Source organism: Helicobacter didelphidarum (genome assembly GCF_003364195.1).
GTDB classification, from domain to species: Bacteria; Campylobacterota; Campylobacteria; order Campylobacterales; family Helicobacteraceae; genus Helicobacter_A; species Helicobacter_A didelphidarum.
The window spans coordinates 1-57,671 of sequence record NZ_NXLQ01000010.1; the positions used below are offsets into that span (position 1 = coordinate 1).

Annotated in this window: 49 protein-coding genes, 1 tRNA gene, 1 other RNA gene and 2 pseudogenes; 23 read left to right on the top strand and 30 right to left on the bottom strand. The window is 30.0% G+C overall.

The features are described from left to right. Positions 1 to 416 precede the first annotated feature (416 nt). Positions 417 to 806: a hypothetical protein gene (locus CQA53_RS05575; protein ID WP_115543040.1), complete on the top strand. Its 390-nt coding sequence runs from the start codon at positions 417 to 419 to the stop codon at positions 804 to 806. A 26-nt stretch (positions 807 to 832) separates the two neighbouring features. On the opposite strand, the gene CQA53_RS05580 is transcribed toward CQA53_RS05575, so the two are convergent. The 18 genes from CQA53_RS05580 to CQA53_RS05660 all read right to left on the bottom strand — a co-directional run bounded on the left by CQA53_RS05580 (position 833) and on the right by CQA53_RS05660 (position 21,949). Next, on the bottom strand, positions 833 to 1,981 hold the full coding sequence (locus CQA53_RS05580) for a type IV secretion system protein (RefSeq protein ID WP_115543041.1): 1,149 nt from the start codon (positions 1,979 to 1,981) through the stop codon (positions 833 to 835). A 196-nt stretch (positions 1,982 to 2,177) separates the two neighbouring features. Next, on the bottom strand, positions 2,178 to 3,167 hold the full coding sequence (locus CQA53_RS05585) for a hypothetical protein (RefSeq protein WP_115543042.1): 990 nt from the start codon (positions 3,165 to 3,167) through the stop codon (positions 2,178 to 2,180). Between the two features lie 10 nt (positions 3,168 to 3,177). Next, entirely contained in the window at positions 3,178 to 4,359 is a 1,182-nt protein-coding gene (locus tag CQA53_RS05590) for an ATPase, T2SS/T4P/T4SS family (protein ID WP_115543043.1), read from the bottom strand. A gap of 132 nt (positions 4,360 to 4,491) precedes the next feature. Beyond that, complete coding sequence (locus CQA53_RS05595; RefSeq protein ID WP_115543044.1) at positions 4,492 to 6,570, bottom strand: type IV secretory system conjugative DNA transfer family protein; 2,079 nt, start codon at positions 6,568 to 6,570, stop codon at positions 4,492 to 4,494. A 182-nt stretch (positions 6,571 to 6,752) separates the two neighbouring features. Then, complete coding sequence (locus tag CQA53_RS05600) at positions 6,753 to 7,130, bottom strand: plasmid mobilization relaxosome protein MobC (protein ID WP_115543045.1); 378 nt, start codon at positions 7,128 to 7,130, stop codon at positions 6,753 to 6,755. Positions 7,131 to 7,215: 85 nt separating this feature from the next. Beyond that, positions 7,216 to 8,934 carry a DNA type IV secretion system protein ComB10 gene (locus tag CQA53_RS05605; protein ID WP_245945713.1) on the bottom strand — a complete coding sequence of 573 codons (1,719 nt, stop codon included), beginning with the start codon at positions 8,932 to 8,934 and terminating at the stop codon, positions 7,216 to 7,218. A 98-nt stretch (positions 8,935 to 9,032) separates the two neighbouring features. Next, on the bottom strand, positions 9,033 to 10,328 hold the full coding sequence (locus tag CQA53_RS05610) for a TrbG/VirB9 family P-type conjugative transfer protein (RefSeq protein WP_115543046.1): 1,296 nt from the start codon (positions 10,326 to 10,328) through the stop codon (positions 9,033 to 9,035). Positions 10,329 to 10,348: 20 nt separating this feature from the next. Then, the gene (locus CQA53_RS05615; RefSeq protein ID WP_115543047.1) at positions 10,349 to 12,286 is read right to left on the bottom strand and encodes a type IA DNA topoisomerase; all 1,938 of its coding nucleotides are present in this window, start codon (positions 12,284 to 12,286) and stop codon (positions 10,349 to 10,351) included. 26 nt (positions 12,287 to 12,312) lie between these two features. Further along, on the bottom strand, positions 12,313 to 13,806 hold the full coding sequence (locus CQA53_RS05620; protein WP_115543048.1) for a coiled-coil domain-containing protein: 1,494 nt from the start codon (positions 13,804 to 13,806) through the stop codon (positions 12,313 to 12,315). A gap of 218 nt (positions 13,807 to 14,024) precedes the next feature. Continuing rightward, positions 14,025 to 14,864: an ArdC-like ssDNA-binding domain-containing protein gene (locus CQA53_RS05625; RefSeq protein WP_115543049.1), complete on the bottom strand. Its 840-nt coding sequence runs from the start codon at positions 14,862 to 14,864 to the stop codon at positions 14,025 to 14,027. A gap of 10 nt (positions 14,865 to 14,874) precedes the next feature. After that, on the bottom strand, positions 14,875 to 15,066 hold the full coding sequence (locus tag CQA53_RS05630; protein WP_115543050.1) for a hypothetical protein: 192 nt from the start codon (positions 15,064 to 15,066) through the stop codon (positions 14,875 to 14,877). Between the two features lie 85 nt (positions 15,067 to 15,151). Beyond that, on the bottom strand, positions 15,152 to 15,652 hold the full coding sequence (locus CQA53_RS05635) for a hypothetical protein (protein WP_115543051.1): 501 nt from the start codon (positions 15,650 to 15,652) through the stop codon (positions 15,152 to 15,154). Positions 15,653 to 15,667: 15 nt separating this feature from the next. Continuing rightward, a complete protein-coding gene (locus tag CQA53_RS05640) occupies positions 15,668 to 16,312 on the bottom strand; it encodes a VirB8/TrbF family protein (protein ID WP_115543052.1) in 645 nt (214 codons plus the stop codon). Beyond that, complete coding sequence (locus CQA53_RS05645; protein ID WP_115543095.1) at positions 16,305 to 16,490, bottom strand: hypothetical protein; 186 nt, start codon at positions 16,488 to 16,490, stop codon at positions 16,305 to 16,307. Before CQA53_RS05645 ends, CQA53_RS05640 begins: the two co-directional genes overlap by 8 nt. Positions 16,491 to 16,515: 25 nt before the next feature. Then, entirely contained in the window at positions 16,516 to 21,174 is a 4,659-nt protein-coding gene (locus CQA53_RS05650; RefSeq protein WP_115543053.1) for a VirB4 family type IV secretion/conjugal transfer ATPase, read from the bottom strand. Between the two features lie 24 nt (positions 21,175 to 21,198). Further along, entirely contained in the window at positions 21,199 to 21,444 is a 246-nt protein-coding gene (locus CQA53_RS05655; protein WP_115543054.1) for a hypothetical protein, read from the bottom strand. Beyond that, complete coding sequence (locus CQA53_RS13515; protein WP_281271168.1) at positions 21,441 to 21,569, bottom strand: hypothetical protein; 129 nt, start codon at positions 21,567 to 21,569, stop codon at positions 21,441 to 21,443. The genes CQA53_RS05655 and CQA53_RS13515 overlap by 4 nt, the downstream gene beginning before the upstream one ends. A gap of 59 nt (positions 21,570 to 21,628) precedes the next feature. Beyond that, entirely contained in the window at positions 21,629 to 21,949 is a 321-nt protein-coding gene (locus tag CQA53_RS05660; RefSeq protein WP_220272076.1) for a TrbC/VirB2 family protein, read from the bottom strand. 1,086 nt (positions 21,950 to 23,035) lie between these two features. On the opposite strand from CQA53_RS05660, the gene CQA53_RS12300 reads away from it, so the two are divergent. The 7 genes from CQA53_RS12300 to CQA53_RS05685 all read left to right on the top strand — a co-directional run bounded on the left by CQA53_RS12300 (position 23,036) and on the right by CQA53_RS05685 (position 27,317). Further along, positions 23,036 to 23,185 carry a hypothetical protein gene (locus CQA53_RS12300; RefSeq protein ID WP_181882370.1) on the top strand — a complete coding sequence of 50 codons (150 nt, stop codon included), beginning with the start codon at positions 23,036 to 23,038 and terminating at the stop codon, positions 23,183 to 23,185. A 279-nt stretch (positions 23,186 to 23,464) separates the two neighbouring features. After that, on the top strand, positions 23,465 to 23,620 hold the full coding sequence (locus CQA53_RS12305; protein ID WP_181882371.1) for a hypothetical protein: 156 nt from the start codon (positions 23,465 to 23,467) through the stop codon (positions 23,618 to 23,620). Beyond that, entirely contained in the window at positions 23,607 to 24,092 is a 486-nt protein-coding gene (locus CQA53_RS05665) for a Panacea domain-containing protein (protein WP_181882372.1), read from the top strand. Before CQA53_RS12305 ends, CQA53_RS05665 begins: the two co-directional genes overlap by 14 nt. Continuing rightward, entirely contained in the window at positions 24,079 to 24,318 is a 240-nt protein-coding gene (locus CQA53_RS05670; RefSeq protein ID WP_115543057.1) for a hypothetical protein, read from the top strand. Before CQA53_RS05665 ends, CQA53_RS05670 begins: the two co-directional genes overlap by 14 nt. A 109-nt stretch (positions 24,319 to 24,427) precedes the next feature. After that, positions 24,428 to 26,773, top strand: a complete 2,346-nt coding sequence (locus CQA53_RS05675; RefSeq protein ID WP_115543058.1) for a relaxase/mobilization nuclease domain-containing protein — start codon at positions 24,428 to 24,430, stop codon at positions 26,771 to 26,773. A gap of 25 nt (positions 26,774 to 26,798) precedes the next feature. After that, the gene (locus CQA53_RS05680) at positions 26,799 to 27,047 is read left to right on the top strand and encodes a hypothetical protein (RefSeq protein ID WP_115543059.1); all 249 of its coding nucleotides are present in this window, start codon (positions 26,799 to 26,801) and stop codon (positions 27,045 to 27,047) included. Beyond that, positions 27,048 to 27,317: a type II toxin-antitoxin system RelE/ParE family toxin gene (locus CQA53_RS05685; RefSeq protein WP_115543060.1), complete on the top strand. Its 270-nt coding sequence runs from the start codon at positions 27,048 to 27,050 to the stop codon at positions 27,315 to 27,317. A 362-nt stretch (positions 27,318 to 27,679) separates the two neighbouring features. On the opposite strand, the gene CQA53_RS05690 is transcribed toward CQA53_RS05685, so the two are convergent. The 5 genes from CQA53_RS05690 to rnpB form a co-directional block, all read right to left on the bottom strand. Next, positions 27,680 to 28,531, bottom strand: a complete 852-nt coding sequence (locus CQA53_RS05690) for a hypothetical protein (RefSeq protein ID WP_115543061.1) — start codon at positions 28,529 to 28,531, stop codon at positions 27,680 to 27,682. A gap of 264 nt (positions 28,532 to 28,795) precedes the next feature. Next, positions 28,796 to 29,047: a hypothetical protein gene (locus tag CQA53_RS05695; protein ID WP_115543062.1), complete on the bottom strand. Its 252-nt coding sequence runs from the start codon at positions 29,045 to 29,047 to the stop codon at positions 28,796 to 28,798. 191 nt (positions 29,048 to 29,238) lie between these two features. Continuing rightward, positions 29,239 to 29,529 (bottom strand): hypothetical protein, encoded by a 291-nt coding sequence (locus tag CQA53_RS05700; RefSeq protein ID WP_147290002.1) that lies wholly within the window; start codon positions 29,527 to 29,529, stop codon positions 29,239 to 29,241. A gap of 115 nt (positions 29,530 to 29,644) precedes the next feature. Then, on the bottom strand, positions 29,645 to 30,442 hold the full coding sequence (panB, locus tag CQA53_RS05705; protein WP_115543064.1) for a 3-methyl-2-oxobutanoate hydroxymethyltransferase: 798 nt from the start codon (positions 30,440 to 30,442) through the stop codon (positions 29,645 to 29,647). Positions 30,443 to 30,614: 172 nt separating this feature from the next. Further along, positions 30,615 to 30,972: RNase P RNA component class A (rnpB, locus tag CQA53_RS05710), an RNA gene on the bottom strand. A gap of 77 nt (positions 30,973 to 31,049) precedes the next feature. On the opposite strand from rnpB, the gene CQA53_RS05715 reads away from it, so the two are divergent. Continuing rightward, positions 31,050 to 31,538, top strand: a complete 489-nt coding sequence (locus CQA53_RS05715) for a MarR family winged helix-turn-helix transcriptional regulator (RefSeq protein ID WP_115543065.1) — start codon at positions 31,050 to 31,052, stop codon at positions 31,536 to 31,538. A gap of 64 nt (positions 31,539 to 31,602) precedes the next feature. Here CQA53_RS05715 and CQA53_RS05720 read toward each other — a convergent pair whose 3' ends face one another. The 4 genes from CQA53_RS05720 to CQA53_RS05735 form a co-directional block, all read right to left on the bottom strand. Next, the gene (locus CQA53_RS05720) at positions 31,603 to 33,150 is read right to left on the bottom strand and encodes a PhoH family protein (protein WP_115543066.1); all 1,548 of its coding nucleotides are present in this window, start codon (positions 33,148 to 33,150) and stop codon (positions 31,603 to 31,605) included. 282 nt (positions 33,151 to 33,432) lie between these two features. Continuing rightward, on the bottom strand, positions 33,433 to 34,833 hold the full coding sequence (locus tag CQA53_RS05725) for a methyl-accepting chemotaxis protein (protein ID WP_115543067.1): 1,401 nt from the start codon (positions 34,831 to 34,833) through the stop codon (positions 33,433 to 33,435). Continuing rightward, positions 34,823 to 35,326: a PAS domain-containing protein gene (locus CQA53_RS05730; RefSeq protein WP_115543068.1), complete on the bottom strand. Its 504-nt coding sequence runs from the start codon at positions 35,324 to 35,326 to the stop codon at positions 34,823 to 34,825. The genes CQA53_RS05725 and CQA53_RS05730 overlap by 11 nt, the downstream gene beginning before the upstream one ends. Positions 35,327 to 35,672: 346 nt before the next feature. Then, entirely contained in the window at positions 35,673 to 38,117 is a 2,445-nt protein-coding gene (locus CQA53_RS05735; protein WP_115543069.1) for a metallophosphoesterase, read from the bottom strand. A 376-nt stretch (positions 38,118 to 38,493) separates the two neighbouring features. On the opposite strand from CQA53_RS05735, the gene CQA53_RS05740 reads away from it, so the two are divergent. The 14 genes and pseudogenes from CQA53_RS05740 (at position 38,494) to CQA53_RS05805 (ending at position 53,877) form a co-directional block, all read left to right on the top strand. Beyond that, positions 38,494 to 39,873 (top strand): potassium transporter TrkG, encoded by a 1,380-nt coding sequence (locus CQA53_RS05740; protein ID WP_115543070.1) that lies wholly within the window; start codon positions 38,494 to 38,496, stop codon positions 39,871 to 39,873. A gap of 15 nt (positions 39,874 to 39,888) precedes the next feature. Next, entirely contained in the window at positions 39,889 to 40,539 is a 651-nt protein-coding gene (locus CQA53_RS05745) for a potassium channel family protein (RefSeq protein ID WP_115543071.1), read from the top strand. A 160-nt stretch (positions 40,540 to 40,699) separates the two neighbouring features. Then, positions 40,700 to 42,679 carry a lytic transglycosylase domain-containing protein gene (locus tag CQA53_RS05750; RefSeq protein ID WP_115543072.1) on the top strand — a complete coding sequence of 660 codons (1,980 nt, stop codon included), beginning with the start codon at positions 40,700 to 40,702 and terminating at the stop codon, positions 42,677 to 42,679. Positions 42,680 to 42,794: 115 nt separating this feature from the next. Further along, a complete protein-coding gene (gene ribA, locus CQA53_RS05755) occupies positions 42,795 to 43,376 on the top strand; it encodes a GTP cyclohydrolase II (protein WP_115543073.1) in 582 nt (193 codons plus the stop codon). A 119-nt stretch (positions 43,377 to 43,495) separates the two neighbouring features. Further along, a complete protein-coding gene (locus CQA53_RS05760; protein ID WP_115543074.1) occupies positions 43,496 to 44,059 on the top strand; it encodes a DUF7149 domain-containing protein in 564 nt (187 codons plus the stop codon). 184 nt (positions 44,060 to 44,243) lie between these two features. Further along, positions 44,244 to 47,669: pseudogene (locus tag CQA53_RS05765) on the top strand (type IIG restriction enzyme/methyltransferase); the annotation flags it as partial. 2 nt (positions 47,670 to 47,671) lie between these two features. Then, complete coding sequence (locus CQA53_RS13520; RefSeq protein WP_115543076.1) at positions 47,672 to 48,571, top strand: AAA family ATPase; 900 nt, start codon at positions 47,672 to 47,674, stop codon at positions 48,569 to 48,571. An 11-nt stretch (positions 48,572 to 48,582) separates the two neighbouring features. Continuing rightward, positions 48,583 to 49,839, top strand: coding sequence for an AAA family ATPase (locus CQA53_RS13525; protein ID WP_281271169.1), 1,257 nt, complete (start codon positions 48,583 to 48,585; stop codon positions 49,837 to 49,839). A 185-nt stretch (positions 49,840 to 50,024) separates the two neighbouring features. Then, positions 50,025 to 50,195: a type II restriction endonuclease gene (locus CQA53_RS05780; protein ID WP_115543078.1), complete on the top strand. Its 171-nt coding sequence runs from the start codon at positions 50,025 to 50,027 to the stop codon at positions 50,193 to 50,195. After that, positions 50,188 to 51,270 carry a nucleotidyltransferase family protein gene (locus tag CQA53_RS05785; RefSeq protein WP_115543079.1) on the top strand — a complete coding sequence of 361 codons (1,083 nt, stop codon included), beginning with the start codon at positions 50,188 to 50,190 and terminating at the stop codon, positions 51,268 to 51,270. The genes CQA53_RS05780 and CQA53_RS05785 overlap by 8 nt, the downstream gene beginning before the upstream one ends. A gap of 451 nt (positions 51,271 to 51,721) precedes the next feature. Next, positions 51,722 to 52,057, top strand: a complete 336-nt coding sequence (locus tag CQA53_RS05790) for a hypothetical protein (RefSeq protein WP_115543080.1) — start codon at positions 51,722 to 51,724, stop codon at positions 52,055 to 52,057. Beyond that, positions 52,029 to 52,166: pseudogene (locus CQA53_RS05795) on the top strand (type II restriction endonuclease); the annotation flags it as partial. The gene CQA53_RS05790 and the pseudogene CQA53_RS05795, both read left to right, overlap by 29 nt. 58 nt (positions 52,167 to 52,224) lie before the next feature. Then, a complete protein-coding gene (locus CQA53_RS05800) occupies positions 52,225 to 53,352 on the top strand; it encodes an ImmA/IrrE family metallo-endopeptidase (protein ID WP_115543082.1) in 1,128 nt (375 codons plus the stop codon). A 9-nt stretch (positions 53,353 to 53,361) separates the two neighbouring features. Then, complete coding sequence (locus CQA53_RS05805; protein WP_281271170.1) at positions 53,362 to 53,877, top strand: DUF4411 family protein; 516 nt, start codon at positions 53,362 to 53,364, stop codon at positions 53,875 to 53,877. A gap of 573 nt (positions 53,878 to 54,450) precedes the next feature. Here CQA53_RS05805 and lspA read toward each other — a convergent pair. From lspA to CQA53_RS05825, 3 genes are all read right to left on the bottom strand, one after another. Further along, entirely contained in the window at positions 54,451 to 54,933 is a 483-nt protein-coding gene (gene lspA / locus CQA53_RS05810) for a signal peptidase II (RefSeq protein ID WP_115543084.1), read from the bottom strand. A 518-nt stretch (positions 54,934 to 55,451) separates the two neighbouring features. Next, the gene (gene aspA, locus CQA53_RS05815) at positions 55,452 to 56,891 is read right to left on the bottom strand and encodes an aspartate ammonia-lyase (protein WP_115543085.1); all 1,440 of its coding nucleotides are present in this window, start codon (positions 56,889 to 56,891) and stop codon (positions 55,452 to 55,454) included. Positions 56,892 to 57,378: 487 nt separating this feature from the next. Then, positions 57,379 to 57,454: transfer RNA gene (locus CQA53_RS05825), tRNA-Phe, on the bottom strand. Positions 57,455 to 57,671: the final 217 nt, after the last annotated feature.

Sequence of the window (57,671 nt, forward strand, 5' to 3'; positions counted from 1 at the left end):
ATTGTGAGCTAATAGAGTCGGTATGGCAATCCATTTAATTACACTTAAAAACAAAGAGAATCTTGGCTTGATTATAAGATTCTTGAATATATTGAAGATTCCATATTCTATAAACTCTAAGGTGTAAGGGAGTTTTGAAGTATTCTGTGGCATTTTTTAAACTTTCTTTAAGCTTCAGTATTATAACACAAAAAAATATAAATATAGAAAAAATACGCAAAAATTATATAAATATAGAAAAAATAGAGAAAAAGTATGTATATATACATAAAATTCTTTTTTTATTTACCAAAACCCAAAAAGTCTTTTTATACTTACACTTCATACAATAACTCTCTTTCTAAATATTCAATCTCTTAACATAAGAATCTTGAATATTATAGAATAAGAGTATTAAATTATCTAAAAGGTGTAATATGATAAAAATTAAAAATATAGCTCTCGTATGTGGTATAAGCTTTAGCTCTCTTTTCTTTATTGCTTGTGGGAGTGATGAAGATACTATAAAGGCTTTAGCTTTGGAGGATTGTAAAAAATATGCTGATGAGTATGTTCTTAGTAAGAAAACGATGCTTACCAATGAGAATCTATATGAAAAAGTAGCAAATACCGAAATTATATCTATTCAAAAAAATGGACTTAAAGATGAAAAAGATAAATATGGTGCTGAATGCCAAATAACTTATATCGCAAATATAGATACTGATTATCAGAAAAAAGGCGAAGAGGTAAAATTAAGCAATAAATTCTCTTATAAAAAAGAGAATGGAGAATGGAAATCTTACAATTCTCTTTTTGGTCTATAAACATTAACTTCACATAATAATATCTCTTATTTATTCTTCCCACTATTATCTATATGCGGTGTAGGTGTAGCTATCATTCTGCCATCTGCACTTTGCACACTTTGCATTTGATTTTGTTTATATGCTTCCTTTGCATATCCTGTCTGTCCTGCTATCCTTTGTGATAATCCTGCTCCACCTGGAATAGCTCCTGCTAAACCTGCTCCCATACTTCTTAGCATACTATTTTTCCCTCCTGTATTATAGTTCATACCATTCCTTGCTTGTTGATAACTACTAAATCCTTGTGTTGTCATACTACTTACACTTGATATTGCTCCTACAATACCTGTCTTATGTTCTCCATCCCCACTTCCTACTATTGCTTGTGCCCATGCTGGAATCTTAGAAAGTAGTGCTATGCCTAAAATTGTTATAATGATAGGTGTCAGACAAATTACGGTTATTTCACTCATTGTTGTAGATTTATCGCCAATATCTACATTTACAGAAGCCTTTAACCCTAACATAATAGCCCCTCCTATAAGTCCTGCCATTGGTGCTTGCATAGCTGTTGAAACATAGAGCTTAAACCAGCTCCAGAAATACCCCCTTAGAGGTTGTATCACTAAACAAGGTAACATAATAGGACAAAATGATAATATCAATAATGCTGCAAACTTGATGATGATTGTAAAGAGAATTAAAAATATTACAAATAAGAGTAAAACAAGCCATAGTAATAATCCCATTAAAGCATAAAAGTAGGTGCTTGCTTGATTGTATTCAAATTTACCTAACATTGATTCTAACAAGAGATTTGTTTTATCTAATACAAAACTTGTTCCACTTGCTATATTCATACTTGCTCCACTACTACCAATCACACCATATACCCATTCTAATGGGGTTACTAACATATTTAAAGCATCTGTATAAGCACTATAACTTGAGAAAATAGCATAAATAATACTATAAGTTGTAAGCCATACACCCATTTTATAGAAATCTTCTCTATTCCATTCTTTGCCTATCTTTGTATAGATAAAGATACAAAGTGTAATCGTTAAGATAGACATACCTAACCAACTTGTAAAGAATCCACTTGCTATATCATATAAGCCTTTTTGCATAGTTCCTGCTACATCACCTATTTTTGCACTCACTTGTTGATATAATCCTATTTCTTGTGCCATACTTTCTCCTTTAAAACATCTTTAAAATTAATTTAATAAGTCTCCATATAAAACCACACTTGGCTATAAATACTATAAAAACTATTAACACAAGCACCATGCGTATTTCTTCTCCTGCGACTATATCTACTACTAGCTCTATCATACTTCACTTCCAACATAACTTATTTGATTTATCCATTCTTTCTTATTTATCCTATTCACAATACTTCCCTCCACTTTTATAGTTAGGAAATCCAAAACTATCTTTTTGCACTTCTTGGCACTTCTTTAAGCTTTCATTAAACTCACTCTCAAGCTTATAATCCTCTTCTTTTTTCTCTATCTTTGTATCATAGATTTGCTTTGATTGTTGTATCATAGTTGCTAACATATTACTTGTATTTTGCATTAAGTCATATTGATTCATTAAGATTTCTAATATCATTTGTTGCACTTTGAGTACTATCTCTCTTTGTGTTTTCTCATCTTTACCATAGATTTGTTTCATTTCATCTTCAAGTTTCTTTTTATCTTCTTCTAGCTTTTTTCTCTCACCACTCTTAGAATTATCATACGCACTATAATTACTTGTTATCTTTGTAATTGTTGCATATTGTTTTTTCATAGTGCTATCTTTTATTTTCTCTCTATTCTCATAGACTTTTTTCATTGTCTTTTCATAGCAGTCTCTATCATTATCTATTAAGCATTGTTGTGCTTTTGTGAGATTCTTTGCTTCTAATTGTTCTTGAACTTTCTTATCACCTAATAATTCAGCACAAGCTTGAGTTTCTGCAAACTGACTTTCTACATATCCTTTGATGGCATTTGCCTTTTGTTGTATCATCTCTGCAAATTGTGGATTCTTTTTTAATTCATTGCAATCATTTTTAAGGGCATTCCATACATTATCAAGATTTGTTGTATGTTCTAATTTATCTTTCATGTCTTGTAATTGTTCCCAACCATCTTGCATTTGATGAATAAAACTATTTATTTTAGAGAAATCAATACCCATTGCAGCAAGTTCTTTTTCATACATCATAATGTCTTGTATTTGTTGATAATATGACATAACACTTTGAGAAAGATTAGAGAAATCAAATACAGGCATATTTGCTTGTGTTGTATTCATACATATACTTGTGCTTAATGTGAGTGAGAGAATCATATTCTTATATCTTTTTATATGCTTTGTTTTCATAATTGCTCCTTTAATGACTGAAAACCCAATGATCTATTCTAGCTTCTGTAATAGATTCTTTTGTGCTAGATTGTAGCGTGTGAGAGTCTGTGTTATTTGATTGTGTAAGAGAATCTTGAGAATCTCTTCTTGTAGAATCTTGTTGAGATTCTCTCCTGCACTCTTTATATGGTGCTATTGGTTCATGCGAACCCTCTATTTGTTTCTTTGTAGAATCTAAAGTTTCATGTCTATCATTCTGAAAGCTCTTCACTCTTTTATAGTGATTACTAGGTCGTATATATTCTTTTACATTGAGTATTTCTACTATTTTTCTTTGCTTTCCTATTCTTTCTATTTGCACGATATAATCAATTGCACTTCGTATATAATCTTTGAGGGCTTCTCTATCATTCATGCCTCCAAACATTGAATTTGTAATAATTGCATTGATAGCATCTTCACTATTATTTGCATGCAGTGTAGAGAGATTACCACTATGTCCTGTGTTATTTACTCGTAAAAATGTTAAAGTATTTCTAATATCTATCTCACCTAAGAATAATCTATCTGGTCTTAGTCTCATAGCATTATTAATAGCTGTTGTGTAGGTATAGATACTCTTTTCATCTTTAGGCACTGCTAATTGTGTTTTATTGGGATTTGCTACAAAGAGTTCTTGGCTATCTTCTATTGTAACAACTCTATCATTGATTGGTATTTCTTGCATTAAAGAATTTAAAAAGCTTGTCTTGCCACTGCCTGTGCCTCCACTCACTAAGACATTCTTTTTATCATGAATAAAATCTTTTATTCTTTTATGTGTCCAACCCTCTTGTAAAAGAGTATCACTCAACATAAAAGATTCTAAATCAAATCTTGTTTTACTAGGAATCCTTATACAAATACACACATCACTTCCAAATAATACAGATTCATGTTGTGCTTGCACTCTATATCGTAAATAAGGTTCTGGTAATTCACAAGAAAGACTGGGATAGCTTTCATTAAATCTTTGATTTCTCCTTGTTGCTAATTGCACTAAAAAATCATTTAAAAACTCATAATCTAATTGCTTATCTTCTATAAGCTCAAATCTATCTCCATAATCTACATAAAATTCACCCGACTTTGTAAATATGAGTTCATTTGCTTCTAGTGTAAGATATTTCTCTAGGATTTCTAATTTATGTTGCAATACCATGCTTACCATGCTTTCTCCTTTTGTGATTGATGTTTTATTCTTTAGAAATACTTTTAACCATTTATAACTCTTTTAACAATGAACTTACTCATCTGTGTTCTTTGATTGTGTAAGAGAATCTTTAGAATTATTTGAGATTGTCTATGTAGAATCTCTATATTTGAATGGATTATATGTTTGAGATTGACTATTGTCTTTACAATCTGCATTACTTTTCGTATCGTTATGAGATTGACTAGATTGTGTATCACTGCTTAATTCTGCAAGAGTGTTTGTATCATCTTGTTGAGAGTTTGTGCTAGATTCTGTATTCTCATTACAATGAGATTCTCTTTCTTTGGTATTTGTATTATATTCTCTCTTATGTGTAGGTTTCAAATGTGTATTCTCTTTATCATAGGGAATCTTATCTGCTCCATTGAGTGCTTTATTCTTAAACCAAAGATTTGCTTGTGTTTGAATAGGTCTATTTAGGAATCCTCCTACAAGAACAAATACTTGTCCATCGGGGCTAGAGAGAATGTCTTGAGGTGTAATAAGCTTATAGCCTTCTTCACTGATAGAGTTGTTTTTCTTAAGGACTGCTAGAGAATCTTTAGAAATTGAGAGTTTCTTTCTTGTATAATCTCCTACCATATCACTAAGTGTTTTTGCATCATCAAAGCTATTCATTCTAAAGACGACTTGGAATGCAGCATTTGCCCTTAATATCTTTAAATCATCATCACCATAATATTTTTTGATTTGCTCATAGCTTTGTGTAATATAGATTGGAATTAATCCATAGCTTCTACATAAAGCTGGTGCTTCAAGTAAAAAGCTCATTTTTCCAAATCGAATAAACTCATCTAAGATAAAATAGATAAATTTATTAGGATTAGAATTTTCATTGAGCATAAGCTTTTTAAACATGCTTTCTACTAAGATTCTTACAAGTGGAGCTAATATATCCATATCTTGTGTTTGCACGACTACATAGAGTGTGATTTTAGATTCTCGTAAATCTTCATAATCAAAGCTCATTGTAGAAGTAGCTTGTGCGACTCTAGGATTTGCAAAGACTTTCATATAAGTATCATAGGTTGATTTGATACTTGCAAATTCTGTTTCTGCTGCAACTTTATAAGCCCTTGCTTGATTTCTAATAAAATCATCAAGTGTTTTATCTTCACTTACTTGTGTAAGCCATTCTTTCCAAACATCAGAATCTGGGTCTTTTTCTTTGATTGTCTTTTTCTCTATATCCTCTTGAAATTCACTATGAGTATATTCCTCCTCACTTATCTCTCTTTCTTGATTATTGCCTTGTTTTTGAATATAAATTTCTCTTTCTCTACTACATTTTTCTTTAAATTCTCCTATTAACTCATCATAATAATCTTTTTTAGGAGCTTGTGAGAGTTCTCCTAATGTTGCATTCCCAAACTTTTGCATATTATAGAGTGCAAAGAATGTAAAGAGTGTTTTTGCAGATACAACCCAATGGTCATTTTCTTTTCCTTTTTCACCTACAAATATTGTTCCTGCTACTTGGTCTGCTAATTGCATCATTTCTACAAAGTCAAAGTCTTTGATAATGCTTCTATCAAATGGATTAAAATACATTGTATTTAAATCTTTACTTAAAGGTGAGAATACAAGGATTTCATTGTTAAAATGCTTTTGTCTATATCCCGCACTTTTTTCTAAAAGCTCTCCTTTAATATCTAATACAAAGCATGAATTCGGTAATGCAAAAAGATTAGGCAGGGCAACACTTGCAGTTTTTCCTGTTCCTGCTGGTGCTACTATTAATATTGCGAGGGGCTTTTGTGTTGCAATAGGGATTCTTTTCTTTCCTTTTAGAATACATGCAAGTTGCACTCCTTTGGATTCTAAATTTAATCCCATCTCTTGAAAGTCTTTTTCCTTTGCAAATCTTGCATTTCCATAGTTATTTTTTAGATTCTCATGAGAGAGAAGCCAATAGATAATACAACAAATAAAAGGTGTGAGGGCATATGCAATAGGGTAATATGCTTTTAATTTTAAATAAGGTGCTCCTATGTTTGTAAAAACTAAGGAAGCATGATTGAGTAAAGCATACATATCAAATATATTTATTTCAAATATCCATGCAGATGTCCCAAAGTATATAAGAATACTTGCAAAACATGAGACTATAAGAATTATTGTGCCTCTTAAGAGTTGTTGGAGCGGTGTTCTTTTCGTATTTTGCATTGAGTGATTCCTTTGGGTTTTTCTTGTTGTGTTGTTAGGATATTAAAATTTATTGAAACATTTTTAATAATTATAAATGTTTTAAAGTATTTCTAAACTCTTTTTTATACTTTCTTATACTTAAAAACATTGTTACATTCTTTTTTCTTAATATTCTTTGCTTTCCTTTGCTTAAAAACCTTCTATAAATAAAGCCTTTCAAATTTCTTATTATTCTTTTTAAAATACTCACCAAGACTATCAAATATCTTTCTTGTGGAATCCGCTTCTTTTTTAAAAGAAAGCAAAGATTCACTACTACTCGCCTCATTTGCATTGAGCTTATAAGCTATTTGATTGATATTTCCTGCAATACGAGATATTTGTAAAAGCATTGCATTATTAAATTCTATATTCTTACTCAATAAGGCAAGTGTATTTGATAATTCTTTATTGCGAATATATAAACGCAATAATTGACTTTTTGTAAGATTGAGACTTTTAGAATCTTTCTCAAGTCTGTCTAAATCTTGTGAGTTTATTCTAAAGATGAAAGTATCTGTTTTTCTTTTTTGTTTCATTTTTGTATCCTTTTGACTCTATGTAAAATTCTTTTGAGCATTTTTACTTTCCTTACAAGCTTTCTTACTTGTTGTATATTCTTTTTCATTCTTCCTCCTCATAATATTTTGCCATTGTTTCATTATTCTTAGGAATAGGAAACCATATATGTGCTGTTGGTGTAATATAGATTCTACTTCCTGCCTTGATTGTTATTACAGGTTTTATTTGAGATTGTTTTGCTATGATTTGCTTGAGAACAGAATTTATATCATTTTGGCTTTGTGAAAGGATTTGTCCTGCATAATATTGAGAAGTTATGCCTGCATTTGGTTGTTGTGTAAGATTAGATATAGAGAAAGTAAGTGCATTTGCTAGCGTTTGCAGAGTAATTCCCATGCCATATTTTTCCCAATACTTATTATTTAAATGTCCTTTTGCTCCTGCATATCCTTCAGAATCATTTGCTACTGCATTTGTTAAAAGAATATTTACTCCTTGTGGAGTAATAATCTCTCTCCAAGTGATTTGTAATCTACTTTGTCCTACATCATTGTCGTTTTTATAGAATCCTAAGACTTTACTTCCACGAGGGATTAGCACTGCTCTCCCCATATTCGCATAAATATCTTGTTCTATTTGTGCTTGAACTAATCCCTCTATTTCACTACTTATAGGTGTAAGTAATATAGCTGGAATAAGTTTGCCTGCAAGTATTGTCCTATAGAGTTTATGTTCATTTGTAGCTTCATCGATATTTTCTTGATTAGAAAAGTGAGAATCTCCAAACTTTGTATCATCTGCATCTTTTGTTTGTATTGTGCTTCTTTGTCCTAAAATACTATCTCGAAAGAAATTTGCGGAGTGCTTCTTAGTATTTGAATTATAGGAATCTTGTCCTGTTTCATTCATAAGGTAGTAATATTCATCTTCGTTGATATTGTAGTAGAGATGAAACTCTTCTTCACTTATGCCATATTCATCAAGTAAGGGATTTCTTTTTCTTTGGCTTGTTTGAAAGAGTGCTTCTCTTTCTTCTGGGCTTAATTCTCTTTGTGTTCCATTTTTATTTCCTTGAGAAAAAGAATTTGCTTTTGTATTTGTATTCTTTTTGGGAGTGCCTTTGGATTGAGCATTTTTACTTGATTGTGTAGAAATTACTTTATTTGCATTTGCTTTTTCTTGTTGTTCTTTTTGTAATCTTTCCTTTCTTAATCTTTCTTGCTCTTGTTTTTTTCTTTCATGTTCTAGTTTTAGTCTTTCTTTCTGCAATCTTTCTTTTTCTTCTTGCATGAATTGCTTGAGTGTTTTATTGATTTTAGAACCTTTAGAATCATAGAGATTCCCATATGAATCTTGGTAGATTGGATTTCCATAGGAATCATATCCTACAATTTTCATTGTGCTTGTATCAGGCTTATTATGCTTGGTGCTATTAAAATAATTCTTGACATCTTGTTTTGGTCTTTCTTTCTGCCATATATAATCACTCACAGGATATTTTGTAGTAGAATCTTCTAAGAGATAATCAAGGTTTTCTTTATTAGCATGAGAGTTTTGCTTTGTGTTGGTGTTGGTTGGAGGAGTATTTTCTTTAGGTGCTTCTATGGTTTGTATAAAATCATTAGGAAAAGTATTTTCTAGCTTTTGAGAAGACTGATTTGATATATAAACATTTTTTATATTCTTATTTGATTGTAAATCTCTGTGCTTCTGTGCTTCATTATTTGTTTGCTCTTGCAAAGGAGATTCTCCAAAAGATGTATGTAATAATAAGAGAGAGAATATACATGAAATACAAAGTATTTTCTTATATCTTTTCATATTTTTCCTTCTTTGTTGTATTGGTTGATAAGATTATTTTCTTAAAGACTTCAAGCACATAGCAATCATATTTCTTTGATATTCTCAACGGAGTTACTTTATTTCTTTCTGCTAATACACACATATGAATCTCCAATTCGTATGCTAAATTTATCTGCCGTTGTTTCAGCTACCAAATAATTCTCTATAATTCTTGAAGTAATTGGGCTATCTTTTTTATCTACTACTACCCATACTGCTGGCATTTCTGGCATTTTTTCTTTGTCATATTTAAAGTAGGTAAATTGTTTATCACTAAAGACTTCTTCTGCCATTAAAAATTTATTCTTTTTCTTAGCCTTTTGGATATATCTTGTATCTATATCATCTCTTTTAATCTTAATTTTATTGATACCACTTCCAAGAGTTAAGTAGGTCTCTCTATCTAGTTTGTCAGCTATTGCTCTTTCTTCTGCCATTTTCTGTATTTCTTCTTTTGTATATGGAATCTTTACATTGACTACTAATTGAGGAGCTTTTTTGGATTTATAATCTGTTGAGAAAATATAAAAACTATAAAGTCTTTTATCTCTTGTAAAGATTGTAAGATTTGTATCAATTCCCACAAGATTAGGTCTTATAGTGAGTGCCATAGGATTATTTGGTAGTTCTGTTACTTCAAATCCTACACTATCACCTAGAACATAATATTCAATAGGAGATTCCATAAGAATAGTTGTAGTCATTGCATATCTTGTGCGAATGCGTATTGTGCTATCTTTTTTCTCTAATACATTCATAGTATTTTGGGTGGGTTCATAATCATACTCAAAGAAATTTTGTTGAATTGATTTAAGATTTTGAGTTTTATATGCATTCATGAGTAATTGTATTTCATCAGGTGTTAAATTCTCTCCTTTCTCATTTTTCAAAGTATAGCTTGGCATAACTTGTGTATTTGTAGTTCTTTTGATAGTTGCATTTCCTTTTCCTTTGTTTGTGCTACCTGCATGAGGCTTTTTAGAAACAACAAGACTTGAAGTAAAATCTTTTTGCGTAGAGTTCATCAGTGGAGATTCTGCCTCTCTTTTAATTTTTGCTTTTGCTTTTTCTAATTCTAATTGTGCTTCATTTTGAGCTTTTGTGAGTTCTTTTGTAAGTTCTAACATTTGTCCTTGATTTGCTTGCACTCTTTTTTCGAGTTCTATTTGGTCATCTTTTGTCCATACTGCCCCTTGCATAGATTGAAATTGCAAGAAATACAAGAATACTATGAAACCTATAAGGAAGAGGAATTGAGTAATTTTTTTTGACATTTTTAACTCCTTAGAAGAAGATTGTGAAAGAATTGCAACGGGAGATTCTACAAGAGAAGATGTTTGAGAATTGTGTAAGATTTGCATTGTATTGTTCATATTTGCTCCTTTTAGGTTGTTTATTTCTTTGGTCTTTTTGTAAAATATTTGTCTTTATGTGTCGCTATAAATTCCATACAAATCTTGTTATTTGTTGCTATGTCTTTTGGAAGATTGATATTGAGGGTATCAGCAATATTTTTTGCAAAATTGATTTGCTTTTCGCTTGGTTTATTGTATTTTTCTATAAAGTTGCAACATTCTTTCATAGATTCTTTGATATTTTGTGGTAACTCAATATGATTTGCCTTTGCAAGATTTTGTGCAAATGCGATTTGTGCTTGTGTTGGTGGCTTTTTCTCTAGTTTTTGTGGGACACTATTATTCATTTTTGCATGGAGTGGCTTTATGAAATCTAAATAAGTTGCCTTACATTCTGTGATTTTATCAAGCACTTGCTCCATACATTTTGTAAATTCACTTGTTGTAATCCATGTATCATTGTCTTTTTGTAAAAAATCAATGACTTGCAAACCCTTTTGTGTAGCTTTGAGGTATTCATTTTTATTCTCTTGCATAATTTCTATATATTTTCTTTTTAAGAGAGTAGAAACAAATGTAGCATAAGTGCTAGGTCTGCCTATACCTTCTTTTTGTAAGAGTGGAATAAAATCAGATTCTTTATATCGCTTTGGTTTTGCTTTTTGTACTTCTTTTATCTCATAGCCTTTAATAATGACTTTACTCTCTTTGGTAAGATTTGGAATCTTCTCTATTTCAAGCCCTGCATTCTCATTCTCCTCGTTTTCTGCACTCTTAGTAGTTTCAAAGATGCTTTTATATTGTGGGATACTCACAGAAAGACTAAAAATCCTCCCTAAGATATTATATTGATAGGTATTCTGTAAATACACAGAATCTTTGCTTTGTGAATAGATTGTATTTTCATAGATAAGATTGAGCAATTTGACTTCATCATCTTCAAGATTATTTGTATCTTTTGTGAGATGTGTGATTCTGATTGCTTCATGTGCTTCTGCTTGAGAGTGTTTTCCTGCGGTATAAATTCTTTTTTGATACCAAGATTCTTGTGCATAGGCTTTTTGTATTTCATCTAAAAAACTTGTAGCAAGAGACTCACTATCTGTTCTATGATAGGTAATTAAACCTTTTTCAAAAAGCTTTTGTGCGAGTTGCATTGTTGTGTTTGAATGAAATTTGTATCGTTTATTTGCTTCTTTGATGAGTGTTGTTGCTTGAAATGGTTTTGGGGGTGCTTTTTTCACTTCCTTTGATTGAATATGTTGCACAAATGCTTCTTTTATATTCACAAGAGAATCTAAAAAACTCTGTGCTTCTTGCCTTGTTTGGAAGATATTCTCATTATGCAATGTGTATTCTTTAGAATCTAACTCTATTTTTGCTATCACTTTATAGCTTAATCGTTCCTCTTTTAGTTGTTTTTCATACGCAAGAATTTCAAGCTCTCTTTTTACAATCAATGCAAGGGCTGGAGTTTGCACTCTGCCTACACTATTATTTTTAAATGTCCCAAACTTCGCACCTATTTTTGGACTCATTAAAAAGCCTACAAGCTTATCTCCCACAATTCTGGCTTTGGCTGCTTCATAGAGATTTGTATTTGTAGTAGCAAAGTCTTTGCTTGATTGTAAGCCTTTTTGTATGCCTTCTTTTGTAATTTCATGAAATTCTACTCTTTTAATACTTTTTGCAATGTTCTTAATAATCTCATAGAACATATAGCCTATTGCATATCCTTCTCTATCTGGGTCTGTTGCAATATATACATCTCTGTTTTTGCATTGAGAAAGTAAAAAATCTATATGTTTCTTTGATTCTTTTTTATATACAAATTTAGGGTTATAAGTTTCCCAATGAATAAAATCAGTATCTAATTCTTTAAAATGTCCTTTTGTGGCATATACTTTTGCTCCTGTATAACTTGCAATCTTTTCACATTTATTTGGTGATTCTATAATAATGATTGAATCTTGCATGATTTCTCCTTTTTTCTTATTGGTCTTTATCTACTTCTAGCTTTGCGGGATTCTTTTGCAAACTCTTTTTGGTGAGTTTGCAAAAGCTCCTTGCTTTCATTTACGAGTTTAGGATAACGCACTTCAAATGTGTCATAATTTAGACTTACATTAAAATTCTTTTGGATATTGTGATGTAATTGCTTTTTTGTAGAGTTATTCTGTGTCATTGTGTATTTTGTAATATCACTCTTAAGGGATTTTGCAATTTCTTTTTCTTGTTGTCTTCTTTTGAGATAATTCTCTATTTTATTCTTAGATGCACTTATAGCCTTTAATGCTTTCAGGGCAGATTCCTTTGTCATAGGTTCACCTTTTTTCATTTTTTCACTCATTTCTTTAATAAGAGGATTTTCTTGTGGGAGCTTAGAGGCTTGTTTCATTTCAAATAATGCTGCATCAAGTATATATAATGCCCGAATAAAATCAGCAAAACTCCTTATCTTTGTGAGATTATCTAGTGCCTTCTCTAATTCTTCACTTGCATCATCAATTGCTTTTTCTCTTCTTTTATAACTATCTTCATCAAAGTTCTTTGCATCTTCTTGCTCTTTTGCTTTTTGTAACTCTTCTTGCATACAATCAAGTTGATTGGATGTATTGATAAAGTCATTCATCAATGGGTAATTATGTTCTAAAAACTCTTTACTATCTAATGCTTTATCATCTTGCTCTTCTAAATATTCTTTTTGTGTTGGTGTGTTTGCTAACATTTCTTGCACTTGTTGTATCTTTTCTTGTTCTTGATTTACTTCTTTATTGCATTGAAATGCAATCTCTTTGTGAGATTCTTTCTTTTGCAAAGATTCATTGTTGCTTTCTTTGAGAAATTCTTGAGGAGTTTCTTTATAATTTTCTTGTGAAACTTCTTTACTTCCCTCTTTTGCTTCTTGTTGTAAAGAAAGAGTAGAACCTAATTCTTGAGTATTGATATTTTGCATTGTCTCTTTTGTTGCTTGTATTGTTTTTTGCTCTGTATATTCTTTGGATTGTGCATTGATTTGCTCCATTACTTCTTTTGCTCGTTGCTCCATTTTTTCTTTTTCAAGTTCTTGCATTTTTAATGATTGTGTATGTTGTTGCTCTAATTCTGCTAACTCATTTGAATCTAATACGAAAGAATCTCGCTCTTTTGCTTCTTGTGTGATAATTTGAGATTCTAAAGATTGACGAGGTTTTACATTGTCTTTGTCTAACTCTTCAATGACTGCATTTGTAATATCATTTTCATGCACTATGGCATTCTCAATAATTTCTCTATCTTCCCCATATTCTCTTTCATTTAAAATACTATATGTATCAGAAGCTTCTTTAGTTCTTTGTAATTCTTTTTGTGTTTCTGCTTGGTGCAATATTGCTTGTGTATTGTGTATATTTTCATCTTCAAGAGGTTCATTGAATGTATTATATTCATGATAGGAATCATCATCAATCATATCAAACACATCTTCTAATGTAATATCTAATGCTTGGTTATCCATGTTTTCTCCTTTGTAATATTTTCATAGACATTATAGTTTTAGAATATTTTAAACATTTTTAAAGAATGAAAAAATATTTATAATACTTTAAAATATTTCTAAAATCCACAAGATAGATTTAAAAAATATTTTAGTATAAAGCATAATCCCTCTTTTTTTGAAGAGTTTAGAGTCTTTCAACCCTTCAGAGAGATTACATTTATAGAATCTTTATGCTCCTACATGACTCTTGAGACTTCTTTTTGTTTTGGTTGCTTTACTTTTGTTTGCTCTTTTGTATTCTCTTGTGAGACTTCTTGTGATGTATTTTTGTTATAATCAATGACAGGTGCAAAATCTCTTCCTTTGCTTTGTGCCATGAGATACGCTTTCATTTCTCTTTGGGTATTTGGATTTAATCCTAAAGATTCAATATATTGTGTGGAAGGTTCTTTAAAGGAATTTCTAAAAAATTCTCTCTCTTGCTCTAAGCTACTTAAGTCCTTACCTCTCAACATATTCATATCCAAATTCTCAAATTGACTTGCATGATAGAGAGTGATTGTTTCAAGCATTTTTGGTCTTGTTAAATCCTCAATCATTATTGGCTTTTGTGTATGAGGATTTGTAATAATTTCACCTTTATCATTTTTCTTTGGAATTTTTGGATGTGCCATATAACTTACTTTGATACCTCGCACTCTCTGTTCTTTATTGCTTAATTCACTTATAATGGGCTTTCCATTTCTATCTACCGCTTTTTTAACTTCCGCATTTGGACTCACTGCCATTGCCTGATTGAGTGTTAAATACACAGGATTTTTCTCAAATCCATTATTAATTGCATGACATTGAATAACTAAAGATACTCCCTTTGTATAAGGCTTCCCTGTTACTCCATTATAAGGAATTGCTTTATCAATTTCTGCCTTACTTCTCTTTTGTTGCCAAAACTGCTTTTTTTGTTTGCAAGTGATTGCAACCTCATATTTATGATTACTATGAATATTTTGCAGTCGTTCTTTATTGTTGCTATTCTCCCATTTTTTTATTTCACCTGTGGTTTTATCTATTGGCATACTTTCTCCTTTATATTGCTGCTTGTTCAAATTCATCTTCTAACTCAAGTGCTTCTATGATTGCTCTATGTTCTGGATTATTCATATCAACATTTTCTAGTATTACAGAGCCATCTGGTAATTCTTGCATTTCCTTATATGCTTCATAGCACTCTCTTTCACTCGGACTCATTTTACTGAGTTCTTCATTACTTACTAGCATTTGTATTCCTTTAAAAAATATTTAGGCAGAAAGCCTAGTAGAAAGATTATTGTAAAAAATCCTTTTACTAGGCTTTGTAAGCCTCTTAATCTTTTAATAATCCTATTTCTGCACATTTATCTTGTATATCACGATATTGCATATAAAGAATATTCAACTTATTATCATATTGTTTCATTTTATTTTCTTTCTCTTTTTCTAGTATCTCTATTTTTTTTCCTATGTTTTCTGCATCTTGTATGAGTGTCGTAGGTTTTATTTTCATACCTCTTTCTTTTATTCTTTGTCTTTCTTCTTTGCTTATAGCCTCTGGAGGATTTTTAGATTTATTTTTAGAATCCTCCTTCATCTCGCTCTTTCTTGCCATATCCTTCTCTACACTCTTTTCATTGGTAGTATTGTTGGTAACATTGCTGTCATTTGCGTTATGAGGCTTGAGAGTCATAGTATTGCTCTTTGCATGAATCATGTTTGCATGTGTCTTCATAGTATTTGTATGTGCATTTTGAGTATATTGTGTTGCACTATTTGTGTGAGTGTTCTCATCTGCACTCTTTATTGCGAATGAAAAATTATTATCTGCCATAGTTTCTCCTTGTATTTATTTCTCTTCAAAAATCTCTGTTAAGGCATAGCCTTTCACAAGAAATCCACTTGGATTTTCAGGCACAGATTCAAAGCTTAGTTCTTGATTGACAAAGTCATATCCTATCGTTGCCCTATATCGTTTCATAAGGGATTTATTGGAAATTCCAGCTCTTGTAGTTGATACAAAGTCAATATTTGCAACATTATTTGATAAAATAGAAAGATTAATGATTTTTATATTTCTATACACATCTTTAGAGCTATATATAGAACCATCTTGTTTGACTATTTTTTCAAATATTCCCCATACTTCTTTTGAGCTTTGCTGACGCACTTTCTCATATCTTTCTATATCATCTATGCGATTGATTGTTTCTCTATTGAGAAGATAGGTAGCAATAATACTTTTGAGTAATGCCTCATCTGCCCTTATATTATAATTTGCTTGTTCTACACGAACAAAGTTTGTATCTGCATTTGAGAAAAACACTAAATAAGGCTCTTTTTGTTTGAGTGGAAGTAAGATAAAATATCCTATTACCAAGAACACTATGATGAGACTGAGTGTGAGAATCCATAAAAACATATAGGATTTTATATTTCTCTCTATCCTAAAGATATAATTAGGATCTGTTTTTAATTCTTTATCTTCAAACATTGTATTGCTCCATATCCATAAGAATGTCATAACATGCACAAGGACTTTTCTTGGGTGGTTTCATTTTTGCATTTGTGCAACCTATAAACAATGCTAAAGATAAACTTATACAGACAAAACATATCAAAAGATAGCCTACTTGTTTTATGAATACTTTTTTGAGAGATATTCTTTGCATAATTGCTCCTTTATCAATAGATTTTTTATTCATATCTTTTTTCTCCTACTCGATGAGATTGTGTGTCTATGTTTTCTAGTGTTTCTTGTGTGTTATCTCTTTGTGTTTCTCCTAGATTTGTATCTAAAGTATTTGCCTCATAGTGAGAATCTTGCGGGGTAGATTCTGTGATTTCCCTATTGTCTATTACTTTATTATTTGAATCTTGTATATTGTCTTGATTTATTTCATGAGATTGTTCTTTTTGTGTGTCCTCGCACTCTTGATTGTTCAAAGTTGCATTTGAAGTATCAAAATCGCCAGAAGAATCTCCACTCCCTTGCATATCTTCTTGAAATTCTCTATCACTCTCTTCCCATACATCAGCATTACTGCTTTCCTCATTGTGTGTAAAAGTATCTTGTGCTTGCATATCTGTTTCATCATTGAATGTATCAAGATTCCATACAGATTCATTTCTTAGTTCAGAATCTTTTATATCTATATTATCTATGCTTGATTCTATTCTGCCATCTGCATTATAGTTTTGAATGCTTATTTCACTTGATTGTATTTCTTGTGCTTTTTGCAAAGATTCTATATCTATATGTTCACAATCTATTGCTCTTGTATCATGGAGTTGTTGTGCAATTTGTATTTCATTGTGAGTGAGGAAATCTTTTTCTCTCACTTCAGAGTTTTGAATATGTAAGTTTTTTAAATCCAATTCAGATTCCATATCTTTTTCTCTGGCTTCATGAAAAAAGATAGTGCTACTTGATTGTATATACTCGCTTTCTTTGGAATCTACATTTTCAAGATCAAGAGTTGCTTGTGTTTCGTTCTCTACTTGTTGTATTTGCGAATCTTGAAGATGAGATTGCATTGCATAAGATGTGCTAGAGTGCATTGTGGCTTGTGTGCTTTGCACATGTTGTAATTGGCTTATTTGTGCTTTGAGATTATGAATTTCTTGCAATAAGACATCATTACTTGCATGTGTGTTGTATGGTATTTCTTGTGCTTCTCCTTCTTGTCTAAAAATATCTCCTAAAGTACTTGTTTCAATTGCATCATGAGCTAATACTTCAGGTAATGTTTCTGTTTCCATATTCTCATAGATACTTTCTTGCAACATTACTCTCTTTTTGTGATTCTTTTCTCTTTCTTCTCCTTCTTGCTTTCTTTGTTCTTGTAATTCTTTTTCTACTCTTTCTAATCGTTCTTTTTGTATCCTTTCTTGTTTTAATTCTGTTTTGATTGCTTCTTGCTCTTGAAAACATTGAATGGGTGTATTTTCTTTTGGTTTTCTATCTTGTAGATACATCTCCCTCCATTCTTTTGGATACTGCATTTTTAAATCATTAAGTTGTTTGACATCACTTGCACTTGAGCTAAAGATACGCAAATAATTCCCTAGTTTTCTTAGATTTATATCTAAAATAGAGCTTCCTACTTCCTTTTGTTTAAAAAGTATTTGTCTTGCACTCTTTTTAGTCGTCTTTAAGAAATTGATTTCAGATTCACTTAGTCCTATTCTCTCTCTGAGTTTTTCAAGTGTCGTTTCATCATTTGTTGATAATATGACAAAATTTGACATATTATCAATGAAAGTATTAGCGTTTGCCACATTCTCTAAAAAGTCAAGGTTTTGGATACCCATAGCAATCACACCATTTATTTTTCGAATCTCTACGATTGCTTCTATAATCTTTGTTCGCATAGATTCTACGCCTAGATAATCTCTTAGCTCATCTATCCATATAAAAAAGCCTTTATCTGCATTCTTAGAGATGTTTTTAATCTTATGGAATAAATACATTGCAGATAAACCTGCTAAGTTCTGATTATTGAGTATAGAATCCATATTGAGAATGGATAACTGTTTGTTAAAGTTTAATGCATCCTCACTATTATCAAATAAGCTTTTCAAATAAGGTTCAATTCTACCTTTGAGATTGATTTTTTCATTTGCTAGAGGAATAGATTGATAAAAATCTGTTAAGGTGATTTGTTTGTCTAAATCTTTATATGAAGCTCTTAGAGATTGGATAGTAGATTGTATCATCTTGCTTCCTTCTATTTCTGCTTCACTTGCTTCTTTTCCTTGTGTGATATTCATGACATCTTCTAACCATTGTTTGAGAAATTCATTATTTTCACTTGTATCTTCTAAGCTAAAAGGATTTAATTTGAATTTCTCATATCCTAAATCATGATATTCACCACCTATATATTCTGTAAAATTGTGCATACCACGCAATTTATCCATTGCAAAGATATTAATGTCATACTTTAATAAGTTCAGCATTAAAAATTGCATAAGAGTAGTCTTTCCAAATCCTGTGCCTCCTATGACAAGTGTATGTCCTACTGCTGAACTTGTATCATTATCATGAAAATTAAAGAGAAAGGGAGAACCACTCAAATGTTGAAATGTAGTAATTGGTCTTTTTCCCCATCTATTTGCGTTATTTCCTAAAATATCATTCTCAAATATACATAAAGTTGATAATGCTGCACCACTTTGGTATCGCATTCTTGCATTTAAATTGCCTCTACTTGGAAAGAATGAAAAGAATAAAGGCTTTTGATTGAGTGTTTCTTTGACTATGGAGAGATTTTGTTTCTCAAGTAAGGATTTCATGGAATCTGTTTTTTCATTTAAGTCTTGTATATTTTTATATGAAACAATCAATACAGAGAAAGAGATTTTCAGAATATTCTCTCTTTCACTCTGTAAAAGCTGTGTAAGCTCTTCTAACTGATTTTTTATTAAATCTACTGCAAATGTCTTTACTCTTTTTACTTTCTTTATTGCTTGTTCCCTGTTTATAGCCTCACAATGAATCATGCAATAATAATCACTTGATTCTCTTAAGATACTTGTAGGGATTATTGTAGAAAGAGATTCTCCCTCATATGCTTTAATACTGATAAATCTTGCATAGACTTTTTTTCTATAATCATCTTTTGAAATATCTTTTCTATTTTCTCTTTGCATTTCTTCATTTATATTCTTTTGAACATGCTTTTCACTCAAATTTGTATAAAAAATCATATAATCTTTTTTAAATTCTATATCACTTGTGATATAAGAATCTGTAAGTAAATTATTGCTATAACTTAGATTTGTGTTTTGCATATTGCAATAAGTTGCATAGAAATTGAGAATCTCATCACTTTTGAATATATGAGGAGTAAAATCACTGAAATCTTGCATGGCAAGTTGTAAAATCTCTTTAAGTTTGGCTTCTTTATGCTCAAAGGAAAGATTCTCTTTGTTTTCTTCTTGCTCTTGTGTCATCTTTCTCTTTTTAGATTCAAAATAGCCAGTTATTCTTTTCTTTTTTGTGGAAAATATAAGAGTATAAGTAATCTTATAAGCCTTTGTGCCACTCTCCCATTTTTTTATTATTCTTTCTGCATAAAGATTCTTGACTTTTTCATCTAAGAGATTTAAATCCATTAATTCTTTTTTACAAAAAATATTGAGTTCTATATCATCTGTCAGTCTATTCCAAAATTGATTTCTGCTCTTTGCAAGTTCTATTTCTTTATTCATAGTAGCACCAGCATAACTTACACCCTCTATCTTTATCCCACAACAGAGATTCCCATCTTTTAGCACAAGCATTGTTTCATTGAGCTTACAAGCAATATTGTTTTCATAAGCAAGTGAATAGACTAATGGTTCTTTCACAAAGAGAGATTCTAAAAATTCTGTTGTGAGATTAAGTTTTTGTAAAAAGAATTTCTTCGTTTGAGAGAATGATTTGGCTATTTTGCTAGGCTTTTTAGATTGATGAGAATGCAGGGAATCTGTATGCGATTTTGCATTCTTATGTTGCAAGGAAACATAATCTTGTTTGTAGGCAGAATTACTTGTTTCATTACTTAAAGTTGCTTGTGTGTTCTCTGTATCACTTGTAAGAGAATCTATTTCGCTTGTATGAGTGAGAGATTGATTGTAAGTAGAATGTATTACTTGTATGTGAAAGTCTTGTTCTGGTAAATGAGATTCTAACTCTTGTAAGCTCTTAGAATTACTCAGTAGAGTATCATTTACTATATTCTCATTTTCTTGCAAATGAGTTTGATTTTCTTGTAAATTATTGTCATTTTGCAAGGAAGCAGAATCTGTTTCTTGTAAGTGCGATTCTACATTGTTTAATTCTTTTGTTTCATTGATAGAATCTATGGTATAAGAATCTATAAAGTTCGTTATAGATTCTGTATTACTCGCATATTCATTTGTTTCTTTTTGAATAGCATATGATTGATTTTCTTGTGTATAAGAATCTTGTTTGTAATCATCTTGTAATTCTTGAGATTCTAAGCATATTTCTTGTGATATTTCATGCTCTTTTACATTCTCATTTTGCAAAGAAAGAAAATCTTGTTTGTATGCAGAATCCTTCCTTGTTTCATTATTGAAAATTACTTGTAGAGAATCTGTATTTTCTTGTAACAAATTCTCTTGCAAGGAAATAGAATGTATGCTAGTTTCTTGTGTAGATTCTGTAATTCCTTCTGCACTCTCTTCTAAGGAATAAAGTCTCTCATTTTGAGTATTCATAGTATTGCTTGTAGAATGTGGATTTTCTATAATATTTTTTGTAATATTTGCAATAGTTTTTTCATAAGTTTTTCCTTTGGTATGAAGTTTATTTTTTGAAAAAAGATTCTTAAAAAGAGTACTCATGTATTATTTCCTTTTTACTTATTCTTAGGCATAATAATTTTGTCTAAAAGAATATTGCAAATTGATAGAAACAATATCATATATATCATCATCAAAATACTCTAGGATTGCTAAGAGAATCATGAGTGCTAATGTCATCAAGATTCCATAGAGAAAAAAGAATATAAATGTAGTTACTCCAAATAAGAGTAAAAGCATCCAAGCATTTCTGCTTAAACCTCTTACTTTATCTTTCTTTGTAATCTCTTTTCTATTTTCTACGCTTATCATATTTTTCCTTTTTCTTTTGAGAATCTTTTGTATTCTTTGAACTCTTTTTCATTCTCCTTTACTTTTGATTCTAAAAATACAATTGCATTTGTAATTTCTAGAATTTCTTTTGTATCATTGATCATTTTACTTTGCTTTTTTCTGCATTATTTTCATTCTTTACATGTCTTCTTTTAAGAATCTTTTATAAAAATGCACTCATGCCCATATGTGTGATTCCATATAATGCTCCTAGTGCTACTAAAGCTCCTATTAATACTTTCGCATTTTCTTTAAAAGTATCTGGCTTAAAAATAAAGATAAAACCTACGATAATGACATAAATAATCCCCACACTTGCAATCACAGTATTTAAGACACTCATCACAGTTGCAGCTGTGCTTTTTAATTCTCTTTGCACTTGATTACCTAGATTACTAAAATCAGCAAATGCAAAGCATTGCAATGCTAAAAAACATACAAACATTATTTGTAATACAGAAAGCTTTTTAAATCTCTTTGTCATTGTATTCCTTTGGGATTGAATTGTTGTTGTATTTTTTAGAATCTTTATGAGAATTTGAAAAAGAAAACTATTGTCTCATCAAGAAGTATTTCTCTTGAAAAAAGAAATATCTTTTTACTCAATATTTCATTATATTGCTTTCTTTTTTATTCTTTTACTTTCTTTGCATTCTCTTGAGAAAACAGAATCTAAAAAATTTCATGAATAGTAAATATTTTTCATCAAAAAAGCAATACCGATTTTTTACACTCTATACCGATTTTTATATTATGAATTTACAGGAAAGTTCGCTAGTGAAGGAATATTATTTTTAGAAGGAATTGTAGTCATTCTAACAATTCTCTTTGAAATGCTTTTTTCATTTACTTTTGAGGTTCTATAAGCACGACTGCAATGGGGTTAGAAAAAAATGAGTATGTAGTATAAAAATCGGTATAAAAAATTCCACTTTTTTAGAGATTTTTTTATTATTTTTGAGAAATTTCTTCTGCTTCTTTTTCAATTTCTTAGTAATTTTATTCAAAAGAATATATTTTTTATTTATAGAAATAGAAAAGATAATGACGAAACATATATATTCATTAAGAAAAACGAGAAAAAAGAGAGTAAAACTTTTAATTTCTTGTGAGAAATTTATGTTACTTGTGAATGCAGAAAAGATTATTTGTCATGTTTTCCTTTTTCTTGTTTGCATGATGAGATTTTCAGAGTTTCTCAAAAGAAAATTTTACAAGTAAAATACAAAATAAATGAGTAGGTATTCAATGAATAATATTTACTTGAAATGATATGGAAAAAGTAGGAGAGGATTTACTCATTTAAAGAAGAAAAACTCTTTATCAACGAGAAGAAAGAAATACTCATAAAAAATAAAAAATATCTTTGTAAAATATCGATGTATTTTCTCAAAAAGATACAAATTTTTTCTTATAAAAAGAGTTGCTAAAAACTTAGAAAGAAAATACAAAAATATTTTTATAAAAAATACAAATATTTCTTGGAAATTTATTGAAAATTTCTAGCAAAAAATGAAAGAAAATATTTCTAAAAAGTAATATCTTATAGAATTGATTTTAGGAGTAATTTATGAGTGAAATTTATCCATACAATCTCATTATTTTTTCTCTCATTTCTAATGTAAATAAGAGCGTATTGTATTTACAGCTTTATTTTTATAAAAAATGCAGTCATTTTACTCTTAAATTAAACAAAAATAGTGTGAAAAAAGAGCAATAAAAGAATGCTTTATTTCTTATAGAAAAATGATACATATATTCCTTTAGAATTTCATCAGCATTTTACTGAATTTTTATAGATATTTCTCACTTTCTTTTTTACTTCTGTAAAAAACAGCTAAAATCTCGTGTAGAACGATATTTTGCTTTGATTTTGTATATACAAAAGGGTTATCCTGCTAAAAAACTAGCTTTGAAAAATATATATCTTATTTACTAAATATTTTTATAATGCGAAGTAAAGAGTTTTTTATAGGTTTTTTATCAAGTGAGGTGGAGTATGATATATGTAAAAATAGAGAATGAATCAAAAGATTTTATCAATGCCCTAAAAGCTTTAGCAAAAGTTGCTGATATTAAGCTGACTTTTGAGAAAGAAAATGTTAAAAAAAGTAGAAAAGATTCTAAAGGAAAGAAAAACAATGAGAGCATATGAAGTAGCTAGGTATTTTTTATTTCTAGCAGAGGAAAATGATGAACTCATAACAAAGTTAAAAATGCAAAAGCTTTTATACTACGCACAAGCTTACTCTATGTATTATCTCAAAACACCTTTATTTGATGATAAAATACATGCATGGAAACTTGGTCCTGTTGTAACGAATGTCTATCATACTTTAGAACATGATAGCAACAATATTTTATTGTATTCAGTGCTGAAAGATTTTGATACTGATATGTTTTCAGAAGAACAAAAAGCAATTATAAGAATGTGTTGGAAAGATTATGGAAAATATACTTCTAGTTACCTTGTGAGTTTAACACATAATGAGGAATCTTATAAAAAACATTACAAAGAGAATTGCAATAATGTGATACCTCTTCATGATATTACGAAATCTTTAGAAAAAAGAGATGTAAAATACATCGAAAATGTTGAAAGGCAATTAAACTATGCCAACAATTGATTTAGTGATAAGAATATTGCGATTATTAGAGATAAAATATGGTAATTTTTATGACAAAAGAAAATATCTTGATAAAAGTTTTAGCAATTTACATAGTTTATCTCTTGATGATGAAATAAGAAAGGCAATAGAAAGTATTGATAAAGATTTTTTTGTTGGTTATGATAGCACAAAAATGAAAGATTTCATTTTCATTCTTGTAAGAGATGAATTAAGAAAAAAATAATTCATTCTCATTTCTTAAGGACATAGAAGATTCTTTGAATGTATGCTAGAATGTAAGCTTCAATAAAATTAATAGAAATACAATAAAAATTTCATAAAAAAGGATTCTCATGAGTAGTGTTTTTAAAGCTCCAAATGTAAAAAAATTAGAATCTTTTTTATTCGATTTTGAGAAGATAAAACATACTTTCTACAAAGAAATAAAAGAGTATAAAAATCCCCCTGCAAATCTCTCTTTATTACAAAAGCATAGAAGCTATCCTTTTATTGCAAAACAAGCTATTGTAAAACTACTCTCTAATCTCTCTGTGAATGGATTTAAAAATGCCTTGCGTTATATCATACAAAATGCAGAGGAACATGCTGCAATCAATCACTATGGAGAGCAACAAAAAGCAAGTGAAATATTCAAAGATTGGAATGATGATTTTACAGGAAAAAAGAATGCAAAAGAAGTATGGCATGTATGCTTTTCAATCAAAGAGATTCCATCTACAAAAAATCTCTTAGCATTAGAAAAATCTGTCAAGAATCTTTTACAAAAAAATTTCTATGCGTATAAATATTGCTATGTCCTCCATACCCATCAAAATAATCCTCATATCCATGTCTTAATCAATAAAAACAATATGTTCTCACACAAGAAACTTCATTTCAAAGAAAAGAATGAAATAAAAGATTTTTTTACTACTTTACGAAATGATTTTACGCAAGGATTAAATTATTATGGACTACATTACTATAATGCCTCTACATATGAAAAAAGAAATCTTTTAGAAGAGAATTTACATTCATTTCAATACAAAGATTCCAATCAACTCAATCTTGTTACAAAGTTAGAAAAAAGTATTGCAAGAATCTCTAAAAAGATTGAGAATTTTTCAAAGAAATTAGAGCAAAGAAATACTGCATTAGATACCCTTTTTATGCAAAGGAAAGAAGTCTTAGAAAAATACTTTAGTTTTGCTCCACAAAGAACAAAGAATGAAGCACTCCCTGAATTTCAAACCTTACAAGAACGCAAGAGATTTTATGCAAAAAGAAATAAAGAAAGACAACAAAGAAATCTTGCAAGAATTTCTGCCTATAAAGAATTTCAAGAAATAAATAAAGAAATAAGAAAAACCAAAAAACAAAACTACTTCTATAACAATGAAATCAAGAAGCTTCACAATGTAGCAAAAAGTCTAGAATCTCAAATGAATTTCATGCGTGAGCAATATATAAAAAATCAACAAGAATGCTATGCAGATGTAAGAGAAAAGCAAAGCTATCTTGATTTTATGCAACACTCTAAAAAATCGCTTTCAACAGATGATATAATGACACTTAATGCAATCCAAAGAGAATTAAGAAAGAAGAGTAAGCATATACTAGAGAATATCAAAGATTTTATTCAACTTGATAAGAAGATACTTGATTCTATAATCTCATCTCAAAATACACATAATACACATGAAGATTCTCTTTATTCACCTCACAATACAAACAAAGATTCTCTTCTTTCATCTCAGAATATAAAAAGAGATTCTCTTTCATCATTTCATGATACAAATAAAGAACATGTTAATCCTCACTTTGCACTACAAAAACTCTTAGGAACAAAGCTCTCTGCAAACTCTCTTATTCATGCAAAGAAAAATATAGATTATCTCTACAATATCTTAAAAAATGCAGATAGATATACAATGATAAAAAATAAGGAAATGACACAAGAATCTTATGAGTTTTATGACAAGCTTTTAAAAGAAAATTCTTTTACAATCTCTCAAATTCTCAATGAAAAAATAAAGAGCTTAAAGAGTATCTTACAAGATACATACAAACATGAAAAAGAGAAGAAAGAGATACATAAGCAAAATACATATACACAACAAAGACATGAACAAAATAGATATGATAATACACAACAACAAGATATATCTCAAATAGCAAAATATGATACAAAAACATTGCGATATTTCCAAAAAGAATTTCAAGCATTACTTACATATACACAATCAAAAGAGAATATGCAATATGATATGGAATATTTGAATGATTTTGAAAATAGAATAAAGAAAGCAAACCTACAAAACTTACTTACTCTTGTTTCACAAGCTTTGCAAGAAAAATATGTAAAACTTCAAGAAAAAAGTAAAGCAATCAAAGAGAAAGAAAAATTAGAAAGAAAGAAAATGAGGCAATTAGAGAAAAATAAATTACAAGAAGCAAGAATTCAAAGAGATAGAATGAATAAAGGAAAAATAATATCAGAACAACAAAGAGATAGAGATAGAAAAGAAAGAATCAATCAAGTAGAAATGAATAAAGAGGGATTAGAATCTAAGCAAAGAGATTCTTATTTGCAATCTGATAGATTACAACAAAATACAGATAATACCATAGAATACAATAACGCACAACAATCAAGTAAAAAGAGAGAAACTCATAACAATCAAGGATTGAGTAGATAAGCTAACAAGAACAAAAGGAGACAACATGCAAGTAACATTAAAGATTTCAAATGCAGATGAGAAGTTAATAAAGGCTTTAAAAGGTGTAATTAATCTTTATCCTCAAGCAAAGTTAAAAGTAGAGAAAGAAGAACTTACAGAAAATGGCTATACCCCTGAATTTGAAGCAGAAGTGTTAGAAGGTATAAAAGAGGTTGAAGAACAAAGAAAAAATGGCACTCTTAAGACTTATAAAAGTGTTGAGGAAGCTTTTAGGGCAGAGGGAATTATCTAAATGTATGAACTTCATTTAAGTAAAAGATTCACTAAAGATGCTAAAAAGCTGAATCCTCAAGATTTAAAGCATACTATGGAAGTTTTACAAAGATTATGCAATAACGAAACACTAGAGCCAAAATACCAAGACCATACATTAAGTGGAAATTTAAAAGGTGCTAGAGATTGCCACATTAAACCTGATTTGGTGCTAATTTATCAAAAAGATAATGAAATTTTAGAAATAGTTGCTTTGAAAATAGGAAAACATAGCAAGATATTCAAATAAATAAATGCATTTTGAGTAATCTCATATAAAAATATTTCTTGATTACTTTTTAATATGCGTTTATTACTATCTAAAACGCTCTACAATCGATGAAAATATGTTTAGTAATTTTTTATTACTAATGTTATTTTCGTGTCTTATTTTATGTTTAAATGAGTTTTTTAAGAATACGGAAGTCTTTTTTAATTTGAGAAACATTGTGTTTTGCAGTATGAGAGAAAAGGAAGTATAATATTTTGATTCATTTCTTTAACATTATTTGAATCTTTTTTAGCATTCGTTACACTTACTATCATTCGTGCTTAGCACTGAAAAGAAAAATGGGAAAAATTTTTACTTAATGAATTGGAAGTTCTCTTTCTTTACCTCTCTCTACTTCTTTGCATTCCTAATTTCTTAGCCATAGTTTGTAGGGTTTCTACTTGTTTGATTATTTCTTTGTCTTGTTTCAGATATTCTGTAAGGTTTGGATTATTACAAATATCATGGTATTTTTGTAAGGCATTGTTTATTTCTTTTATTTGAGCATCTTTGAGGAGAGATTTTGTTGTGAGTCTTGTGTAGGATTTATAAAAGAGTTCTTTTTCTTGGTTATAGAGATGTTGGTTAGAATCTGTTTGTGGGGATTGTTCTTGTTTGGATTGTGTAGATTCTGCAATGGGATTTATAAATGAAGTGATTTCTTTTTGATTGAGGATTGCTCCTTGTTGCAAGGTGTTATTTTGAAAATTCTGTGTATATTCGTTGATATAAGCCTTAATGGCTTTCTCTCTTGCTAGATTAAGTTTTAACTCTGCATATTCTTTTTCTGTGAGTTGAGACGATTCATGACTGAGTCGTGCAATGTTTGTACATCCTGCTCCCACTCTTTGACTTCCTTCAGCCACTGCTGTGCGTTCCTCGCTCTCTGCTGTGCGTTCCTCGCTCTCTGCTGTGCTTCTAGATTCATTTTTATTTCTGTTCGTATTATTTGTAGCAAATCCTCTCTCCGCATTTCTAATGCTACCGATTCCATTTCTTCTAAGAGCCATAAGGGTATCTGTGCTAATTCCTCGTCTTTTGCTATCGGTAATGCTTCCACTAGCTTCCTTGTTGATTCCCTGCTTGTCTCTTGTGTTGTTTGTATCTTGTTCATTTGTAATGTCATTATTCTTTTCCTTCCCTTGTTCCTCTAATATCCTTGCTTGTAGCTGTTCTAAAAACGATTTTTCCATTCTCATTCCTCAAATAAATATGATTATTATAAATTTCTCTATGAGATTCTATAAGACTACATTTAATCTTTGGAAAGTCATTCTAAGAATAGAGAATTACATTTACTTATTTTTTAGAATGTAGAACTTGTATTGTAATATTCTAGCATAAAGATTTCTATGTATATACAAAAGGAGAGAAAAAGTATGTATATATTGCATAAATTATTAGAATTATTGATGAGATGCTAAATTTACCACAACCCTATTTACCTTTGGTAAATTCTACATTGGTATTACCTGCATTCTATAAAAGAATTCCTCAAATGAAGTGAGAGTATAGCTTAATTCATTATTTGTAGAATAGAGAACTAAACCTTGTATCATATCTACATATGCTCTTGCATGTATCGTATAGTTATTATTAGAATCCTTTAGTAAGAAGTCTTTGCTTGGTCGTCTTCGCATAGAATCTCTAATACTTGATAATTTTGTATTCTCTATTGCTACATTTTGTAAGGTTACTTTCTTATTCATTGTGTTTTCCTTTATGGTAATGGTATATGATATATACTTTTAGTTCTTGCTTCTTGTATATTCTAGTCTCTGATTGCTTACTATGCTCTATTTTGCACTCATGAAATAATATCTCTATATTATATGCGATATTACAACAAATGTTATAGATATATTAGTTTTTTCATTTTTACTCCATATATTCTTATTTCTCATATAGGTGCTTGTGGGGCATTTTGTTCTTGTTGATTGTGTTCTTGCATTTCTTGCAGTATATTCTGTCTCATGTTTTGCATGAGATATTGCATTTCTTGTTGAAATTCTATCTTTTGTTGTGTTAATAATTGTTGGACTTGTGGATTATTTTGCAAATCTATTGCATTTCCATTGTTTTGAGTATTGGGGTAGTTTTGATGAGCGTTTTGCATCGTAGAATCAGCATTCATAGTATTACCTTGTGTGTTAGATTTCTTATTATCCAATAATTCTATTGATTCAACCAATATTGAATGCTTTGTTCTTGTATTATTCTTGTTATCTCTCCTAGGATTCTATATTGGCATTTTGTTGTATAAAACATAGAATCTTATTGATAATTTCATCTCAAAGTAGATTATTTTATTTATAGCTTTCTTGCTCACTCGGGAAATTCTTTGTCTTAACATCTTGTGCGTATTTTGCAATAGCTTCTTTTAACAGAATCTTACCATTGCAGTAATGACGCACAAATTTTGGTTGAAACTCATCAAAAAAACCAAAAACATCGCTCCATACAAGAATCTGTCCATCGCATTCCACACCTGCACCAATTCCAATAGTTGGAATCCTTAAGGCTTGTGTAATCTTTTGTGCAACACTTGAAGAAATCCCTTCACATAAGATTCCAAATGCACCAGCATCTTGCATCGCAATAGCAGTTTCTATTAATTCATTTGCTTCATGTTCTTCTTTTCCTTTTATTTTAAATCCTCCATCAAAACGCATAAATTGTGGCTTTAGCCCAATATGTGCCATAATGGCAATCCCCTCATCACACAAGGATCTCACAATCTCTTCTTTCTCTAATCCCACCTCAAGCTTCAATGCATCAATATTGCATTCTTTATAAAATCTCAGTGCATTTTGCAATGCCATATCCTTTGTTGCATAACTACCAAAGGGCATATCAGCAAGTAAAAAAGACTTATTCACTCCCCTACTCACAGCCTTTGAATGATAAATCATTTCCTCCATGCTTGCCCCTAATGTGCTATCTTCTCCTCCAAAACTCATTTTCAAGCTATCACCAACCAAAATTACATCGACCTCACCATCAAAAATTTTTGCCATAAGTGCGTCATAAGCCGTAATTGCAACAATTTTTTCTTTACTTTTTTTTGCCTTCAAGTCATTTAATGTCATTTTTTTATCTAGCATTGTGCCCCTTTCGCGATTAATCTATGCTACATTGTAACACAAAATTTATACAAAATGATAGATTTATAACCTTTTTATCATTTCATGGAATTTTTATGAGTTCTTTACAAAATACACTATAATTATCTGAAAACTTTATAGAGAAAGAAAATATGAGGTAAATATCTAAAGCAAATCCGGTGTAGCTATAAGCCGAGTTCTGTTATAAGGTAATTATTTATCTTGATGATATTTCACAACATCATTCTAGCGAATAGCTAAATGAGACGATAACCTGCTATTCTTGCTACAAATTGGGTTTACAGAGCATTTTTTGTTGCCAAAAAACCGGTAGGCTCTTACCCTGCCTTTTCACCCTTACCTTAACATCGCAAGATTCTCTAAAAATCTAATAATTTCTAAAAAATTGCTTAAAGGCGGTATATTTCTGTTGCACTTTCCCTTAGGTCTCCCTAGCCATTTGTTAAATGGAATCTTGTCTCTGTAGCTCGGACTTTCCTCTTTAAAAAAGCAATTACCTGCTACACCGAAATAAAATGATAGCAAAAAAATAAAAATTTTGATATTATTTTATAAAATTATGAAGAAGGAATAAAAAATAATTCACATGAAAACACATCAAAATGATGAAATACCAAATGAAATTTTAAGATTTTTAGAAAACCAATCAAAGGAACATATCGGTCCTCATCTATTTCTTGCAACACGAAAAATGAAGAAATTTATCATTAATCACTTGCGAAAATTTGATATTGGCTTTGAACAAGTAGGGGTTATGCACACACTTCATGTGGCACATCTTAATATCAATCAACTTGCAAAAGTTATGTATAAAGACAGAGGCACAATTAGCCGTTGCGTAGAATCTCTTTGTGCAAAAGGTTATGTTGTAAAAATAAAATCAACGAAGGACCAACGCATACATACAGCAAAACTTACCCCAGCAGGAGAACAATTTTTAGAGAGTTTAGAGCATCTTTTTACCAACACTATTGGTTGTATAGAAAATCTTTTTACACCAGAAGAAAATACACAATTCCATCATCTTCTTGATAAGTTAGTAGATTCTATCAGTAAAAACGAAACAATGAAATAAATTACAAAAACAAGTTATTGATTAAAAAAGAGATTTGGTATATTTTCACTCTCTAACTCAAAATCTAAAAACTTTCATCAAACCATCTTGCAATCTGACTACGAATTGTATGTTTGAATTGCAGGCCAAATACAAAATCATCATTCTTTGCTTTATTGAGTAAGCTCAATGCTCCATTCCGAGATTTACTCAAATATGGGTGGTCAATTTGATTATAATCTCCCAAAAAAACAATACGACTTTTTTCACCCATTCTCGTGCCAATAAGTTTTATTGTCGCATCAGAGGCGTTTTGCACCTCATCAAAAATCACAAACTTATTATGCAAGCTAATTCCTCTTGCATGTGCAATGTCTAACATTTGAATATTATGCTTTTGTAAGAAATAATGCGTTGCATCTTCTTTATCAAACCCCTTGCTTTCGCCTTTGTATTCAATACGTTTTGCCAAAGAATGTTCTTTCAAACTCTCAATAATAAAATTAATACTACTAAAAAGTGGATACATAAAATAATGTAATTTCTGTATTTCATCACCTTTACGAAAACCTAATTCTGCTTCTTTATCATTCGCAGTGATGGTGTTACGCATATACACAATTCCATCTACAACTCCCATTTTCTGCAATGTAATACCGGCTTGTAGTGCCATAAGTGTTTTTCCACTTCCTGTGCTACCTGTAATAATACTAAGATAATTTGCAGTATGTGTAAGGATTATATAAGCAAGTTTTTGTTCAATATTTAATGGCAAGACATAAGGCTTATATTCCTTAATAAGAGAATCTAAACTCAAGATTTCAAGTTTTTTTTGAATCTTTATCCCAAAATATTTTTTTCCTGTAAGATAACGCACACTATCAGTATAATCGCACTCTTCAATTTCAAAAATATGCCAGTCCGTAATCGCTTGAAATTCTTTGCTCTCTTCATAACTTGTTTTATCACTTAAATCTCGACGGAGAGAAATCTTATGAATAAAATTGATTTCTTTTGGATTGCTAATTTGTGTACGTTTAAGGGAATAAGATTCTATATTATCAGCAATTGAACGCACTCGTAAAGCAATATCATTAGTAAGCAATACAAGATTATAGTCTTTGGCAATTTCACGAATGCGTGCATCATTGAAACCATAATCAATAAATTGAGTTTTATAACAAGAGCGAGTAATAACGGAAATTGGCACATGCACATTTTGTGTATGAAATTCAAGCGTAACAATTAAATCATTTAGTAATGGTTCTAAAACCGAAGTTTTGAAAGATTGTGTTATACAAGAATTTGTATAAGATTCTTCTTGCAATGGTAATGCTTCTAATTTCTCTTTATGTGAATCTCTAAAATAAGATTCTGTGTTTGCACATGAAGGGTGAAAATCTTTTGTTCCATAAGGTAATGTGTTGTCACAAGAATCTAGTTTTATAACATTTGCAATACAACGAAAAAATTCTCTTGCAAAATATCCACTCTCACTTTGCTGATCTTTCTTTTTATCAAGTTCTTCCAATATAATGTCTGTAATATACAATTCATTTCCCATATTATGAAGATAAAGTAAATTGTTTGTATCATCAAGTATGATTGAAGTATCTAACAGAATCTTTAGCAAAAATTTCCTTTCAGTTTTGATATATAATATTATAGCTAAAATATAACTCAAGAAAATATAAAATCCAATGATGTAGAAACATTGTAGTATTATTAGAGTATTATATTAGGTGAAATTACAAACGAAAAAACTTTATAATATAGAACACAATCAAAGCAATGTATAGTAAAAATATCCAAATCTTCTCAGAGTTATTTGCCAAATTATCGTTTCATCATCAAATGCAAACTAGAAATTCAATTCTGCATTCTATTGAATCTGATATTGATTTTTGTGGAATTATCAATTTTTACTTTTTTGCACAGACAAATCAAGATCGTTTATGATTTTTCTACTTTCAGTTTCCATTTCATTAAGATTCTTTACAATATAATCCACATCTTGTATGTTAAGCTCTTTTATTTCTAATTTTTGTAATGCGTTTATCACACATTTTGTGATTACTTTTCTACTTTGTTCAATATTATCTTTGTCAATAAGTGTAAAAAGTAATTCTTTTGAAATTTCATCTTCAAATAAATGTGAAATAGCATGTTGCGTAAAATCTTGTGCTGGTTTCATTATTTTAAAGCTTAAATATGTATTAGACTTGTATACAATATGTTCAATTTTGACTGTATTTATCACAAGGCTTTTATGAATATCGGCAAAAATTTTATTAAGCGTTGTGCTACTTTCACCAAGATTCTCAAAAACTTGACTAAAAGAAGTAATTTTATCTTGAGTATCCTGAACAATCCGATAAATTTCTTGGCTACTAACTTGAATGGAGTTGATTTCTTGTTGCATTGTTTGGATAACAAGAGAAATTTTATCCGTCGCTTGACGAGTATTTTCTGCAAGTTTTCTCACTTCATCAGCAACAACAGCAAAGCCTCTTCCATGTTCTCCTGCTCTTGCTGCTTCAATACTCGCATTAAGTGCTAAAAGATTTGTTTGCGATGCAATACCGATAATTAATTGAATAACATTACCAATATCATTAGATCGTTGCGAAAAGCCAGTAATAGAATCATTATTTTGCGAAATAAGTCCTAAGAGTGTCTCAACACTATGGGATACTTCTTGCATGTTTTCCTGATTGTCGCGTGAAATTTGCACCAATGAATGGATATTGGTATTCACATCTTCAAGATCTGACATATTTTGTGATAAATCATTACTAATATTCTTTAAATCATGATTTTGATTATCTAAACTCATGTTCATCAGTGATCGTGCAAGTGAATTTTGTATGCTTTCCTTTGCGTTTGCCTCAATGCTTGCGAGGCAAAAATTAATATTATCAATATTTTTTACAAATGTTCCTTTTAATCCTTCACCCAAAGCTCTACGATAAAACTCATTTTGTTGCGAAGCACTAATCGAAGTATTTACTTCGCGTAAAAAAGCCTCTAAATTGTCAAGCAAAATATTAATATTATCACTCAAAAGGACAAGCTTTGCATCGCCCTTTAAATGAATTACCCTATTCTCAAAATCACCTTCTTTTGCATTATTCGTAACTGCAATGATTTTTTGTAAAAAAATATCTTTTTTATTCTCAAGAATCCAAAAACCAATAAGTAAAATGAGTACAATAAATGCAATAATACCCACAAATATATTGCCCTGTATAAAAGCTATAATAGGAAGAACTACCAATAAACAAGTTGCACTAGCAAGTAATATTTTATTTAACATCACCATCCTTTTGAAGTTTTAACATAAACTCATTAAATTCAAATCCTCTGTCTGCGACTTTTGCCAGAAGCACTTCCTTTGCCTTTGCAACACCTTGCTGTTGCTCTATCATCAGAATCTCATTATAAAGATTTGAAATCATATGGATAGCTTTTGGATTTGGTTTTCTACGAACAGAATAATAACCAATAATATTATTGTTTCTATCATAATTTGATGTAAAGTTGGCAAAAACCCAATAAAAATTTCCTTTTTTTGTGAGATTTTTTACAAAAGCAAATACCTCTTTACCATGTGCGATATGCCCCCATAATAATTTAAATACGCTTCTTGGCATATCTTTATGACGAATAATATTGTGCGGTTTAAATAACACATGATTCTCATCATATTCTGCATACTGTAAAAATGCTTGATTGCAATAGAGTATATTTCCTTTCAAATCCGTTTTTGAAGTAATCAATATATCGTTGCTTAAAATAAGCTCGTGCATTTACTCTCCTTGTAATTCAAATGATTCTGTCAAGAAAATTCATCTAACTAAACCATAGAATCAAAGTTTAACAAATAAATTCTTCCTTGCTGTGAATATTTCATATCATTTTATATTTTATTTTAAAAACAATATTGATATAGAAAATAATAGCAATATTATACTAAGAGTATGTAGTATGTTAAGTATATAACATCAAAAGAATTTGCACAAAAAATCTTAAATATTACACTATGAAACAATTTTGATATTGTAATTCAAAATCAATATTTTGCTTACAAAATTCTTAATAATATTTTAAGTTTATTGTATCAAAAAAAAAACTTAAATTTACAATTTAATCTTTCTATGACATAACAAGAGCCTTTAAAAAAACATTTTGTATCCATTCTATTGGAATATTTTGTATAGTATGCAAGAAAGATTGTTGTTCGCATAACTGTGTTATTGGCTTATCTTGCAATATTGTTTTAATGTCACTCTTTATGCAAGAATGGTTTAAATTTTTGATTTCCTGTGCTTGTGTATGTGATAAATTATTATGACCTTTAGAATCTCTTTTAAATTCCAAAATATACTCTTGAAACCACACATAAAATCTTTCTCGAAGAGGATTATTAATCCATTGCAATTTGGTAATACTTCCCTGCACACTCCATATTTTAATGAGTTGTTTTATTACCCGTAATTCATTGTCATAAAATAGGGGCAATTCAGTAAAATTCCCAATAGAATCAAAAAGAACAAATGGATTAAAAAGCTCCATTTTCTCTTCAAAAGAGTAATTACCATCACATGATTGTGCGGTTATTGTATTACAATGTAGCATTTGCTGCGATTTGGCTTCTATTATATTGTTACACACTTCATGCACATTTACTTGAGAAATATCAGAATCTATCCGCTTTGAATCATAATAAAACTTTTTTAATACCATTTTTTGTGCCTCAAATTCTTTAGCAAGAAAATGATTATATTGTCTTAAACACATTAAAAACTTTAAAAATTCTTCATAAGATTCTATCATATAATGAGTTTTTTGTATTTTAAGCTGCAATACTTTTGCAACCTCTTCTAAAAGTGTCGCATATATTTCATTATCCAGAGGGGAATTTGGCAATATCTCTTGCAAAATAAAAGTTTTTTTGTCTTGTAATGTTAAGAGAATAGAAAATGATTGACTTTTGAATATCGAAATAAGTTGTTTTCGCAATTCTTTTGGACAGATAAAATACGGTAAATGATTTTGCACTACACAATCTAATACATAGAAAAAATTACCATTATAATACGATAAAATTGCTTCTACTCCCCTAATTTTTCTTTTTACTCGTAGTGGAAAAATAAAACTTTTGAGACATTCATGATTTTCAATAAATTCTTCTGTTCTATTTGTATTTACATTATAACCTCTTCCAGCAATTTGCCACGATTTTGTATCGATAATACATGGAATAAAACAGCATGGGGATCGCTGAATATCTTGATTGATTCTACTCATAAAGCGGATTGAGAGAAGATTCTTATGAGACTCAAGTGTGATTTTCTTATTTCCTTTTGCAGAATCAATGTATTTTTGTATTGCATGTTTTGCGTCTTTTTCCTCTTTAGAAATAAAAATTGTGTTGCGAATACTCGTATCTTTAAATTCATTTTGAGTTAATTGTATTGTGCGTAAAAAACCACCAAATTCAACTTGTGATTCCATAATGAAATTTTTTTCATAAATTCTAATTGGTAATGCAGTTTTGTTTCTATGTCCAAAAAATTGGTAGTAATTTTCTGGTGCATTCTTACTAAATGTTTGGGCTATGGCACTTGTATTAAGATAACCACCAACACCATGTATACTTTGCGATGCACTAAGTAATAGGGGGTATTTGGGTACATTTGAAAGACCACCATGTGTACAAATCACGCGTTTGTCATGAAATCTATAAAAAAAGTATGGTATAAGTTTCTGATATAATTGTTTTGCCTCATTTTTACTAAAACCTTTTTGCTCAAGTTCTAGTTGGGTATTAAGACGAAACTCACGTGATTCCACCTCTTTATTATTTGCCCAATGCCATAACCATTTTTCATGATTACCTTCAATCAAACACACATTCTTCTTATCCACAATAGTAAGCAAAAACTTTAATACTTCATAATTTTGGAATCCTCTATCAATATAATCCCCTAAAAAAATATAAAATTCATCATCTTTCATTGTGCCTAAATATTTTTTAAGCACAGAAAATGATCCCTGAATGTCTCCAATATGATGAATTACCTTATAGCCATTCAGATTTTTTGGCTCAACATGAAGAAATTTTTTGATTTCACTGGGTTCAATAATATCGCATTTAATTGGGATTTCTGATAATTGCAAATCTTTATAAAGAGATTCTAATTCAGATTCCATATAAATATATTCCTGTGCATTTTGATTGCGTTTTTTGATTTCATCAAATGGGATACTGCTAAAATCTACAATAAAAATTTTATAAGCGTAATTTTTTGCCATCTCTTTGTAATTACTGAAGTAAGATTTTGCAATATGGTTATCTTCGACAATGATAAAATCACCTTTTGCCATACGAGATTCTAAAGCAACAAAAAGCATTTGAAAGGCGATTTTATCATTATTATTTGCACGAATAGTCTTTCCATTTTCATCAAGCATTGGACTTTGAGTTAGATCTTTAAAAGTCTGCGAAGAAAGTGTATAATCTTGCAAATTATATTGTTGTATCCATGTTGTTTTCCCACAAAATGGCATACCTCTTGTTAATAACAAATACCTCATGTATTGTCCTCACATTAAAATCTACATATAGAATTATAGCTAAAATTTTGAATTTAGATTCTGTAATATTTGATATATTGTGTCTGAAGAAATAGTAAAATGCTATGCAAAAATAACTGCTCTTAAGAGATAATCTCTATAATCTCATTTTTCTATTTTACTGCTTGATTCACTATTTTTAATAAATTTTATACAAATATGAGAACTTTTCTTTAGTTTATGATATTCTTTAAGAATCGCTAGGACATTTAAACTGAGAAATGTATGAAAATTATATAACTCTATTAAAAATCTAAGCTATAATGCACGCTTCAAGTTTATAGCATATTTTTAAAAATAAACAATTTTTTGTTTCAAGGAATTTTAGGAAAAGATAATGCAATTTCAAAGTATCAAGGTTCTATTAGCTGGTTATTTAGGAGTGATTCTTATAGGAACACTCTTGCTTGCAATGCCCCCAATGTATAATACGAATATAAGTTTTCTTGAAGCTTTCTTTACAAGTGCTTCTGCTATGACTTGCACAGGTCTTGTGATTAAAAACACAGGATTAGACTTTACAATTTATGGACAAATCGTTATTGTAATATTAATACAACTTGGTGGCTTTGGGCATATGAGTATGGCTGGCATTATTTATCTTATGGTTGGCAATAGATTAAGTGCATCAGAAAAAGATCTTATCAATGTTGTAGATAGTTTGAATAATAATTCGCTAAATGGCATTGGTCGAGCCATCATCAATGCTCTATTTTTTGTGTTAATTACAGAATGTATTGGTGCAATGCTTTTATGTCCTTATTTTATATGGCAAATAGGAGATGTTAAAGAAGGATTGTGGGTTGGAATAATGCATACGATTACAGCATTTAATAATGCTGGATTTACAAACTTAAAAGATGGATTATTGCCATATCAAGCAGATGTTTTTGTAAATATTGTTCTTTCATTGCTTATTATTATTGGTGGACTCGGGTATCTTTCTTCTATTGAGATTTCTAAGCATTGTTATTTACGCACTCGTTATAATGGAATCTTTACACACAAAAAATCTCCTACAAGATTAAGCTTAAATACACGCGTTACAATTACCATGACAGGGATACTTTTGGTATGTGGTGTTTTTAATGTCTTAATATTTGAATGGAATAACCCAAAAACAATAGCAAATATCCCTTTTTGGGAACAACTCATTAATGGTTTTTTTATGTCAGCAAATTATAGAACTGCTGGATTTAATATTTTTGACATTAGTGGATTTGATGATAGAACTATGTTCTTTTCAATGTTTTTCATGATTATTGGTGGTGGTCCAGGTGGCACAGCAGCAGGCATTAAGGTAACAACCTTTGCGATATTGGTAGCACTCTCCATTGCAATTATCAATAATCGAAAAGATACTATTATGTTTGGTCGCACAATACCACAAGATATTGTATCCCGTGCATTTTGTGTGTTTATTATTGCTGTAATCTATTTTTCTGTGGCTACATTTTTTCTTTCTATTTTTGAGCCTGATGTCAAGTTTCTTCCTTTAGCCTTTGAGACTCTTTCAGCTTTTAGCACCGTTGGTCTTTCTATGGGTGATCGTGGTGGCACACTAAGTTTATGTGCAGACTTTAATACAATCGGATTAATCATTATAATATTCTTAATGATTTCTGGTAAAATTGGCATTATGGCTTTTACTCTTATTTTTATTGGTGGTTCAAAAACAAAACATACAAGATATGTACAAGAAAAAATTTTAATTTAAATAAAAAGGAAAGATATGGCAAAGAGTTTTGCAGTTTTAGGCTTAGGAAAATTTGGGTATCATGTAGCTTTAGGGCTTGTTGAAAGTGGTGAAAGTGTTATTTTATGCGATAATTTAGAATCTAGTTTTGTAGAATTACGCGATAAAGCTGAACAAATATTTGTCCTTGATTGCACAGACAAAATGGCACTTAAAGAAGCAGGTGTCAGCGAATTAGATATAGTTATTGTGAGCATTGGAGAAAATATAGAAGCAAGTATTCTAACGGTTATGGCATTAAAAGAGCTGGGCAATAAAAAAGTTATTGCAAAAGCTATTTCATCTACACACGGGGCGATATTAGAGAAGCTTGGTGTTGATGAAGTAATTTATGCAGAGAAACAAGCAGCAAAACGACTACTTAGCGAACTTACAGAATCTAATGCAGAAGATATTGAACTTAGTGCAAATATGCGTGCATGCAAGGCTGTTGTAACAAGTTATTTTGTAAAGCGATCTGTTGGAACTATACGAGAAGAAGATAATGTCAAAATCGTAGCTGTGCGTCGCGGAGATTCATGGGAGCTTGATATAGAATCTACCTTTATCTTGCAACGCGGTGATGTCGTATTATTCTTAGGCAGTAAAAAAGATATTGAGAAAATTATGGAAACAATCGAAAAATAATTCCATAATTTTAATTGTAAAAATAAAAATGCCCTAAAATATGATAAAAGATTCTTTATTTTAGATTATAATAAACTTTAACTTAACTATTTTATTATTCCAATAAATAGAACAACTCAAAGTTTCTTTCAAAATATTTTTAAATAAGGAGACTATTATAATGAAATATATTCAAACATTATGGCTAACATGTTGTTTTGCGTATGCTGATAGCATTATAGAATTTGGCACAAGCCAAACGAAATCGTATAAGCCTTATGAAAACTTCAAAAATCGCTCTACTACTTTGCCTTACCATGAAATGACCTTAGAATCTTATCATAACCAAACACAAAATCAAAAGAAGCTACATACACAAAACAATATATTCGCAAATAATGAAATCAATTCTACGACAAACACACACACACATTCACACAATGCCAACACACCAAATTTTCATACTACAATACCACAAACAAATATTAATACAAACAAAAAACCAGCAACACAACTTATTACAACTGATAAACCAACACACGCAGGAACACATTTACGTGGAAAAGATTTTTTTGATTATTATATCAAAGATAAACCAAAAGGGATTGTGCGAGATTTTTATATTTGGCAATATTTAAATGACAATAAGTTAAATGCAAAAGAGATTAATGAAGTTTATAAAATGCTAAATGCAAAAAACCCTTATCTTCGCAAGGTACTTAATAATCTTGGAAAAACAGAAAAACTCCCTCGCGATATTGAATGTTCAAAAATGGGAGTAAAAATTGCACTAAAGCAAGATGATGTTTGCCTTATAGCATCTATAAGAAATCATTTAGCAGCATTCAAAACTCTCTCAAAAACAGAAACAGACACAATTATAAAACGCATTGAAAAAACTTATAAAGACACTGCACGAGCTATTGCGATCTTACATTCACAAAACCGCACCAAAGACCTTTTTAAAGAAAACTCTATTGTCTTTACAATGGTATATCATGCACTTAATAGTGATGAGAAACACAAAATCACAACAGAGAAACCAGCACAAGATTTTAAACGATTAAGCGAATATAAAACAAATGGATTCTATAATATTCTCAATAATGCCATTTTAGCCTCAAATCTCAACAATATAAAAACTCTTTTGCTTCAAGCAGATATTACACAAGCTCCACATAATACACTTTTTTTACTTGGAATAAATGAACTTCGCTTTGGTTCAAAAGAGAAAGCAATGACATATTTTAAAAGGGCACAAAATTCTACTACTCTTGGGTTTTTTATTGATAGGGCAATATTTTGGCAATATCTTGTCAGTGAAAAAAAAGAATATCTAGAACAACTCTTAAAAAGTAAAAATGCAAATATCTTTAGCATTTATGCAAGCCAAAAGCTCAATAAAACTCCTAGCTTTGTAATCATCAATAAGCTTCCATCGCTTGCTCTTGATAATCCACCCTTTGACATTCGCGATCCATACATTTGGCAAAATATCTCTTCTACAATGATTAACACAAGTGACCCTGTTAAACTTGCAAAGGTTGTGCCTTATTTTTCCTATAAAGATACAATGCCACAGCTTGCCTACCTTATGCAAAAGATTGATAAATATTCTACAAATTACTACCTTACACCTTATGAGGGATTAATAAAATGGAATAGCACAGAAGAACAAAGCTTTGTCTTTTCGATCGCAAGACAAGAAAGCCATTTTATTCCAACTCTTATTTCTCGTTCATTTGCACTTGGAATCATGCAAATAATGCCTGCAAATGTAAAACCCTTTGCAAAAGAAATGGGGAGAAATGACATTGAGTATAATGATTTGTTTGACCCAAAAACTTCTCTTGAAATGGGACGACATTTTATAAAAGTATTACAAAAAGAATATAAAAATCCCCTTTTTGTAGCTTATGCCTATAATGGTGGTCCAGGGTTTCTTAGACGATTGCTTGCAAAAAATGAATTATTTTTAAAAAATCGTGCATACGAACCATGGCTTAGCATGGAATTAATCCCGTATGAAGAATCAAGACTTTATGGTATGCGTGTATTAGCAAATTTTATAATCTATGAGAAATTACTCGGGAAAAATATACAATTAGAAGACTTATTGAAAAAAACACTCCTTTATCACAATCCAAATATTACTCGATAAGGAAAAAGAATGAAATATTTTATTTTCCAGTAAGTTAATAAATATTTTTCACTTTTTATATTATAATTACCGATTCATTCAAAGAATATTATACAAACAAAAATTATACGGAGCTATTATGAAATTTGAAGTTTCTAATCAAGCAAATTTACCAACACAATATGGGTATTTTAAAATTAAATCATTTCGTGAATATCAAGACAATGGAAACATTCTTGAACATTTAGTAGCTTTCACAGACCCACTTCCTGATACACCTCTTGTTCGCATACATTCAGAATGCTTAACAGGAGATGTTTTTGGATCAAAGAAATGTGATTGTGGTCCAGAGTTAGCTTACGGAATGAGAGAGATTTATAAAAATGGCGGTATGCTTATTTACCTGCGACAAGAAGGACGAGGTATCGGGCTATTCAATAAAGTGAATGCCTACGCCTTGCAGGATACGGGCATGGACACGGTAGAAGCAAATGAAGCATTAGGCTTTGGGAAAGATGAACGCAAATATGATATTGTTGGAGAGATTTTTAAGCATTTTAAGATTCAACAAATCAAACTTCTTACCAATAATCCACGAAAAATTGCCGAAATGGAAAAATATGTAAAATGCGTTCGTGATAGCATTATTATTGAACCAAATGAACATAATAAAGAATATTTGAAAGTGAAAAAGGCAAAGCTTGGACATTTACTTTGAATTATAATATAGCCTCATCTTCTTATGGAGAATCCCATTCTAAAATCCATAAATATGAAATATTCACAGGATTTAGCTTGCAGTAATGAGAATACTCTAAAATATCCAAAGGCACACAAATGACTTATCACTACATTCCACTCGAGGATTTTCTCACAGACTATCACACGATAGAGCCGACCAATGAAGAATTACAAGCTTTTAAAGCACACTTGCATACTTACCTGAAGCGAAGCACACAACAAGATAACGAAGAATATCAAAAAAATGAAATCAATGATTTTCTCAAAAAAGTGTTTCATTATAGAATCAATACAAAAAACCAAATAGATTCTGCAATTTATGATGACAATAAGGTAAAAGTCATCATAGAGGCGAAACGAATCAATAATAAAAATGAATTTCCAAAAAATAAACATAACCCTCTCTCAAAAGCCTTGTGCGAAAGTGTGTTGTATTTTTTGCGAGAATATCACAAGGGCAATAACGAAATAAAACATATCATACTTTGCAACCCTATAGAATTTTTTATTTTCGATGCCGATGAATTGAAGAGATTTATCGATAATAAAACAATCGAGCAATACTATAAAAACTGCGATAAAAAAGAAGGAATAAAGACAAGCACTGATAAATTCTATAAAGACTTAGAATCTTATCTTATGGGGGGGGGGGGGGAATAACTTTCATAAACCCATAAAATATACTTATTTTCAATTTGATACAAACTTAAGTGATCCACAACTCCCACTCCTCTACCAAGCCCTAAGTCCCGAAGTCCTACTCAAACACAAACGCTATATTGACGCCAATACGCTCAATCAAGCCTTTTATGATGAATTGCTCTATATTTTGGGATTACGCGAGATAAGCCAAAATGGCAAGGAGCTTATCACATATAGCGACACACCAAATACCCTTTTAGATTCTATCACTCATGCTTTTGGTTACGAGCGTGAGAAAGAATTTGAGACGATATTTACTCTCATTACTGCGTGGAATAATCGCTTACTTTTCTTGCGACTTTTAGAATCTATGCTCTTATCGTTTAAGCATATCGACAAGCCATTTTTAGATATTAACTCACTTCCTAATTTCCTTGCACTCAACACACTATTCTTTGATGTGCTAGCCAAAGATGAGGAGAAACGCGATAAAGACTTACCGCCACTCTTAGCCCAAATCCCCTATCTCAATTCAAGCCTCTTTGATAAAAACGCACTAGAGAGGCAAGGAGCTGAAATCAAGCTTTTAAGCTCTAAGCCTCTATCGATTTCTCGAGATTCTATTTTGCTCAAAGATAGCACCCTTGCAAAAACTCTTAAGATAGAATCTCATAGCCCTACCCTGCCACTTTTGGAATATCTCTTTGCATTTTTACACGCCTATAATTTCACCACCACACCAAAAGACATCATTAATCACACCAAAACCAACTATGATAAGCTCATCAATTCCGCTGTATTAGGGCTAGTCTTTGAGAAGCTCAATGGCTACAAGGAGGGGAGCTTCTATACGCCAAGCTTTATCACAAGCTATATGTGCAAGCAGTCCTTGCGAAAAATTGTGATAGAGAAATTTAATAGTGTAAAGGGTTGGGAATGTGAGAGCTTAGAGGATTTGAAACACAAAATCGATAAGCTCACTGATGAAAAAAATGGTTACTATGAGGCAAACACAATCTTTGATTCTATACATATCTGCGACCCAGCCGTGGGGAGTGGGCATTTCCTCGTATCTGCCCTCAATGAGCTTATCTTGCTCAAATTCGAGCTTAGAATCTTATGCGAAGTAAGTTATCCTTGCAGTGATAAACCTGTCATTACAAGTGAAGCAAAGCAGAATCCCACTCGTCATTGCGAGCAAGGCGAAGCAATCCAAACCTATCATCATATTGAGGGCTTACCTGAAGCATCCATAGAATCTCATCACAAAATAGATTGCCACGAGGCTAAAGCCTCTCGCAATGACATAGAATCTCAATCAAATAGAGATTACCACACTTCTAGCAAGACTCATAATACCCCAAATCTCCCCGCATATACGCGTCTCAAAGACATTCGCTTGAGACTGCATAATGATGAAATAGTCATCTATGATAAGAATAATACTATCTTTGACTACACACTCCCCGCACACGAGAATATAGACAATCACAAAATCCAAAAAGGAATATTTTATGCAAAAAGGCAAATTATAGAATCTTGTCTCTTTGGCGTAGATATTAACCCCAACTCATGCGAGATAACCAAGCTAAGATTATGGATAGAACTCCTCAAATACAGCTTCTACAAGGACATACCAAACAAACGCCTAGAAACCCTCCCAAATATCGATATAAATATCAAGTGTGGGAATAGTTTGGTAAGCAATATAGATTTACACATTACGCAAGACAATCTTAGCAAACAGCTCAAAGATTTGCTTAACAAAAGTGCGAGTCTTGAATCACAAGCAGAGTTTGCCACGATGGCAAATGATTTGAACAACAAACTCCCTATGCAAATAGAGATATATAAAAGAAGCGTGAATGCGTATAAGAATGAAACCAACAGCGATTTAAAGACATTGCATAAAGACAGAATCAAAGAGAGCAAGGACTTTATCCTAAGGCTTTTTCATAAGTTGAGTAAGGAATATCTCCACTTCAAGCAAAGCCTCTCACTCTATCTCCAAAACTATGGCTACAAAGGCATTGACGAGGCAATGATACAAGGTAAGGAATTAGCAGATTCTCTCAAACATTCGCTCAATGCGTATCTCAATGCCTTTAACTTTCACAAGATACTTGACATTCCTAAAATCCCCACAAAGAAAGACTATGAAAAAGATTTAGCAAGGCTTATTGCAGCATTGGCAAACTATGAGAATCTTATCAATGATGAAAATGCGTTTGAATGGCGGTTTGAATTCCCCGAAGTGCTAGATAGCAATGGCGACTTTATGGGATTTGATTTAGTCATTGGCAATCCGCCGTATATTCGACAGCAAGAGATTATAAAATTTAAAAACTTTTTTAAGAAAAAATATAAAATATTTCATGGTTTAGCTGATATTTATATCTATTTCTTTGAATTAGCCCATAATCTTGTCAAACAAGATTCTATAATCAGTTTTGTTACTTCAAACAAATGGATAAAAGCAGAATATGGCAAAGCATTGCAAAGCTTTTTACTCCACGAATGTAGAATAAGTGATTATGTCGATTTCACAGGCATTAAAGTATTTGATAGTGCAAGCGTTGATGTTGGTATAATTATACTTTACAAACAAAAGCCAAATAAGGATTCTAAAATCGTTATTACGAATATAGGAAGGTTAGATTTTATAAAATACAATAAGAATATTGCAGAAATAAGCGACTCTACACATTTACTTAAGGCACAATCAGATTTAAATATAGAATCTTTTACCTTTCAATTAGATTCTACAAATAACTTGATTATAAAACTTAAAAAATTTATGTATAAATTTAGTGATATAGCCCATATTGCTAAGGGTCTATCAAGCGGTAATGATAAAATTTTTCTCTTTGATATGTTAAACAAAGGAAAAGTAGCAAAAGTCAAAAATGATTATGGAATTTTTGAAATAGAATCCGAAATTTTAGTTCCGTTTATGTATGGAGAAGATATAAAAAGATTTGAATTTGCCACACCTAGTAAATATCTTTTGTATCCATACGATAAGGAAGACAATACTCTACTTCAAACGCAAGATATGTGTAAAAAATATCCTCGAGCATATCAATATCTTTCTCATTTGCAATCCATTCTTATGGAGAGAAAGATTCAAACAAATAATACTAATTTTTATAAATTTTCTGCTCTGCGTAATGCAAATATATATAAACAACAAAAAATTATAATCCCCGATTTACTTAATTTTCCACGATTTGGATTTGATAGTGTCGGAATCTACCATAATGCAGGAATCCATAGTGTAATATTTAGACAAGAGTGCGAATATTATTTTGAAAAGATTCAATGGTTTGTTTTGGGAATTTTAAACTCTAAACTTTTTTGGTTTTTCATATCAAACTCAAGCACAAAATTGAGTTCTGCCGTAAGGCTTATGCCACTTTATTTAGATAATTTTAGCTTTCCTAAGGTAGATTCTAACAACAAATCTTTATACGATGAGATAGTGGCTTTGGTGGAGAGAATCTTAGAATCTAAAGCAAAAGATTCTCATTTCAATACAAATATGCTAGAATCTGAAATTGATACTTTGGTATATAAATTGTATAATTTGAGTGATGAGGAGATTAAAATTATTGAAAACAAGGAGTAGATATGATAAAGAAAATTCACAATATCCGTCATAAAAGCTTTAATAATTTAGAATTAGATAGTATTGACTTTCAAAAGATTAATTTAGTGTTTGGTTATAATGGACAAGGCAAAAGCTCATTTGTAGAATTCATAGAAGAAAATCTTAGCAATGATAATGGTATCAATGATAATTTTGAATGCTCTCAACAATCATACAAACTATTTATCTATAATGAAAAATATAAAAGACAAATTTTATATATCAATGAAGATGCACATCATTTTAGGAGCTTTTATGTAGGTGATAATATTCGTAAGTTTATGCAACAGAAACAATATTTTGAAATAAAAATTGAAAAACTAGAAAAACTTAAGAATGATAGACAAACAGAAATTAATCAAGAAAATCAAAAGCTAGATGAATTAAAAAAATCGATTGCTTCTAATACAAAAGATATTTTACGAAAAATAGATTCTAAAAAATATAAGACAGACCAAAGTTACACAAAATCTGGTATTAATGATGAATATTTTAATACAGCAATTTTGCTTAATGATAATGAGTTAGAACAAGCACAAAAATATAAAGCCGATACTATACCACCTATAATTAATGATTATAATTTTAAAGAAATACAAAAACTTATGAATAATAGTATTGATAAATTAAAAGAAATATTAAAACAAACACCACAAAATAAAGCTATTCAAAAATTTAAAGAGGATTCTGAATTTGAAAACCTTGCCAAAATAGCTCTCAACTTAAAGAATAAACATAAAGACTATAATAACAAATGCCCATTATGTGAGCAAGATATTACAAAAGTCAAACTATGGGAAAAACTAGAAGAACACTTTAACAAAGAATATGATGAGTTTATAGAAAGATTACAAAAAGCTAAAAAATTCTTGAATCAATAAAAAATGAGCTTATATCTTATGAAGAGTGGTGCAATAAAAATTTAAATTCTAAGCTCATATTAGATAGCAAAATTGATATTGATAATTTAAGAATACAACAAATTGATTATACTAAACATATAATCCAAGAGATTGAAAAAATTATTTTAAAAATTCAAGAAAAATTAGACACTCCAAATAAAGATGATATTTTTTTACAAGTTGATAATAAATTTGAATATCCTATAAAGGAAATTCTATCAGATAATATTCCTATGTTAATAACATACCACAATCAACAACAAACACAATATCAAAGCTTAATTGATACAAATATTAAGAAAATTAAACAACATTTTATAGCTAAAGACAAAGATAGATATAATGAAATTCATCAAAGAATTAATAGCTTAAATAATCGTATAACTTGTATTGATAAATGTATTGCACAACGAGAGAAACAGATTGATAAAATCGATGAAGAGATTAAAAAGTTAGATTCTTTTGATAGATTAAATAGTGATTTAAATGAATGGTTTTATAATGATATTCGATTTGAAAAAATTTCAGACTCTCATTACAAAACACAAAGAAAAGATTGTGATGGAAAATGGATAGACTGCAAAAATAATTTAAGCGAGGGAGAAAAAACCATTGTATCTGTAATTTACTTTATCAATCGCTATTTAGCAAGTTTAGAATCATTACAAGAATGCCCAATATTAATTATTGATGACCCAATCACTAGCCTAGATTCTCAAAATAAAGATAAAATAATTAATTATATTACAAATAAAATTATTCATGATGATCGAATAAGAGGGCAACTTTTTATCTTATCCCATGATAAAAATGTATTAATAAAAATAAATAAATGTTTAAAACAAAAAGAAAAGAATAAGACAATAATTATAAAAATTGAAAAGAATAATTATATTTCTATGATACAAAAACTGCAAGAATTAAAAAATAGTAACGAAGCACAAGAAATTTATAAAAAATTAAAATCTTATGTGGAAAATCAAAAAGAATATTTGGAATCTAGCATAAAAGACTTACCAAGAAATCTTTTAGAGAAAGTATTTGCTATTGTATTTGATGATGATAGTGATTTTACAAAATGTTACAATGATTTCCTTAAGAATATAGATATTGAGCAAAAATATACCGCAGGTGATATACAAACATTAAATCATAATAAAGAAGATGAAGATTTAGAGCCAGAAATTAAAAATAAATGTAAATTTGTTATTGAAATATTTGAAAAATTTATACGATATAAAACATAGTTTTAGTAAGCTTTTATTCTTTGCTCAATGCCACTTCAACGCATTCATTATTCCTCAAAATATATTGCACCTATCTTGCATTTGCCAGCAAGTAATTTTAGGCAAGAATAAGGTGAGTATTCGCTAGATAAAGCAATATGTAGAAAAACTTCCTACCACTCAAGATAGATTCTAGCAACAAAGCTTTGTGCGATGAGATAGTGGCTTTGGTGGAGAGAATCTTAGAATCTAAGGCGAAAGTTTCTACCACTGATACGCAAAAATGGGAAAATGAGATTGACTTGCTTGTGTATAAATTGTATAATTTGAGCGATGATGAGATTAGGGTTGTAGGGATAAGAAGTGAATATGATTAGTAAAACACAACTAGATAAAATAGGGGCATCAATAAGACAAGAAGAAGATAATATTATTAATTCTAATCATAAAAAAATTATAGATGAGTGGAGAAATCAACATTTATATTTCAAAAAAATATTAATGGATAATATCAATAATTTACTCAAAAATAATTTTACATTTTCTTTTTCATCGAGGTTAAAACGATATTCATCAATTAAAAGAAAGCTTAGAGAAAGCTCTACAAGATTAACACAGATGCAAGATATTTTAGGTTTCAGAATTGTTACTGACAATAATTTACAAAATGTTTATATGATAAAAGATATACTAGAAAATAGTTTTAAACAAAATACAGAATTTATCTTTGATACTGTAGATGACTACATACAACAGCCAAAAGAAGATGGTTATAGGTGCCTACATTTAATTATAAAAGTTCAAAATAGATATTATGTAGAAATTCAAATTAAAACCAAATTACAACATTTATGGGCTACATCATTAGAGGTAATTAGTACAATTAAAGACAAGGATTTTAAACATGAATATAAAAATGACCAACTTAATTTATTTTTTAAAAATATTTCTCAAATTATTGATTGGCATGAAAACTATAGCAGCAAAATGCAAATTACATTAAAAAGTAAAGTTAAAATAATCAAGATACTTTATTCTAAATATTTAAAAGAAATAGAAGTTATCTCTAAATATTCTAGCAACATTAAAGAGGTGTTAGATGCATTAAAGATAGATAATAAAAAAATTCCTAAAAATATTATTTTTACATTGGATGTAAATCGAGCTATAGATGCAATAGAAGGGAAAGGGAGTGATAATATTCTTAAAATAAATGCTTTTGATAGTGAAAAAGAAGCCTTAACAAGCTACAATCAAAGAGAATTAAAACGATATAAAGATGGGGCAGATATTGTTTTAATTTCATCATATAGTTTAGATGATTTAGAAAAAAACTATCCAAACTATTATTTAGATTGTGATGAATTTATTCGTTGCATTAAAGATATTGCTCAACAATATACAAATAGTTTTGAAAGAATAATATTTAGACTATTAAATTTATTCTTTTAATAAAAAGTATCTTAGAAACTAAAACAAAGATTTTACCACTAATATAAAAAGGAGTAGAGGTAGCATCTTACATAAATTTCATATCAACTTTATAACTTGAATGATAATTAAGGTATAATATTAGAATCTTTAAAATCCCTATATTTCCAATCACTTCATTAACATAATCTTTAGTAGATTTTAGGAGAATAAAATTTGTGATTAGAATAGCAAAATTATTTCTAGTGTTAATAAAGCTTAATGGATAAAATCTCAAATATCACTATCCCTCTAGTTACCTTAAAGATTACGCCAAGCAAGACCTTTATGGGCTATACCTTGACAACGATATAGCTCCTCATAATCAAGCATATTTACACTCCACCAAACCAAATTATTACAGAAAATTTGACTATCTCACACATAATCTTATATAATCTCAAGAGTAAATTTATTTAGGATAAGGGTAATTGTGAGAGAAATCAGCATACTTGGCATAATGTCAATAGATACACAGAATCTTCTTACATATCTCAAATCTTGTGAACAATATGAGAGTAATCAAAATACTATTAATTTCAAGGAATTTCTAAAGTGGCTTAAGCAAAACTCTCCTGATAAAAAGATAGAACTCCGCATTACTCACGATAATCAAGGTAGAGAAGTAGCGATGATTTATACAAGTATGCCAATACATTTACATTTCAATGAATCTAGTAATACAAAAATTAAAACTTTAGTGTTTAAAAATATCGAAATAGACGAGATAAAGATTCAAGGCTTTGGTGGAGAGAATCTTAGAATCTAAAGCAAAAGATTCTCATTTCAATACAAATATGCTAGAATCTGAAATTGATACTTTAGTGTATAAATTGTATAATTTGAGCGATGAAGAGATTAGGATTGTAGAATCTTAAGACTTTTAGCCTAAAGTCGATATGTAGTAATATTTTTAGAGTGATTGCAAGGGAAAGTATGCTGCCAAATGCACAAGTGATAAATGAAGCTATATCCAGAAACAATATCCCTATTGATACAATGGCTCAATCTATATTTAAAGATAATGCAAATAAATTTTTATCTTTTCTCAAAAATCCCACTCAAAGTGCAATAAAAATCTCTTCTACTAATTTAGTAGAACTCTCGCAGTATCTTAATATTCCTTTTGGTTATCTCTTTTTACAAGAACTCCCAAAAGAAAAAATTAAAATCCCAGAATTACGAAGCAAAAATAATAAAAATAGTATTTCCAAGACTTTAATTAACTCTGTAAAAGAGAGTGAATATAAACAAGAATGGTATAGAGATTATCTTATCTCTATTGGCGAAGAAGCAAAACATATAAAAAAATATTATAATGAGCAAGAGATTATAAAAGCCATTACATCCCTTATTAACTTTGAAAAATTACCTAAAAAACCATACGAAGCACTAAATAAAATTATTGATTTACTACAAAAAGAAAATTATCTTATTTTTATATCAAGTAGAATACATAGAAAAAATACTCGAAGTTTAGATATTGATGAGTTTAGAGGATATTGTCTCTATGATAAATACACACCTGTGATATTTTTACATAATCAAGATTCATACAAGGGTAAAATCTTTACTATTCTACATGAACTAGCTCATATTATGTATAGATACAATGGTATTACTACTTCATATAATAGAAATACCAAAATAGAAAAATTATGTAATGCTATTGCCGGTGAGATTCTTATCCCAAAAGATAGGATTTTAAGCAAGTGGAATAAAAATAAAAATATACAGCAAAATCTAAATGAGTTATCTCATGAATTTAATCTAGCAAGTGATGAAGCAATAGCTACAAAAGCAAGGTGGCTTAAACTAATTTCACAAAAAATCTATGATGAATTTATAGAGGAATGCAAAAATAAACCTCCAAAAAAGCCTTATGCTCCAAATAATGAGCATAAAGTTTATAAACAAATTATCAAAGAAAATAGTCAAAATTTCACACAAGCTATCTTAACACAAACACTCAATAATAAATTAGATTTTAATCTTGCTATGCAGTATTTGGGTATTAAGGAGATGAAATATTTTAAGGGTATTAGAGAGGTGTTGAAATTATGAAAAATATTTATTGGATACAAATTTTTCTTAGATTCTTCATTGCGATACTATCAAAATGATTTCTTTCCAGACTTTTGGATTTGGCTGAAGATACAAAGCAATACTTCGCATATAAAAACTATTCGAAAAGTTAAACAAGAGCTACTTTCTAAAAAAGATTTTATTAGTAATTTTATTAATGAATTACCACTATCATTTTTCATAGATGATAAAAAGTATTTATCATCATATAGCCAAGTTATACAAACAGCACAATTAATGAACTTTAGGCAAAATGCCAAAGAGAAATTTGCTGACGCAAATAAAGCTGATGCGTGGCTTATAGCAGTTGCATTGCAAGATAATTATACGATAGTAAGCAATGAAAAAATACCCGATAAACAAGAGCGTCAAAATATCAAAATCCCTAGAATGTGCAATGAATTAAATATAGAATGTATCAATATCTTTGATTTTATCAAAGAACAGAAAATCATATTTTATATCAAGGATTTGCCACAAGAACCAAAACAGACTTTATTTTAATACAAATCTTACTCTTAATATTTTATTTTCAAATATATTTTTTGATTTGATTCTATAATCATAGAATCAAATCAATCTTACTTGCCTAAAATTTTATAAAATATCCATAAAATCTAAAAACCAAGCTGTCCCTCTTCTTCTAAATCGCCTTGATATATTCCCCATTCCTCAATATACTATAATGTATCTTAATTAAAATCTCCCCACATTGCAACGCCTAAGTCTCACAAATGAAGCAGGGCTTAGGCTTTGAAAATAGCCATAATTACAGAATCTACACTTTGATAAAACAGCTCAAACGATAGATTCTATAATGTAAAAGGAAGTAATCTGAATTTATAGAATCATTTTGAGTTCATTTGAGAAGAAAATATCACATATACACTCATTAAAGTTAAAATAAGAGACATCAATCAAGCTAATCTCAAAAAGTAAATTGCCCACACAAAAAAGTCCAAGAAATTTCGCAACAAATCTTTTCTAAAATAAAAGCCTGATAGAATCTAAAGTTTCCACTCCCTAATTTCTTACTCACTTCTATACATATTATTATCCTTTATTTATTATGTCATGTTATTTTTGCTTTATTTTCTTAGAAAATATCACTTGCCATATAAAAATAGCAATCCCACAATCAATAATAACATCAGCAAAATTAAAAATTGGGAAATCAAATCCATAATGCCAATAAATATAATCTACTACGCCACCATGCAAAAATCGGTCAAGCACATTAGAAACACCGCCACCAAGCATAATTGCAAATGGAATATAATGTTCTTTAAAAAGCTGTTTTTGTGTGATCAAGATTCCAAAAATTATGATAATAAAAACAATTTGTATATATTTTAACCATTCCCCAAGTTCGCTTAAAAATGAAAATGCCACACCAGTATTAAAAACTAAGGCGATAGAAATAACAGGCATATCAAGAATCATCGTAAAGCCATCAAGATCTTGTGGATTGGCAATAGCTATAATTTGATATTTTATTGCTTGATCTACTAAAAATAGAAAGAGCGAAATAGCAAAAAATATTATAATTTTTTTTTTCATTGATAGACCTCAACACAAAATATAAAAGTTGTAATTATATCATAATGAAATAAATCCTTTTTACAAATCCTATTCTAGAATATAATTGGGTTTTTATATAAAATATTTATTAAGACTTTAAGAGAATGAATGTTTCTAAAATACTTTTGTAATATTTCATGATTCTCATTATAGTAAAATCACAAAGAAAGGATTACCTTATCAATATCTATAACAAAATAGGAGTATATATGACTACAACATCAGCTTGATGCAATAAACAAACTTAGATTATGTAAATGACTATATTTTGAGATAAATGCTTAATTTTTACAATAAAGAATTTCAATGCTAAATTATAACAAGTAGCGATCGTAATGTAAGAGATATTTATGCTTCATTAAAAAGTTACAATTATAAGAGTATCTCAATACAATACTCTTATAAATATGGATAGCTATCAGTTTTACATTGATAGTTTATGATATTTTCATTGACTCATATCATCTAGATTTATGATAAAATAAGTCTCTTTGATTCTAAACAAATGGAGAATGCTTTTGAAACTTCGCTTTATCCTCTGCGCTCATATGAGGATTTAGCATATTTTGAGGTTGGAAAATTTCATCAAGTTGTTCTTTGCTAAGAAGTTTTCTTTCTAATGCAATTTCTTTGACTGGTTTGCCTGTTTGGAGAGATTCTTTTGCGATAGAAGCAGAGTTTTCATAGCCGATATAAGGGTTGAGTGCAGTAACGATACCTATGCTATTATAGACAAAATCACTGCATACTTTTTCATTTGCTGTAATGCCATCTACGCATTTTTCTGCGAGTGTCAGCATAGCATTTCTCATCATTGAGATTGAATTGAAAAGTCCGTATGCAATAACGGGTTCAAAGACATTGAGTTGAAGTTGCCCGCCTTCACTTGCAAAGCTCACGGTTACATCATTCCCGATAACTGCATAACATACTTGATTGACGACTTCGGGGATTACCGGATTGACTTTACCGGGCATTATAGAGCTTCCGGGTTGCATTTTAGGGAGATTAATCTCATTTAATCCAGCACGAGGTCCAGAGCTAAGCAATCTCAAGTCATTGCAAATTTTTGAAAGCTTCACTGCAACGCGTTTAAGGACACCACTCACTTGCACATACGCTCCTGTATCTTGTGTCGCTTCAATCAAATCACCTGCGGTTCTAAATACATGCCCTGTTACTTGACATAGCTTTTCAGCAACAATTTTTGGATATTTTGGGTCAGAGTTAATCCCTGTTCCAATAGCAGTTCCACCCATATTGATTTCAGTAACAAGATTTCTAGCCTCTAACACACGGTCAATATCTTCTGCTATCATTACGGCAAAAGTATGAAATTCTTGTCCTAAAGTCATAGGCACAGCATCTTGAAGCTGTGTGCGTCCCATTTTTAATGTGTCCTTAAACTCTTCTGACTTATTAATAAAAGACTGCTTAAGCACTGCCATATCCTTTGCCAAAGATGACAATTCATCAAACAAAGCCACATGTATGGCAGTAGGATATGCGTCATTCGTAGATTGTGAAAGATTGACATGGTCATTTGGATGGCAGTATTGATACTCTCCCTTTTTATGTCCTAGTATCTCAAGGGCAATATTTGCCACGACTTCATTTGTATTCATATTCGTGCTTGTTCCTGCACCACCTTGTATCATATCCACAACAAACTGGTCGTGATGCTTACCTGATATAATCATATCACATGCTTTGCAAATTGCATCTTTTTTTTGCTCATCAAGCAATTTTAAATCAAAGTTTGCCAAAGCCGCTGCCTTTTTGACTTGTGCGAAAGCCTTAATAAAGCTTGGGTAGCTACTTAGCTTATCCCCTGTGATATTAAAGTTTTGCAATGCCCTAAAAGTTTGCACGCCATAATATACATTATCCTCAATTTCTAATTCACCGATAAAATCGTGTTCTACGCGCTTAGCCATGTTTTCTCCTTAAAAATTTAAGATTAACAGATTCTATTATAGCTATCAAATAAAACCTTAATCGCAAATTATAGCCATAGAATCTAAATCTATGAAACATTTTACATTAAAAACACTCTCTAATTTTAAATCTTTACTAATATTTTTTCTCGAAACTACTTTGGAATATATTATACATGGTATTATTATCTCTTGTTGTATATCTTCTTTCTATAACATTAATGCTTTAGAAAATGATATGAGAGATTCTGCACTTGAACATTTTTACTCTTAAATACTTAAATAAATATCAACGCGGGGATAAATAAAGAATTATCTCTTATCTTAATAGTATGGTTTGGGTATGTTGTATTATATGAAGTAATTTTAGAATCTCAAATATTCGAGTTGTAATAACAACAAATACAGTTTAATTAGAGGATTGTTTGATAATTTATGAGTTGTGATGAATGATATAAAAATAATCTCTTGATATACAAAAAAGTAGTGGTGGCTCGAGGCAGAATCGAACTGCCGACACAAGGATTTTCAGTCCTTTGCTCTACCGACTGAGCTATCGAGCCTTCTCTTAAAATCGTAATACAGACTAGAAAGTGAATTATAACCATAAAAAAATTAAAATAAGCTTAAACTATAAAAATAACTCTACAAAAATATTTATATTTCAAGTTTCTTATCGTGATAAATGGCAGGATTACAAGTATCAAAACTACGCAAAAATTAATTAAGCCTAAGTGCATTAATTAGGGCTTTATCATTAAGATGGTTAATAACACATGA

Bases quoted from the DNA above. Each gene is read 5' to 3' on its own strand.
- CQA53_RS05605 (WP_245945713.1), bottom strand. From the start codon at position 8,934: ATGAAAAGATATAAGAAAATACTTTGTATTTCATGTATATTCTCTCTC.
- CQA53_RS05665 (WP_181882372.1), top strand. From the start codon at position 23,607: ATGAGAGCATATGAAGTAGCTAGGTATTTTTTATTTCTAGCAGAGGAA.
- CQA53_RS05735 (WP_115543069.1), bottom strand. From the start codon at position 38,117: ATGAGGTATTTGTTATTAACAAGAGGTATGCCATTTTGTGGGAAAACA.
- CQA53_RS05620 (WP_115543048.1), bottom strand. From the start codon at position 13,806: ATGGATAACCAAGCATTAGATATTACATTAGAAGATGTGTTTGATATG.
- CQA53_RS05800 (WP_115543082.1), top strand. From the start codon at position 52,225: ATGCTGCCAAATGCACAAGTGATAAATGAAGCTATATCCAGAAACAAT.
- CQA53_RS05635 (WP_115543051.1), bottom strand. From the start codon at position 15,652: ATGGCAGATAATAATTTTTCATTCGCAATAAAGAGTGCAGATGAGAAC.
- CQA53_RS05580 (WP_115543041.1), bottom strand. From the start codon at position 1,981: ATGGCACAAGAAATAGGATTATATCAACAAGTGAGTGCAAAAATAGGT.
- panB (WP_115543064.1), bottom strand. From the start codon at position 30,442: ATGCTAGATAAAAAAATGACATTAAATGACTTGAAGGCAAAAAAAAGT.
- CQA53_RS05575 (WP_115543040.1), top strand. From the start codon at position 417: ATGATAAAAATTAAAAATATAGCTCTCGTATGTGGTATAAGCTTTAGC.
- CQA53_RS05745 (WP_115543071.1), top strand. From the start codon at position 39,889: ATGGCAAAGAGTTTTGCAGTTTTAGGCTTAGGAAAATTTGGGTATCAT.
- CQA53_RS05595 (WP_115543044.1), bottom strand. From the start codon at position 6,570: ATGCAAAATACGAAAAGAACACCGCTCCAACAACTCTTAAGAGGCACA.
- CQA53_RS05690 (WP_115543061.1), bottom strand. From the start codon at position 28,531: ATGGAAAAATCGTTTTTAGAACAGCTACAAGCAAGGATATTAGAGGAA.
- CQA53_RS05645 (WP_115543095.1), bottom strand. From the start codon at position 16,490: ATGCAAAGAATATCTCTCAAAAAAGTATTCATAAAACAAGTAGGCTAT.
- CQA53_RS05750 (WP_115543072.1), top strand. From the start codon at position 40,700: ATGAAATATATTCAAACATTATGGCTAACATGTTGTTTTGCGTATGCT.
- CQA53_RS05660 (WP_220272076.1), bottom strand. From the start codon at position 21,949: ATGACAAAGAGATTTAAAAAGCTTTCTGTATTACAAATAATGTTTGTA.
- CQA53_RS05685 (WP_115543060.1), top strand. From the start codon at position 27,048: ATGTATGAACTTCATTTAAGTAAAAGATTCACTAAAGATGCTAAAAAG.
- CQA53_RS05680 (WP_115543059.1), top strand. From the start codon at position 26,799: ATGCAAGTAACATTAAAGATTTCAAATGCAGATGAGAAGTTAATAAAG.
- CQA53_RS05715 (WP_115543065.1), top strand. From the start codon at position 31,050: ATGAAAACACATCAAAATGATGAAATACCAAATGAAATTTTAAGATTT.
- CQA53_RS13515 (WP_281271168.1), bottom strand. From the start codon at position 21,569: ATGATCAATGATACAAAAGAAATTCTAGAAATTACAAATGCAATTGTA.
- CQA53_RS05725 (WP_115543067.1), bottom strand. From the start codon at position 34,833: ATGTTAAATAAAATATTACTTGCTAGTGCAACTTGTTTATTGGTAGTT.
- CQA53_RS05650 (WP_115543053.1), bottom strand. From the start codon at position 21,174: ATGAGTACTCTTTTTAAGAATCTTTTTTCAAAAAATAAACTTCATACC.
- CQA53_RS05785 (WP_115543079.1), top strand. From the start codon at position 50,188: ATGATTAGTAAAACACAACTAGATAAAATAGGGGCATCAATAAGACAA.
- CQA53_RS05760 (WP_115543074.1), top strand. From the start codon at position 43,496: ATGACTTATCACTACATTCCACTCGAGGATTTTCTCACAGACTATCAC.
- CQA53_RS05610 (WP_115543046.1), bottom strand. From the start codon at position 10,328: ATGAACAATACAATGCAAATCTTACACAATTCTCAAACATCTTCTCTT.
- CQA53_RS12305 (WP_181882371.1), top strand. From the start codon at position 23,465: ATGATATATGTAAAAATAGAGAATGAATCAAAAGATTTTATCAATGCC.
- CQA53_RS12300 (WP_181882370.1), top strand. From the start codon at position 23,036: ATGAGTGAAATTTATCCATACAATCTCATTATTTTTTCTCTCATTTCT.
- CQA53_RS05590 (WP_115543043.1), bottom strand. From the start codon at position 4,359: ATGGTAAGCATGGTATTGCAACATAAATTAGAAATCCTAGAGAAATAT.
- CQA53_RS05695 (WP_115543062.1), bottom strand. From the start codon at position 29,047: ATGAATAAGAAAGTAACCTTACAAAATGTAGCAATAGAGAATACAAAA.
- CQA53_RS13520 (WP_115543076.1), top strand. From the start codon at position 47,672: ATGATAAAGAAAATTCACAATATCCGTCATAAAAGCTTTAATAATTTA.
- CQA53_RS05730 (WP_115543068.1), bottom strand. From the start codon at position 35,326: ATGCACGAGCTTATTTTAAGCAACGATATATTGATTACTTCAAAAACG.
- CQA53_RS05630 (WP_115543050.1), bottom strand. From the start codon at position 15,066: ATGCTAGTAAGTAATGAAGAACTCAGTAAAATGAGTCCGAGTGAAAGA.
- aspA (WP_115543085.1), bottom strand. From the start codon at position 56,891: ATGGCTAAGCGCGTAGAACACGATTTTATCGGTGAATTAGAAATTGAG.
- CQA53_RS05740 (WP_115543070.1), top strand. From the start codon at position 38,494: ATGCAATTTCAAAGTATCAAGGTTCTATTAGCTGGTTATTTAGGAGTG.
- CQA53_RS05675 (WP_115543058.1), top strand. From the start codon at position 24,428: ATGAGTAGTGTTTTTAAAGCTCCAAATGTAAAAAAATTAGAATCTTTT.
- CQA53_RS05600 (WP_115543045.1), bottom strand. From the start codon at position 7,130: ATGAAACAAAAAAGAAAAACAGATACTTTCATCTTTAGAATAAACTCA.
- CQA53_RS05655 (WP_115543054.1), bottom strand. From the start codon at position 21,444: ATGATAAGCGTAGAAAATAGAAAAGAGATTACAAAGAAAGATAAAGTA.
- CQA53_RS05585 (WP_115543042.1), bottom strand. From the start codon at position 3,167: ATGAAAACAAAGCATATAAAAAGATATAAGAATATGATTCTCTCACTC.
- CQA53_RS05615 (WP_115543047.1), bottom strand. From the start codon at position 12,286: ATGCAAGATTCAATCATTATTATAGAATCACCAAATAAATGTGAAAAG.
- CQA53_RS05670 (WP_115543057.1), top strand. From the start codon at position 24,079: ATGCCAACAATTGATTTAGTGATAAGAATATTGCGATTATTAGAGATA.
- lspA (WP_115543084.1), bottom strand. From the start codon at position 54,933: ATGAAAAAAAAAATTATAATATTTTTTGCTATTTCGCTCTTTCTATTT.
- CQA53_RS05625 (WP_115543049.1), bottom strand. From the start codon at position 14,864: ATGCCAATAGATAAAACCACAGGTGAAATAAAAAAATGGGAGAATAGC.
- CQA53_RS05640 (WP_115543052.1), bottom strand. From the start codon at position 16,312: ATGTTTGAAGATAAAGAATTAAAAACAGATCCTAATTATATCTTTAGG.